This window comes from Paucibacter sp. M5-1, from assembly GCF_027498415.2.
GTDB lineage: Bacteria > Pseudomonadota > Gammaproteobacteria > Burkholderiales > Burkholderiaceae_C > Roseateles_E.
Window position 1 is genome coordinate 1354392 of the sequence record NZ_JAPZLM020000001.1, and the last position, 57671, is coordinate 1412062.

The 57671-nt window shown below is 65.8% G+C and carries 43 protein-coding genes, 2 tRNA genes and 2 pseudogenes (2 of these 47 cut by a window edge); 30 read left to right on the forward strand and 17 right to left on the reverse strand.

Features of this window, described 5'->3' with window-relative positions; all coding sequences use genetic code 11:
* The 8 genes from O5M90_RS06215 to O5M90_RS06250 form a co-directional block, all read left to right on the forward strand.
* Positions 1-695, forward strand: the end of a protein-coding gene (locus tag O5M90_RS06215; RefSeq protein WP_269840392.1) for a hypothetical protein. The gene continues 1234 nt to the left of window position 1, outside the view; the window shows 695 of its 1929 coding nt (coding positions 1235-1929); its start codon lies beyond the left edge, outside the window; its stop codon occupies positions 693-695.
* Positions 695-1564: a sugar phosphate isomerase/epimerase family protein gene (locus tag O5M90_RS06220; RefSeq protein ID WP_269840393.1), complete on the forward strand. Its 870-nt coding sequence runs from the start codon at positions 695-697 to the stop codon at positions 1562-1564. Before O5M90_RS06215 ends, O5M90_RS06220 begins: the two co-directional genes overlap by 1 nt.
* Positions 1565-1726: 162 nt before the next feature.
* Positions 1727-3085: a GH1 family beta-glucosidase gene (locus tag O5M90_RS06225; protein WP_269840394.1), complete on the forward strand. Its 1359-nt coding sequence runs from the start codon at positions 1727-1729 to the stop codon at positions 3083-3085.
* A gap of 24 nt (positions 3086-3109) precedes the next feature.
* Positions 3110-4303, forward strand: coding sequence for a fumarylacetoacetate hydrolase family protein (locus O5M90_RS06230; RefSeq protein ID WP_269840395.1), 1194 nt, complete (start codon positions 3110-3112; stop codon positions 4301-4303).
* Between the two features lie 38 nt (positions 4304-4341).
* Positions 4342-5121: an SDR family NAD(P)-dependent oxidoreductase gene (locus O5M90_RS06235; RefSeq protein ID WP_440401881.1), complete on the forward strand. Its 780-nt coding sequence runs from the start codon at positions 4342-4344 to the stop codon at positions 5119-5121.
* Positions 5121-6011, forward strand: a complete 891-nt coding sequence (locus tag O5M90_RS06240) for an SMP-30/gluconolactonase/LRE family protein (RefSeq protein ID WP_269840397.1) — start codon at positions 5121-5123, stop codon at positions 6009-6011. The genes O5M90_RS06235 and O5M90_RS06240 overlap by 1 nt, the downstream gene beginning before the upstream one ends.
* 2 nt (positions 6012-6013) lie before the next feature.
* Positions 6014-7789 (forward strand): IlvD/Edd family dehydratase, encoded by a 1776-nt coding sequence (locus tag O5M90_RS06245; RefSeq protein ID WP_269840433.1) that lies wholly within the window; start codon positions 6014-6016, stop codon positions 7787-7789.
* 20 nt (positions 7790-7809) lie between these two features.
* Complete coding sequence (locus tag O5M90_RS06250; protein ID WP_269840398.1) at positions 7810-9249, forward strand: aldehyde dehydrogenase family protein; 1440 nt, start codon at positions 7810-7812, stop codon at positions 9247-9249.
* 69 nt (positions 9250-9318) lie between these two features.
* Here O5M90_RS06250 and O5M90_RS06255 read toward each other — a convergent pair whose 3' ends face one another.
* Positions 9319-10014 (reverse strand): substrate-binding periplasmic protein, encoded by a 696-nt coding sequence (locus tag O5M90_RS06255; RefSeq protein ID WP_269840399.1) that lies wholly within the window; start codon positions 10012-10014, stop codon positions 9319-9321.
* 114 nt (positions 10015-10128) lie between these two features.
* Between O5M90_RS06255 and O5M90_RS06260 the strand changes: the two genes are divergently transcribed.
* The 7 genes from O5M90_RS06260 (at position 10129) to O5M90_RS06290 (ending at position 21417) form a co-directional block, all read left to right on the forward strand.
* Complete coding sequence (locus O5M90_RS06260; protein ID WP_440401882.1) at positions 10129-11370, forward strand: galactose-1-epimerase; 1242 nt, start codon at positions 10129-10131, stop codon at positions 11368-11370.
* 8 nt (positions 11371-11378) lie between these two features.
* The gene (locus O5M90_RS06265; protein WP_269840402.1) at positions 11379-12761 is read left to right on the forward strand and encodes an MATE family efflux transporter; all 1383 of its coding nucleotides are present in this window, start codon (positions 11379-11381) and stop codon (positions 12759-12761) included.
* Positions 12762-12909: 148 nt separating this feature from the next.
* Entirely contained in the window at positions 12910-15171 is a 2262-nt protein-coding gene (locus O5M90_RS06270) for a GH92 family glycosyl hydrolase (protein WP_269840403.1), read from the forward strand.
* Complete coding sequence (locus tag O5M90_RS06275) at positions 15171-17858, forward strand: glycosyl hydrolase-related protein (protein WP_440401883.1); 2688 nt, start codon at positions 15171-15173, stop codon at positions 17856-17858. Before O5M90_RS06270 ends, O5M90_RS06275 begins: the two co-directional genes overlap by 1 nt.
* A complete protein-coding gene (locus O5M90_RS06280) occupies positions 17855-19258 on the forward strand; it encodes an acetylxylan esterase (protein WP_269840405.1) in 1404 nt (467 codons plus the stop codon). Before O5M90_RS06275 ends, O5M90_RS06280 begins: the two co-directional genes overlap by 4 nt.
* Positions 19255-20481 (forward strand): AGE family epimerase/isomerase, encoded by a 1227-nt coding sequence (locus O5M90_RS06285; protein ID WP_269840406.1) that lies wholly within the window; start codon positions 19255-19257, stop codon positions 20479-20481. Before O5M90_RS06280 ends, O5M90_RS06285 begins: the two co-directional genes overlap by 4 nt.
* A 6-nt stretch (positions 20482-20487) precedes the next feature.
* Positions 20488-21417, forward strand: coding sequence for a carbohydrate kinase family protein (locus O5M90_RS06290; protein WP_269840407.1), 930 nt, complete (start codon positions 20488-20490; stop codon positions 21415-21417).
* Here the strand turns inward: O5M90_RS06290 and O5M90_RS06295 are convergent.
* A pseudogene (locus O5M90_RS06295) lies at positions 21414-21832 on the reverse strand (transposase); the annotation flags it as partial. The gene O5M90_RS06290 and the pseudogene O5M90_RS06295 overlap by 4 nt on opposite strands.
* 334 nt (positions 21833-22166) lie before the next feature.
* Between O5M90_RS06295 and gmk the strand changes: the two are divergent.
* The 3 genes from gmk (at position 22167) to O5M90_RS06310 (ending at position 24525) form a co-directional block, all read left to right on the forward strand.
* Positions 22167-22787, forward strand: coding sequence for a guanylate kinase (gene gmk, locus O5M90_RS06300; protein WP_137941943.1), 621 nt, complete (start codon positions 22167-22169; stop codon positions 22785-22787).
* A gap of 21 nt (positions 22788-22808) precedes the next feature.
* A complete protein-coding gene (gene rpoZ, locus O5M90_RS06305) occupies positions 22809-23012 on the forward strand; it encodes a DNA-directed RNA polymerase subunit omega (RefSeq protein ID WP_124452325.1) in 204 nt (67 codons plus the stop codon).
* Positions 23013-23124: 112 nt separating this feature from the next.
* Positions 23125-24525 (forward strand): IS1182 family transposase, encoded by a 1401-nt coding sequence (locus O5M90_RS06310; protein ID WP_262968893.1) that lies wholly within the window; start codon positions 23125-23127, stop codon positions 24523-24525.
* Between the two features lie 167 nt (positions 24526-24692).
* On the opposite strand, the gene O5M90_RS06315 is transcribed toward O5M90_RS06310, so the two are convergent.
* Positions 24693-25295 (reverse strand): TetR/AcrR family transcriptional regulator, encoded by a 603-nt coding sequence (locus O5M90_RS06315; protein ID WP_269840408.1) that lies wholly within the window; start codon positions 25293-25295, stop codon positions 24693-24695.
* Between the two features lie 139 nt (positions 25296-25434).
* Between O5M90_RS06315 and O5M90_RS06320 the strand changes: the two genes are divergently transcribed.
* Complete coding sequence (locus tag O5M90_RS06320) at positions 25435-25854, forward strand: VOC family protein (RefSeq protein WP_269840409.1); 420 nt, start codon at positions 25435-25437, stop codon at positions 25852-25854.
* 69 nt (positions 25855-25923) lie between these two features.
* On the forward strand, positions 25924-28194 hold the full coding sequence (locus O5M90_RS06325) for a RelA/SpoT family protein (RefSeq protein WP_269840410.1): 2271 nt from the start codon (positions 25924-25926) through the stop codon (positions 28192-28194).
* On the opposite strand, the gene greB is transcribed toward O5M90_RS06325, so the two are convergent.
* A complete protein-coding gene (gene greB, locus O5M90_RS06330) occupies positions 28195-28755 on the reverse strand; it encodes a transcription elongation factor GreB (RefSeq protein ID WP_269840411.1) in 561 nt (186 codons plus the stop codon).
* A 47-nt stretch (positions 28756-28802) separates the two neighbouring features.
* Between greB and O5M90_RS06335 the strand changes: the two genes are divergently transcribed.
* Both O5M90_RS06335 and O5M90_RS06340 read left to right on the forward strand, forming a co-directional pair.
* A complete protein-coding gene (locus tag O5M90_RS06335; protein ID WP_269840412.1) occupies positions 28803-29924 on the forward strand; it encodes a CaiB/BaiF CoA transferase family protein in 1122 nt (373 codons plus the stop codon).
* Positions 29925-30109: 185 nt separating this feature from the next.
* On the forward strand, positions 30110-31072 hold the full coding sequence (locus O5M90_RS06340; RefSeq protein WP_269840413.1) for an alpha/beta fold hydrolase: 963 nt from the start codon (positions 30110-30112) through the stop codon (positions 31070-31072).
* A gap of 102 nt (positions 31073-31174) precedes the next feature.
* Here O5M90_RS06340 and O5M90_RS06345 read toward each other — a convergent pair.
* From O5M90_RS06345 to hemC, 6 genes are all read right to left on the reverse strand, one after another.
* Positions 31175-31251, reverse strand: a tRNA-Arg gene (locus O5M90_RS06345).
* A 64-nt stretch (positions 31252-31315) separates the two neighbouring features.
* A tRNA-Arg gene (locus tag O5M90_RS06350) sits at positions 31316-31392 on the reverse strand.
* 69 nt (positions 31393-31461) lie between these two features.
* Positions 31462-32709 (reverse strand): heme biosynthesis HemY N-terminal domain-containing protein, encoded by a 1248-nt coding sequence (locus tag O5M90_RS06355; protein WP_137944418.1) that lies wholly within the window; start codon positions 32707-32709, stop codon positions 31462-31464.
* A gap of 21 nt (positions 32710-32730) precedes the next feature.
* A complete protein-coding gene (locus O5M90_RS06360; RefSeq protein ID WP_440401884.1) occupies positions 32731-33900 on the reverse strand; it encodes a uroporphyrinogen-III C-methyltransferase in 1170 nt (389 codons plus the stop codon).
* A gap of 2 nt (positions 33901-33902) precedes the next feature.
* Positions 33903-34694, reverse strand: a complete 792-nt coding sequence (locus O5M90_RS06365; RefSeq protein ID WP_269840414.1) for a uroporphyrinogen-III synthase — start codon at positions 34692-34694, stop codon at positions 33903-33905.
* Positions 34695-35639 carry a hydroxymethylbilane synthase gene (gene hemC, locus O5M90_RS06370; protein ID WP_269840415.1) on the reverse strand — a complete coding sequence of 315 codons (945 nt, stop codon included), beginning with the start codon at positions 35637-35639 and terminating at the stop codon, positions 34695-34697.
* 115 nt (positions 35640-35754) lie between these two features.
* On the opposite strand from hemC, the gene ppc reads away from it, so the two are divergent.
* The 8 genes and pseudogenes from ppc to O5M90_RS06410 all read left to right on the forward strand — a co-directional run bounded on the left by ppc (position 35755) and on the right by O5M90_RS06410 (position 47184).
* Positions 35755-38571 (forward strand): phosphoenolpyruvate carboxylase, encoded by a 2817-nt coding sequence (gene ppc / locus O5M90_RS06375; RefSeq protein ID WP_262970403.1) that lies wholly within the window; start codon positions 35755-35757, stop codon positions 38569-38571.
* Positions 38572-38614: 43 nt separating this feature from the next.
* Positions 38615-39412, forward strand: coding sequence for an isochorismatase family protein (locus tag O5M90_RS06380; RefSeq protein WP_269840416.1), 798 nt, complete (start codon positions 38615-38617; stop codon positions 39410-39412).
* Positions 39409-40086 (forward strand): annotated as a pseudogene (locus O5M90_RS06385) (nicotinate phosphoribosyltransferase); the annotation flags it as partial. The gene O5M90_RS06380 and the pseudogene O5M90_RS06385, both read left to right, overlap by 4 nt.
* A 434-nt stretch (positions 40087-40520) precedes the next feature.
* Entirely contained in the window at positions 40521-41738 is a 1218-nt protein-coding gene (pncB, locus tag O5M90_RS06390) for a nicotinate phosphoribosyltransferase (RefSeq protein WP_269840417.1), read from the forward strand.
* A gap of 12 nt (positions 41739-41750) precedes the next feature.
* Positions 41751-43013, forward strand: a complete 1263-nt coding sequence (locus tag O5M90_RS06395) for a tyrosine-type recombinase/integrase (RefSeq protein ID WP_137944424.1) — start codon at positions 41751-41753, stop codon at positions 43011-43013.
* Positions 43006-44736 (forward strand): site-specific integrase, encoded by a 1731-nt coding sequence (locus O5M90_RS06400; RefSeq protein WP_137944425.1) that lies wholly within the window; start codon positions 43006-43008, stop codon positions 44734-44736. The genes O5M90_RS06395 and O5M90_RS06400 overlap by 8 nt, the downstream gene beginning before the upstream one ends.
* Positions 44733-46760 carry a hypothetical protein gene (locus tag O5M90_RS06405; protein WP_137944426.1) on the forward strand — a complete coding sequence of 676 codons (2028 nt, stop codon included), beginning with the start codon at positions 44733-44735 and terminating at the stop codon, positions 46758-46760. Before O5M90_RS06400 ends, O5M90_RS06405 begins: the two co-directional genes overlap by 4 nt.
* Positions 46750-47184 carry a hypothetical protein gene (locus O5M90_RS06410; protein ID WP_137944427.1) on the forward strand — a complete coding sequence of 145 codons (435 nt, stop codon included), beginning with the start codon at positions 46750-46752 and terminating at the stop codon, positions 47182-47184. The genes O5M90_RS06405 and O5M90_RS06410 overlap by 11 nt, the downstream gene beginning before the upstream one ends.
* A gap of 20 nt (positions 47185-47204) precedes the next feature.
* Here the strand turns inward: O5M90_RS06410 and O5M90_RS06415 are convergent, their stop codons facing one another.
* From O5M90_RS06415 to O5M90_RS06445, 7 genes are all read right to left on the reverse strand, one after another.
* On the reverse strand, positions 47205-47957 hold the full coding sequence (locus O5M90_RS06415; protein WP_269840418.1) for a metallophosphoesterase family protein: 753 nt from the start codon (positions 47955-47957) through the stop codon (positions 47205-47207).
* A gap of 146 nt (positions 47958-48103) precedes the next feature.
* Positions 48104-51220 (reverse strand): efflux RND transporter permease subunit, encoded by a 3117-nt coding sequence (locus tag O5M90_RS06420; protein ID WP_269840419.1) that lies wholly within the window; start codon positions 51218-51220, stop codon positions 48104-48106.
* Positions 51217-52713 carry an efflux RND transporter periplasmic adaptor subunit gene (locus O5M90_RS06425; protein WP_440401888.1) on the reverse strand — a complete coding sequence of 499 codons (1497 nt, stop codon included), beginning with the start codon at positions 52711-52713 and terminating at the stop codon, positions 51217-51219. The genes O5M90_RS06420 and O5M90_RS06425 overlap by 4 nt, the downstream gene beginning before the upstream one ends.
* 14 nt (positions 52714-52727) lie before the next feature.
* On the reverse strand, positions 52728-53924 hold the full coding sequence (locus tag O5M90_RS06430) for a TolC family protein (protein ID WP_269840421.1): 1197 nt from the start codon (positions 53922-53924) through the stop codon (positions 52728-52730).
* 160 nt (positions 53925-54084) lie between these two features.
* Positions 54085-54534 carry a hypothetical protein gene (locus O5M90_RS06435; protein WP_440401889.1) on the reverse strand — a complete coding sequence of 150 codons (450 nt, stop codon included), beginning with the start codon at positions 54532-54534 and terminating at the stop codon, positions 54085-54087.
* A gap of 122 nt (positions 54535-54656) precedes the next feature.
* Entirely contained in the window at positions 54657-57023 is a 2367-nt protein-coding gene (locus tag O5M90_RS06440) for a copper-transporting P-type ATPase (RefSeq protein WP_269840435.1), read from the reverse strand.
* A gap of 78 nt (positions 57024-57101) precedes the next feature.
* Positions 57102-57671, reverse strand: partial view of a methyltransferase family protein gene (locus O5M90_RS06445; RefSeq protein ID WP_137944434.1) — the 3' portion only. The gene runs 93 nt beyond the window's last position; only the last 570 of its 663 coding nucleotides appear in the window; its start codon lies beyond the right edge, outside the window — the gene reads right to left on this strand; it ends in the stop codon at positions 57102-57104.

Here is a 57671-nt window from a genome sequence, read left to right on the forward strand (position 1 = left end):
CCGACTTCTACCTGCTTCCCTGTGTCACAGGTCCGGCCGGCGTGCCCAAGCAGCGCTGGGAACAATTGCTGGCCAAGGTGCGCACCGGCGCCACGCTCTATCTGTCCTCCAACGACGGCTACATGCTCAACTTCGCCGAGCTGACCGGGCTGCGGGTCGAGAACCGCAGCCGCCGCGCCGGCGCGGTGGCCGTGCGACTTAAGGGTGAGCAAGGGCCGGTGCTGCTGAACCTGAGCGCCGCCTTCAAGCTCGACTTCAGCGTCGAGCGAGCTGAAGTGCTGGCCAGCGAACCAGACGGCAATGCGGTACTGACCCGTGCGACCTATGGCGAGGGTCAGGTCTACTTCTGCGCGCTGCCACTCGAACTGAATGTGGTGCAGAAGGAAGGCGTCAGTCATCAGCCAGAAACCTTTCCGCTGTGGCGCATTTACGAGACCATCTCCGCTCTGGCCCGCAGCGCCCGCGCCCTGCAGGTCCAGGAGCCTCATCTGGGCCTGACCGAGCATGTGGTGGATGCGCAGACGCGCATCGCCGTTCTGATCAACTACTCGGAACAGGATCGCGTGACCACGGCACTGCTCAAGCCGGGCTGGACCGTGGACGAGGTATTGCAAGGGCCGAGCTTGCTTGCAAACCTGCTTCGCATTCAGGCCAATGACGTCCTGATCCTGAGGCTGGTCCATCAAGACACTTGATGAGCACGGTACCCAACCTCAACGACGGCTCGGGAAAAGACCCGACCCTGCGCATCTACATCAGCATGGGCAATGTCGAAACCTTGCCCGGCGACTCGGCCGGCCCCAGGGGCAGCCCCGAGGAACAGCTTGTCGCCATTCGCGCCGTCGGCTACCAGGGCATCCAGGGCGAACATCCGGCCCTGTGCCGCAGCCTGGGCCTGGGCTGCGCGGCCAGCGCCCGCTACAACCTGCCGACCGAAGTGGCCCCTTCGGTGCGCGAACTCAAGGCCGCCGGATATGAAGGCGTCACCGTGCACGCCGGCTGGGGCCATGAGAGCGACCAGGAGGTCGACGCCCTGGTCCGCGAGATCATCGCAGTGGCCAGCGGCGAGAACTTTCCCATCTATATCGAAACCCATCGCGCCACGATCACGCAGGACAGTTGGCGCACCGTCAAGATGGTTGAGCGTCACCCCGACGTGCGCTTCAATGCCGACTTCAGCCACTGGTACACCGGGCTGGAGATGGTCTACGGCGACCTTCAGAAGCGCTTTGAGTTCATCGCGCCGGTGCTGGAGCGGGTGCGCTTCATCCACGGCCGCATGGGCAACAGCGGCCACATCCAGCTGCCTCTGGATGAACCCAGCATGGCCGTCGCCGCGCCCCACTTCCTCGATATGTGGACCCGCGCGCTGCGCGGTTTCCTGCGCAGCGCGTCCTCGGGCGACTACATTGTGTTCGCGCCCGAGTTGCTGCACCCCGAGATCAACTATGCCCGCACCTTCGTGAACGCTGCGGGTGAGCGGGTCGAGGAAAGTGATCGATGGCTGGAGGCGCTGCGCTACAAGGCCCTCATCGAAGGCTGCTTCGCCGCAGCCAAGCAATGATTTCAAACGAGCGGGTTTTCGTTTTCTACCAAACCCAGGCAAAGCCTTTGCGCAGTCACGGGCCCCTCATCCATACTCGTTGAAGCACTGCAGGACAAGGCCAGTTGGCCATCCTGTGCAACTCCAGATCACAGCCGCCAAGGCTGGCCGCCCATCACCGACATGCCGATCAAGCCCAAACTCCGTCCCTTTCCCAGCCACTTCGCTTGGGGCTTTGCCGCCGCTGCGCCGCAGATTGAAGGCGCCGCCTATACCGACGGCAAGGGTCCGTCGGTCTGGGACACCTTCGCCCGCATCCCCGGCAAGGTCGCCAATGGCGACACCCTCGATGTGGCCTGCGACCACTACCACCGCTACCCTGAAGATCTGGCGATGATGGCCGCACTGGGCGCCAAGCACTACCGCCTGTCGATCGCATGGCCTCGCATCTTCAGCCGGGGCCATGGCGAGGTGAATCAGAAGGGCATCGACTTCTACAACCGCCTGATCGACAAGGCGCTGGAACTCGGCCTTACCCCTTGGGTCACGATGTACCACTGGGACACGCCGCAGGGCATTGAAGACGACTTCGGCGGCTGGCGCAACCGTGACACCGTCAAGGCCTTCGGCGTCTACGCCGACACCATCGTCAAGGCCTTCGGCGACCGCGTGAAGCACTGGATCACGCTCAACGAAATCATTTGCTTCACCCGCATGAGCTACGGCACGGGCCAGCGCGGTCCTGGCCTGATGCTGCCCGAGCAGGTGGTCAACCAGACCTACCACCACGCCATGATGGCCCATGGCGAAGGTGTGCGCGCGGTGCGCCAGCATGGCGGACCGGGAGCCAGGGTCGGCCTGACCGACTGCTCCGAGGCCTTCATTCCATTGAGCGAAACCCCGGCCGACATCGAGGCGGCTCGCAGGGTCTTCGTGCATGAGAACGGCCGTGTGCTGGAGCCGATGTACACCGGCCGCTATGCCCCCGAGTTCCTGGCCTCGCTCGGCGCCGACGCGCCCCATATGGAGCCTGGCGATCTCGAGTTGATCAGCCAGGCCACAGATTTCCTCGGCCTGAACGTATACCGCGGCCGCTTCGTGCGCGCCGGCGCCGACGGCAAGCCCGAGATCCTGCCCTTCCCGCCCAACTACCCCGCAGCCGACGCCGAATGGCTCACCCACACGCCGCAGTCCATCTACTGGGCGCCGCGCATGGCGGCCGAGATCTACGGCGTCGAGTCCATCGCCATCACCGAGAACGGCGCCGGCTACAACGATCTGCCGCCGGTCAATGGCGAGGTGCTGGACCTGCACCGCCGCGACTACCTGCGCAACTATCTGCGTGAGTTGCAGCGTGCCATCGATGACGGCGTGCCGGTCGACGCCTATTTCCTGTGGTCCTTCATGGACAACTTCGAATGGGCCGACGGCTACCAGCGCCGTTTCGGCGTGGTCTACACGAACTACGAAACCCAGGAGCGCACGCCCAAGGCCAGCGCCAAGTGGTACTCGCAGGTGATGGCCGCCAACGCCATCGTCTGAGCCGCCTGCACCGTGGAGCACGCCTTGCATTCGAACTCATCTCAATCGATTCTTCCGCAGGACGCGGACCGGGCGGTGCTGGTCGGCCGCGTGTGGCGCCCAGCGCCGGTGAACGGGCCCTCGGTCGTGGCACTGCGCGGCGGCGAGGTGTTCGACATCACGGCCCATGCGCCAACTATGGCCGACCTGCTCGACGCCCCCGACGCGCTGCGCATCGCGCGCGAGGCGCCGGGCGAGTCGCTAGGCCCGGTGGCCGCCTTGATCGCCCAGGCGCTGAAGCCCGGGCATGATGCTGGCCTGCCGCGGCTGCTGGCACCGAACGACGTGCAAGCGATCAAGGCCTGCGGCGTGACCTTCGCGGTGAGCCTGCTGGAGCGGGTGATCGAGGAACAGGCCGGTGGCGACGCCCAGCGCGCCGAGACCCTGCGCGGAGAAATCCTGGCCACGCTAGGCGCCGACCTGTCTAGCATCAAGCCCGGCTCGCCGGCCGCACTCAGGCTCAAGGAAGATTTGATCCGACGCGGCGCCTGGTCACAGTACATGGAGGTGGGCATTGGTCCATTTGCCGAGGTGTTCTCCAAGTCGCAGCCGATGTCGGCCCTGGGCCTGGGCGCCCCCGTCGGCCTGCACCCCGAGTCGAAGTGGAACAACCCCGAGCCCGAGATCGTGCTGGCCATCAACGGTCGCCAAGAGGTCGTCGGCGCCGCGCTGGGCAATGATGTCAACCTGCGCGACATCGAAGGCCGCAGCGCGCTGCTGCTGGGCAAGGCCAAGGACAACAACGGCTCCTGCGCCATCGGCCCCTTCATTCGCCTGTTCGACGGCGAGCATTTCACGCTCGACACGGTGCGCGAGGCCGAGGTGCGCCTGCTGATCGAAGGCGCGGACGATGACTTCCGCCTCGACGGCATCAGCCGCATGCGCGAGATCAGCCGCGACCCGCTCGATCTCGTGGGCCAGACGGCCGGTGCTCATCACCAGTACCCCGACGGTTTCATGCTCTTCCTCGGCACCATGTTCTCGCCGATCAAGGACCGCGACGGCGCCGGCGGAGGCTTCACCCATCACCTAGGCGACCGCGTCAGCATCTCCAGCCCGGCGCTCGGCGCGCTGGTCAACGAGGTGCAACTCAGCACCGAGATCGCGCCCTGGACCTTCGGCGTGCGCGCGCTCTACAGCAACCTGGCCCGCCGCAATCTGCTCAGCACTTCGGCTTGAGCGGGCCAACCGCCCTTCACGACACCCCCGCAGCCACCATGCCGACACCTTTTTCCTACGCCCTCTATCCCAGCCTGGCGAACAAGCGCGTGCTGATCACCGGAGGCGGCACCGGCATCGGCTCCACCCTGGTCGAGGCCTTCGCGGGCCAGAGCGCCGAGGTCAGTTTTCTTGACATTTCCGACGAAGCCGCACTGACCCTGCAAGAACGCCTGAGTACGGCCACGCATCCGCCGCGCTTTGTCCACTGCGACCTGACCGACCTCGACGCGCTGGCCCAGACCCTGGCGCAAATCGAACAGCGCAGTGGGCCTGTCGACATCCTGATCAACAACGCGGCCAACGACACCCGCCATGCCATCGAGGCCATCTCGGCCAAGCAGTGGGACGACAGCATCGCCGTCAACCTGCGCCACCAGTTCTTTTGCGCCCAGGCCGTGCTGCCGGGCATGAAGGCGGCCGGCTGCGGCGTGATCCTGAACATGGGGTCGATCTCCTGGCACCGCGCCCTGCCCGATCTGGCCCTGTACATGACGGCCAAGGCCGCCATCGAAGGCCTGACCCGCGGCATGGCCCGCGATCTCGGGCCGCACAACATCCGCGTCAACAGCGTAATTCCCGGCGCGGTGCGCACGCCGCGCCAGACCATGCTGTGGCACACGCCTGAAGAAGAGGCCAAGATCGTCGGCGGCCAATGCCTGAAGCAGCGCGTGGAGCCCGAGGACGTCGCGGCCCTGGTCTTGTTCCTGGCCTCCGACAATGCCGCGCGCTGCACCGGCCGTGAGTACTTTGTCGATGCCGGCTGGTACGGCGCCTGATGTCGACCTCGCCGGAATGCCTGTGGCCACTGGGCGCCGAACTCGGCGAAGGACCGGTCTGGCGTCAAGCCCAATCCCCGGCCGACGCCGCGCTGTACTTTGTTGACATCAAGGGCCGTCAGATTCACCGCTGCGCCGCCGATGGCACGGGCCAGCAGTCCTGGGCTGCGCCGTCGGCCATCGGCTTTGTCCAGCCGCTGGCCGATGGTGATTTCGTGGCCGGTCTGCAGGACGGGCTCTACCGCTTCAGCCCTGGCAGTGGCGACTTCAAAGCGCTGATCGCGGTGGATGCCCACCAGCCGGGCAACCGGCTCAACGATGCCAATGTCGACGCGCAAGGCCGGCTGTGGTTTGGCACCATGGACAACGCCGAGATCGAGCCCAGCGGCTCGCTCTACCGTGTCGGCGCCGACGGCAAGCTGCGGGCCGAGGACTGCGGCTACGTGATCACCAACGGGCCTGCCCAGAGCCCGGACGGCCGCCACCTCTATCACACCGACACGCTGGCGCAAAAGGTCTACGCCTTCGACCTCTCGCCCACCGGCACGCTGTCCAACAAGCGGCTACTGATCACGCTGGAGAACGGTTACCCCGACGGCACGACCGTGGACGCCGAAGGGCATCTGTGGATCTGCCTGTTCGCCGGCCACCGCATCGAACGCTACACGCCCAAGGGTCGCCTGGTGCAGACGGTAGCCATGCCCTGCGCCAACATCACCAAGCTGGCCTTCGGCGGCACCGATCTGCACACTGCCTTCGTGACCACCGCCTGGAAAGGTCTGAGCCCCGCCGAGCGGGTAGCCCAGCCCCTGGCCGGCGGGCTGTTCAGCTTCCGCGTGAACACGCCGGGCCTGCCGGCTCACCCCATCAGCCAAGGATTCAGTTCGTGACCCTGAACAGCAAGCCTCGCCGCTTCCGCTCGCAAGACTGGTTCGACAACCCCGAGCACATCGACATGACCGCGCTCTACCTGGAGCGCTTCATGAACTATGGCATCACGCCGGAAGAGCTGCGCTCGGGCAAGCCCATCATCGGCATCGCCCAAAGCGGCAGCGACATCAGCCCCTGCAACCGCATCCATCTGGAGCTGGCCCAGCGGGTGCGCGAAGGCATCCGAGATGTCGGCGGCATCGCGATGGAATTCCCCTTGCATCCGATCTTCGAGAACTGCCGCCGCCCCACCGCCGCCATCGACCGCAACCTCGCGTATCTGGGCCTGATCGAGATCCTGCACGGCTATCCGATCGACGCGGTGGTGCTGACCACCGGCTGCGACAAGACCACGCCGGCGCAGCTGATGGCTGCGGCGGCCGTCGACATCCCGGCCATCGTGCTCTCAGGCGGACCGATGCTGGACGGTTGGTTCGAGGGCGAGCTGGCGGGCTCCGGTGCTGCGGTCTGGAAGGGTCGGCGCCTGCTGGCCGAGGGCAAAATAGACAATGAGAAGTTCCTGCAGATCGCCGCCGCCTCGGCGCCCTCCGCCGGCCACTGCAACACCATGGGCACGGCCTCGACGATGAACGCGATCGCCGAGGCGCTGGGCATGTCGCTGACCGGCTGCTCCGCCATCCCTGCGCCCTACCGCGAGCGCGGGCAGATGGCCTACCGCACCGGCAGGCGCATCGTCGAGATGGCCCATGAGGATCTGCGGCCCTCGCAGATCCTGACGCGCGAGGCCTTCCTCGACGCCATCGTCGTCAACGCGGCCATCGGCGGCTCCACCAATGCCCAGCCCCACATCATGGCGATGGCGCGCCATGCCGGTGTGGAGCTGAAGTCCAGCGACTGGATGGACTACGGCCACAAGGTGCCACTGCTGCTGAACATGCAACCCGCCGGCAAGTTCCTCGGCGAGCGCTTCCACCGCGCCGGCGGCGTACCGGCAGTGATGTGGGAACTGCAGCAGGTCGGCCTGCTGAGCGCGGAGCGCAAGACGGTGACGGGCCAGAGCATGGCCGCCAATCTGCAGGGCTGCGAGACCACTGACCGCGAGGTCATCTACCCCTTCGCTGCGCCCTTGAAGGAGAACGCCGGCTTCTTTGTGCTGTCGGGCAATCTGTTCGACTTCGCCATCATGAAGACCAGCGTGATCTCGCCCGAGTTCCGCGCCCGCTACCTCAGCGAGCCAGGCCGCGAGAACATCTTCGAGAGCCGCGCCATTGTGTTCGACGGTTCCAACGATTACCACGCCCGCATCAACGACCCGGCCCTGGCCATCGACGAGCGCTGCATGCTGGTGATACGCGGCGCGGGCCCGGTAGGCTGGCCCGGCTCGGCCGAGGTGGTCAATATGCAGCCGCCCGACGCCCTGCTCAAGCGCGGCATCATGAGCCTGCCCACGCTCGGCGATGGCCGCCAGTCGGGCACCTCGGACAGCCCGTCCATCCTCAACGCCTCGCCCGAAAGCGCGGTCGGTGGTGGCCTCGCACTGCTGCGCACCGGCGACATCATTCGCGTGGACCTCAATGCCGGCCGCTGCGACATGCTGGTCGGCGAGCAAGACCTGGCCCTGCGCCGCAGCGAGCCCGCACCGCCGGTCCCGGCCAGCCAGACCCCCTGGCAGGAGCTCTACCGAGCCACGGTCGGCCAACTCGAGACGGGGGCCTGCATGGAGCTGGCCGTACCCTACCGCAGCATCGCCGAGAAGATGCCGCGCCACAACCACTGAGCTGACAACAGCGCATACCAATGTACAAGAACCTCATCAACGGCGAGTGGCTGGAAGGTGCACGCGTCTCTCGAAACATCAACCCATCGGACACGCGCGACCTCGTCGGCGAGTTCGCTCAAGCAGACGCAGACCAGGCCCGCGAGGCCGTGGCCGCTGCACGCGCAGCCTTCCCGGCCTGGTCGCTGAGCACGCCGCAGCAGCGCTTCGATGTGCTGGACGCGGCCGGCGCCGAGATCCTGGCGCGCCGCGCCGAACTCGGCGATCTGCTGGCCCGTGAGGAAGGCAAGACCTTGCCTGAGGCTATTGGCGAGGTCACCCGCGCCGGCAACATCTTCAAGTTCTTCGCCGGCGAGGCCCTGAGGGTCGGCGGCGATGTGATTCCCTCGGTGCGGCCCGGAGTCGGCGTCGAGGTCACGCGCGAAGCGCTAGGCGTCATCGGCCTGATCACGCCCTGGAACTTTCCCATCGCCATTCCGGCCTGGAAGCTGGCCCCTGCGCTGGCCTTCGGCAACACGGTGGTACTGAAGCCGGCCGATCTGGTGCCGGCCTCGGCCTGGCATCTGGCCGACATCCTGCAGCGCGCCGGTCTGCCCAAGGGGGTGTTCAATCTGGTAATGGGTCGCGGCGCCGAGGTCGGCGCAGTGCTGCTCGACGACAAGCGGGTGGATGCGATCAGCTTCACCGGATCGGTCGGCACCGGCCAGAAGGTGGCCGCTGCCTGCGTGGCGCGGCTGGCCAAGTTCCAGCTCGAGATGGGTGGCAAAAACCCCTTCGTCGTGCTCGACGATGCTGATCTGGACATCGCCGTCGGAGCCGCGCTGAACAGCGGCTTCTTCTCGACCGGCCAGCGCTGCACCGCCTCCTCGCGGGTCATCGTCACCGACGGCATCCACGACCGTTTCGTCGCAGCGCTGGCCGAGAAGATGAAGACCCTGAAGGTCGGCGATGCCCGGGCCAAGGGCGTCGACATCGGCCCCGTCGTGGACGACCGGCAGCTCGCGCAGGACCTCGACTACATCGCCATCGGCCGGGCCGAAGGCGCCAAGCTCGTGGCCGGCGGCGAGGCCCTGAGCCACAACGCAGACGGCGCCCCGGGCTACTACCTGACACCGGCCCTGTTCGCCGAGGCGAGGCCCGAGATGCGCATCAGCCGCGAGGAAATCTTCGGCCCGGTGGTCAGTGTGCTGCGCGTGAAGAGCTATGAGGAAGCGCTGGCCCTGGCCAATGACACGCCCTTCGGCCTGGCCAGCGGCATCGCCACCACCTCGCTCAAGCACGCCACCCACTTCAAGCGCCATGCCCAGGCCGGCATGGTGATGGTCAACCTGCCCACCGCCGGGGTCGACTATCACGTGCCCTTCGGCGGTCGCAAGGAATCGAGCTACGGCTCGCGCGAACAGGGCAAATACGCAGCCGAGTTCTACACCACGGTCAAGACCGCCTACACCCAGGCCTGAACACCGCCATCAGCACCTGCAGGGCCGCGCTCGGCCGCTACGCGGTATGCCGTGCCTCGGTCGTGCTGGTCATTCGAGCTTGATGGGCCGGCGCTTGGCCAGCGCCACGCGCAACTTGGCGACCATGTCCGGTGCCAGATCGTTGCGGACATAGAGCATGGCTGGCCGCTGGCCGACGAGAATCTCGGCACCGAGACGATGACGTTCAATGCTTGCCATTGCGCTGTAGTGATGCAGCACATCGCGGGTCAGGCACAAGCCATCCAGCCGGCCCAGAGCCAGCATGCGCAAGGCGCTTTCAAAGCTGCTGACGTCGGTCAATCGCAAATGCAGGTCGACGCGCTGCGCCAGATCCTGGCAGCCGCCACGCGCGCGACCAATCAGTGCACCCTGCAGTTGCGGCAAGTCCGTTGCGGAACTACCGGGGCGCATCACCACCAAGGATTCAACCCACACCACAGGCCCCAGCGGACGGGACACGGCTGCGAGTGCATCTGTAGAAAAACCGATGGTCAGTTCGACCTCGCCTTGAGCAAGGGCATGGGGCACCCGGGCGAAGGGCATCAGCGCAATCTCGACCTGAACGCCGGCGCTGGCACCCAACTCTCTCACCAGGTCGACATACAAGCCACGCAACTCCCCTCCCTCGCGTTGGGCATAGGGGGCGACCTCGAAGAGTGCCGCCTTGAGCACTGCTTGTGCCGAAACCGAAGAGGCCCACAGCAGCATGCAGGTCAGGGCAACACGGGGCAGCAGATGACGCATGACCGGCATCGTACCCATTCCAGAGTGCAGCGCGAACTCGCCGTCGTTCGATAGCGTGAGCTACCTCGCCCGATCATCTTCGGCGAGACGATCCGGCGTTTAACGCAATACGCCTTGGCGGTTCTCGCAATTGCCCGCGTCGGGCTCGAAATCGAGAATCCAGGCATCGTCGACCGGCGAGAGTACTGGACGCATATTGAACCGCCTGAACCGGATTCGATCCGGCTGCCAGCGCCCTCGTCCTCTCACCCCTTGGCTCGAGTCGGTTCGCACGAACCCACCACCATGCCAGAAGACTCCGTGCAAGACCTCGCGCCCGATTCTTCAAGCCTTGCTGACCGCTACGCACCGGCCCAGGTCTTTTCCCTGAGCAATGCAGCCGGCCTGCGCATCGCAGTGATGGACTACGGCGCAACCTGGCTGTCCTGCACACTGCCATTGCCTGATGGCGGCCGCCGTGAGCTGCTGCTGGGCTGTGCAGACCTGGCCGAGTACCAGCGCCAAACCTACTACCTCGGCGCAACAATTGGTCGCTTCACCAACCGCATCCGCGATGCCCGCTTTGAGCTGGACGGGCGTGAAGTGCAGTTGCTGCCCAATGTTGGCACGCATCAGTTGCACGGCGGCCCCGACAGCTTTGATCGGCGCGTCTGGCAGCCAAAGCTTCACGAGGAACGACGTCTGCTGCTGAGCCTGGTCTCGCCCGACGGCGACCAGGGCTACCCGGGCGAGCTGCAGGCGCACGTCAGCTACGAACTCGGCGACGACCTTTCCATGACGATATGTTTCGAGGCCCGCTGCAGCGCGCCCTGCCCAGTGGGATTGACCCATCACGCTTACTTCAATCTCGATGGCGATCGGGGCGGCGACACCGGCTCGGCCTTGCGGCAGCGACTGAGAGTGGCAGCCGACCAGTGGCTGCCGGTCGATGGGCAAATGCAGCCCGCCGCAGAGCTCGCACCGGTCGAGGGCACCGGCTTCGATCTGCGCGAGGGTCGGTCACTGTTCGAGACCATCGCTGCGGATCCACTGCTCCGCTGCGCCGGGGGGCTGGACCACAGCTTGGCCCTGAACGACGGCGCCTGCGCTGCCGAGCTGAGCTCATACGACGGCCGGGTGCGCATGCACCTGAGCACCGACCAGCCCGCGCTTCAGGTCTTCACCGGCCAGGGACTGGCCGGCATTCTCGCCCGCGACGGCCGGCCCTATCCGGACTATGCCGGTATCGCGCTGGAGCCCCAGTTCCATCCGGGCAGCCCCAGCCATGCGCCACGCCCCCCTCGGTGGCCCGACTGCATCCTGCGCCCCGGCACGATCTGGCGCAGCCAGAGCCGCTTCCAGTTCTTCGTCGCCTGATTCCTCCCATGTCGTCTTCGCCTCGTCTGTTCGGCCTCGCCTGGCCCTTGATGGTCGAGCTGTTGCTGGCCATTGCTTTGGGCTTGGTGGGCACCGGGCTGGCCGCCCAGGTGTCGGACGCTGCCGGCGGTGCGTTCTCACTGGCCAACCAGATCTCGGCCGCGCTGTTTGTGCTTTTCCGCGTGATCGGCGCCGGCGTGAGCGTTGTGGTCACGCAGAACCTCGGCGGCGGTCGCCGCGACGAGGCCGACCGCGTGGCCCTCGCCGTACTCGGTGCCAGCAGCTGGCTGGGCCTGTTCACCGGGCTGCTGTCCCTGCTGTTCGCCGGGCCGTTGATGCGCCTGATGCAAAGCCCACCGGAGGTGTTGCCGATCGCCACGCCGTTCTTGATGGCCATGGCGCCGGCCCTGCTGCTAGATGCGTGGAATGCCTCTATGGCGGCAGTGATGCGAGCCCACCTACGCACCCGCGACACCCTGCTGGTGCTGGTGCTGATGCATCTGTGCCATCTTCTGCTGGCCGTCCCGCTGATGCGCGGCTGGGGGCCGCTGCCGGCCCTGGGCCTGCCAGGCTTCGCACTAGCGCTGGCCCTCAGCCGGGCCCTAGGCCTAGCCTTGCATCTGGCACTGTGGGCCAAGACCCTGCAGCTGCAGCTGCGGCCGCAGCGCAGCGACTGGTGGCGGCTGCCGCGTCGCCAGCTCGCCGACGTCCTGCATATCGGCCTGCCCGGCGCGGCCGAGAACATCGCGCACCGGCTGTGCTTCATGGTCACAGTCGCCGTCGCCGCCCAGTTGGGCACCCAGGCCCTGGCCACCCATGCCTATGTGCTGCAGTTGCAGGGCGTCGTGATCATGTTCAGCCTGTCGATCAGCTTTGCGGTGGAGATCATGGTGGGGCATCTGGTCGGCGCGGGCCGCCTGCACACGGCGCACCAGCTGGTGCGCCGGGCCCTGCTGACAGGGCTGGCCGTCAGCGTGGTGCTGGCAGCGCTGGCGGCCCTGGCCACCCCCTGGCTGCTGAGCGGCTTCACCAGCGATCCGGCCATCGTCAGCAGCGGCCAGACGCTGATGTGGATCACGGTCCTCGTGGAAGCCGGCCGCACCTTCAATCTGGTCCTCATCAACGGCCTGCGCGCGGCAGGCGATGCCCGCTATCCGATGTATGTCGGCGCCGTCTCGATGCCGGCGGTGATGGCAGGCGGCGGCTGGCTGCTGGCCGGGCCGCTGGGTTGGGGCCTGGTGGGGCTGTGGCTGGCCTACGCTGCCGATGAGTGGCTGCGTGGCCTCCTAATGTGGCGACGCTGGCTCCGACTGGGATGGGTGCCACATGCGCGCGGTGTGCGCCGGCGCATGCGCCTGCCGGTGCTGCCGCTGTCAGGCCGACCGGGCTGAGGACTCAGCAAACATGATCCCGCTTGGCGGGTTTCACAATTGCCCGCAGCCTGAACCGAGGGCAGGATCTCGACGCCCCGCCGCCAAACGCGCCCGGCCTGGTCTTGATGCCACGCCTTGTTAAGAACGATTCAGGAGACCCGCCTTGATGTCTGACGACGCTCCCGCCCACCGCCTCGGGCTGGCGCTGTGCCGCCTCGGCAGCGCCCTGGTCGGGACCCTCACGTTGGCAACGGCGGCCTGGGCAACTCCGCCAGACAAATCCAGGCTCGACCTGGTCGACCCCTTTCTTGGTACTTCGGGCGACGGCAATGTTTTCCCCGGCGTCAGCCTGCCCTTCGGTTTCATCCAGGTCAGCCCCGACACCGGCCCTGGCAGCGGCGCCGCCGGCTACAAGTTTCACAAGCCGATCCGTGGCTTCTCGCAGCAGCATATCTCGGGCATGGGGGGCCCGCTGTATGGCCATATCGCGCTGCTGCCGATCACCGGTGATCTCGGCCAGCCGTCCCAACTGGTCTCCAGCGGCAAGTCCGAAGAGGCAGCCGGCCCGGGCTACTACCAGGTGCGGCTCGCGCCCTGGGACGTCAAGGTCGCCCTGACCGCCACCCGCCATGTGGCCCTGCACCGCCACACCTTCCCGGTCCACGCCGAGTCGCGCGTGGTGATCAATGTCGGCCATGTGCTGTACGGCACCGAGAAAAGCTGGTCATCGGCTCAGCCTGTTGGCGGCGAGCTGCGCGTTGATGCGGCCCGCCGCGAGGTCACGGGGCACATGACCTACCAAGGCGCCCGCAGCAGCAAGCGCAGCTGGAAGGTCTACTTCGTCGCCCAGCTCGACACCGCGCCCGAGAGCTTCGGCAGCTGGGACGACAGCGGCAAGCCGCAGGGCGGATCCGGCGCCGTCAATGGCAAGGAGATCGGCGCCTACCTGAACTTCAAGACCACGGCCGGCCAGGTGGTTCACAGCAAGCTGGCCCTGTCCTACCAGAGCCTGGAACAGGCGCGCAGCTATATCCAGCAAGAAGCCCCCGGCTGGGACTTCAACGCAGCCCATGCGCAGGCGCGCGAGGTCTGGAAGACGGCGCTGGACACCATCAGCGTCGAAGGCGGCAGCGAGGACCAGCAGCGCCAGTTCTACACCGCACTGTACCGGCTGCACCTGACCCCCAACGACTGGAGCCGCGAGCGCCCCGCGCGCTACGACGATCAGCCCTACTACGAAAACATCCTTTGCCTTTGGGACACCTTCCGCACCGTCAACCCGCTGCTGACCCTGATCCAGCCCAAGGTGCAGGCCGACATCGTCAACACCCTCCTGAACTACTACAGGTTCGACGGCTGGACCGGTGATGCCCACAGCGCCTACCACTTCGAGCATGTGCAAAACGGCTCCAGCGCTGATGTCGTCATGGCCGACGCCTATGTCAAGAAGCTGCCCGGCATCGACTGGAAGCTGGCCTATCAGGCGATCCGCAAGAATGCTTTCGTCGACCACAACCCGGAGGCCGACTACCGGCCCGAGCATGGGCGCTTCCGCCTCGATGACTATCGCCGCTACGGCTACGTGCCGACCGACATCAGCAGCTACCGGGCCGTGCAGGGCGTGTCGCGCACGCTGGAGTACGTCCACAACGATGCCTCGGTGCTGACGCTGGCGCGCGAGTTCGGCAGCGCCGCCGACGTGGCCGAGCTGGAGCGGCGCCAGCTCTGGTATCGCCATCTTTGGGACCCGAGCGTCAGCTTCATGCGCGGTAAGCGGCGCGACGGCAGCTGGCACACACCCTTTGACCCCGTCAAGGAAGAGACCGGCCCGCAGTATTACGAAGGCCATGCCTGGACCTGGAGCTGGCATGTGCCGCACGATGTGCAGGGCCTGATCAATCTGCTGGGCGGCAACAGGCCCTTCGTCGACAAGCTGAGCAGGGCGGTCGAGCATCACTACGAGGCTTACAACGAGCCCGGCATGCTGCAGACCTTCATGTTCGTCCATGCGGGCCGGCCCGACCTGACCCAGTACTACAGCCGCAAGGCCCTGAGCTATTTCTCCAGCAGGACCGATGGCCTGCCCGGCAACGACGACAGCGCTACCACCTCGGCCTGGCTGATCTGGGCCATGCTGGGCATCTACCCGAATGCCGGCCAAGACTACTACTACATCGGCAGCCCTAGCTTCACCAAGGCCACACTCAAGCTCGGCAACGGCCGCGAGCTGGTGATCAAGGCACCAGCCGCCTCGGTCGACAACAAATACGTCGGCGCCGCCCGCCTCGATGGCAAGACCTGGCCCCAGGCCTGGCTGCGCCACCAGCACATCAGCGCCGGCGCCGAGTTGCATCTGCAGATGCAGAGCCGGCCCGGCGGCTGGGGTGCCTACCGGCCGCCTCCGTCCATCAGCAGCCCCACACAATAATGAAACAAACCATGCTGCGCATCAGCGCCCTCACCGCCTGGCTGCTCGCAGCCGGCGCCCTGGCCCAGACCCAGGCTGTGGTCACACCAAAGCGGGTCTATCTGGCCAATGACGACCACACCGACTTCATGTGGAGCGCTGATGCCAATACCTACCAGAAGGTGTTCATCGATCAACTCGACTTCCACATGAAGCTGGCCGATGAGACCCGCGACCAGCCCGAGCCCTATCGCGCCCGCTTCAACACCGACGGCAACTACTGGCTCTGGACCTATGAGCGGCTGAAGTCACCGGCAGAGTTCGAGCGGCTGATCGGCCGCATCAAGGACGGCACGATCACCTCGCCGCTCAACACCCTGGTCTCAGCCTATGGCGGTCAGCCGGTCGAGGCGGTGCTGCGTGGCATGTACTACCCCGGCCGGCTGGAGCGGCGCCACGGCCTGCGCTTTCGCATCGCCACGGCCACCGAGAACGCGACCCTGCCGCTGGGCCTGGCCTCGCTGTTCGCCGGTTCCGGCGCAAGCTTCACCTTCCGCGGCGTTTGCGGCTGTGTCAGCCACATCTCCAACAAGGTGCTGTTCGACCGGCCCACCGACGTCTACTGGTACACCGGCCATGATGGCCAGCGCCAGCTGATGAAGTGGTACTCGCTGGGTCCGCACGCCGTGGGTACCTATTGGGAAGCCGGCGATCCGGAAAAGGGGCTGGCGTGGCTGGAAAGCGATCCAGGCTTTGCGCGACGCCATGTCGACCCGTTGACCAAGAAGCCTTATGAAGTGATCGGCCTATTTGGCTTCGGTGGCGACGACCTGGCGCGCAAGACCGGCGTAACGCCGCCGCCCGAGATTCCAGCCGTACCCGGCTTGCAGAAAGTGCCGTCATCGCCGCAGATCGACCACTTCCACACGATCGCGCACCGCCTCACCAACAGCCTGCGCCAGGTACGGGTCTCCAACGAGATCGATTACTTCCTCGACATGGAGAAGACCCACGGCGTCAACCTGCCGGCGCGGGCCGTCACCCATGGCAATGAATGGGATCTGTACTCGGCCTCGATGTCCGAGACCTCGGCACGCGTCAAGCGTGCGGTGGAGAAGCTGCGCAGCGCCGAGCTGCTGTCGACCTTGGTGAGCCTGAAGTATCCCGCCTTCATGAAGAATCATGAGGTCGCCCGCGACGAGGCCTTCACCGATCTGGGCCTGTTCTGGGAGCACAACTGGACGGCCGACGGCCCGGTCACGCGCGGCCAGCGCGCCGCCTGGCATGACAAGCTCGCCGCGAATATCGACTACTACGTCAACTCCATCTATGCCGAAGCCATGGTGCGCCTGGGCGGCATGATCCCGCGGCCGTCCAAGACCGCCAACCGCTTCTTCGTGCTCAACCCGCTGGGCTGGACCCGCAGCGAGTTTGTTGACTATCAGCTCAAGGGCCCGCACGACATCCATGTGCGCGACATTGGCACCGGCAAGGACGTGCCCCACCAGATCGTCAACCTGCTGGGCCGTACCCATGTTCGCATCCACGCTCCTGACGTGCCGTCGGCCGGCTACAAGGTGTTCGAGATCCTGCCTGGCCCGGGCAGCGCTGCCACCACCCCGGTCGCCGAGGTCGGGCCCGAGGATGCCCATGGCCGCCGCGTGATCGAGAACGCCGCCGTCAAACTGGTGCTGGCCCGCGACGGCGCACTGATCAGCTTCATCGACAAGAAGCGTGGCGGCGCCGAACTGGCAGCCACCATCGACGGCCTGGCCCTCAACGACTTCGCCGCCAACAGTGAAGCGGGAGAGCCGCTGAAGGTCGAGAACGTCGGCCCGGTGTCGGTCAGCCTGCGCGCCCGCAGCGACGCCGGCCTGCCGCACGGCACCGTGATTACCGTCTACCGCGACAGCGACCGGGTCGACATCCGCAACGAGATCCACAGCAACTTCGGTGATCTCCGCCACTGGTCCTTTGGCTTCAATCTGAAGGCGCCCAAAGTCCACAGCGAAGAGGTGGGCGGCATCAACCTCAACAAGCTGCAGTCCGACGGCGGCGACTACGCCACCAGCCATGCGCGCTATGACTACATCACGCTGAACCACTTCGCCGACATCTCCGCCGGCGACGGCCGGCATGGCATGACGCTGTCAAATGCGGACCTGGCCTTCGCCAAGCTCGGCCGCAGCACTGATGCCAAACTCGACAGCGAAACACCCCAGATCAACGTACTGGCCGGTGGCCAGGTCGATGGACCGTCGCTGGGCATCCAGGATCAGAATGGCGCCAGCCAGTTCCTGCAGCGCTTCGCCCTGCGCGCCCACGGAGGCTATGACTCGGTGGCCGCGATGCGCTTTGCGCTGGAACACCAGAACCCGCTGCAAGCCGGCGCGGTGATCAGTGACGGCCAGAATCTCTGCCCAGCGACCAGCTATTCGCTGCTGCAGGCGAGCGACCCCAGGGTGCTGCTGTGGGCGCTCAAGCCGGCCGAAGATGGCATTGACCATGGCATCGTGGCGCGGCTGTGGAATATGTCGAACGGCCCGGCCACCAGCCAGCTGCGCCTCGCCCCCGCTGTGGCCGGCGCGCATCGCAGCACCCACATCGAAACCGATCTGGAGCCTGTGCCGCTCGCGGCCGACGGCAGTGTGCCGACGCGCTACGCGAAGCAGCAGTTGCAGACCTATCGGATTCAACTCAAGCCGTGAACATCAGCTCCGTGCGCAGGCTCACCCGCCAGACGCTGCTTTCGCTCTGCCTGGTCCTGACGCAGACCAGCCTGAGCGCGCAGTCTCCCAATTTACCCGACCTGGTACTGCCGGTAATGCACAAGGCCGGCGCCATCCTTTCTGTCAAGCCCGACCGCGCCAATTGGATTTATCCACTGGGCGCGCCAGCGAGCTTTCGGATTGCCTTCGACCTCAGTCCCTATCCGGCCGGCGGCGTGCCGATCAGGTACCGACTGGGGCCAGACATGCGTGAAGGTGCGGAGCTTGAGGCCATCGTGCCGGCCGAGGGCTTGAACCTGCACATCGCGGCGCAGAAGGTGCCCGGCTTCGTGCGCTGCCTTGTCAGCGCCCAGTTGGACGGCAGGACGCTAACGGCGCTCGCCACGGCCGGGTTTGCACCTGAGCGCATCAAGGCCACACAGAGCGATCCGGCCGACTTCGATGAATTCTGGAGCCGCCAGAAGGACGCGCTGGCGAAGGTGCCTCTGGACCTGCAGCTGGTGCCGGCGCCGGAGCTGTCCAACGCCAAAGTCGAGGCCTTCTACCTGAGCTTTCAGAACGTCGGAAACTGGGCGGGGCACAGCCGCTTCTATGGCGTGCTGGCGATGCCCCGCACCAGTGCGGAGCATCCGGGGCCTTTCCCCGCGCTGCTGAACGTGCCGGGCGCCGGCGTGCGCCCCTACCGTGGCAACCTGGTGTTGGCTGAGAGAGGCTTCATCACGCTGCAGGTCGGCATCCACGGCATCCCGGTGAACCTGCCACCCGAGGTTTACGAGCAGCTGGCTCGCGGCGCGCTCAGCGAATACCAGCGCAACCAACTCGACGACCGCGACGCCTACTACTACCGCCGCGTCTACCTCGGCGTGCTGCGCGCCACCGAGGTACTGGCAGACCAGGCCAAATGGGATGGCAAGACCCTGATCGTGAGCGGCGGCAGCCAGGGCGGGCAGCTGTCCCTGGTGGCGGCTGTGCTGAACCCCAAGGTCAGCGCAGTGGCGGTCGACTTTCCGGCGTACAGCGATGTGTCTGGCTACTGGCATGGCAGCACCGGTGGCTGGCCAGGACTGTTCCGCACATCGGCCAGCGGCCGGATGTCCGACACCCCGGCCGAGCCCAAGTTGACCACCAGCCGCTATTACGACAGCGTCAACTTCGCACGCCGCCTGACGGTACCGGGTCACTACACCTGGGGCTTTAACGACATGGTCACCCCACCCACCTCGCTCCACGCGGCCTACAACGAGATCACCGCGCCCAAGCGCCTGGTCATCGCCCCGGACATGGCGCACAGCACCTCAAATGTGCAATTCACCCTTCGCACCAACTGGATGCTTCAGCAAGCCGGCCTGACGCATCGCCTGACCCCGCACACCCCATGAAATCTTCCCTGCCCGACTTCCGCCTGCGTGCCACCCTGCTCGCGCACATCCAGCACACGCTGGACTTCTACGGCACGCGTTGTGTCGACCCAAGCGGCGGCTTCTTCCACTTCTACAAGGACGATGGCACAGTCTACGATCGCCACACCCGTCACCTGGTCAGCAGCACACGCTTTGTCTTCAACTATGCGATGGCTTACCGCCAGTTCGGGCGCGACGAGGACCTGGCGCGCGTGCGCCACGGGCTGGCCTTCCTGCGCGAGGTGCATCGCAACCCGGTCACTGGCGGCTACGCCTGGCAACTCGACTGGCGCGACAGGCGCAAGACCGTGCAGGACGGCACCAACCACTGCTATGGCCTGGCCTTCGTGCTGCTGGCCAACGCCCATGCGCTTCAGGCCGGTGTGCCCGAGGCGCGCGAGTACCTGCGCGAGACCTTCGAGCTGATGGAGCGGCGCTTCTGGGAGCCGGCGCACGGCCTGTATGCAGACGAGGCCAGCGAGGACTGGTCGGTGCTGACGCCCTACCGCGGCCAGAACGCCAATATGCACGCCTGCGAGGCGTTGATCGCTGCGTTTGAGGCCAGCGGCGAGCGCGACTACCTGCAGCGTGCCGAGACCTTGGCACGTCACATTACACAGCGCCAGGCTGGGCTGTACGGTGGGCTGGTGTGGGAGCACTACCGCCAGGACTGGTCGGTCGACCCCGACTACAACCGCGAAGACAAGACCAATATTTTCCGCCCCTGGGGCTTCCAGCCCGGCCATCTCACCGAATGGGCGAAGCTGCTGCTGATCCTGGAGCGGCACCAGGCAAGCCTGAGCGGCCCGACGGACTGGCTGGCGCCGCTGGCGCAACAGTTCTTCGACGTGGCCCTTGAAAAGGCCTGGGACGCCGAACATGGCGGCATCTGCTACGGCTTTGGGCCCGAGGCGGACAAGTTCCAGATCTGCGATGCCGACAAATACTTCTGGGTGCAGGCCGAAAGCCTAGCCGCCGCCGCCCTGCTGGCTGAGCGTACCGGCGACGCGCAGTACTGGACCTGGTACGACAAGATCTGGGCCTACAGCTGGACCCATTTCGTCGACCACCAGCACGGCGCCTGGTACCGCATCCTGAGCCCCAGCAACGCCAAGCTGACCGACGAGAAAAGCCCCGCCGGCAAGACCGATTACCACACGATGGGCGCCTGCTATGAAGTGCTCAACGTGCTCAAGCGCTGAACTCTCATGACACTGCCTTCCTTCATTGCCGCTGGTGAAGCCCTGACCGACCTGATCATTGAAGACGCCGCTACGCAGCGATGGCAGGCCAAGGTCGGCGGCTCGACCTGGAACGTGGCGCGCGCGCTGGCGGCACTTGGCCTTCCCACTGCCTTTGCCGGCGCCATCAGCAACGACGTGTTCGGCGATGCCCTGTGGCAGGCCAGCGAGGCGGCCGGCTTGGATCTGCGCTTTCTGCAGCGCCCGCCCAAATCGCCCCTGCTTGCCATCGTCCATCAGACACGGCCACCGCGCTATTTCTTCGTCGGCGACGACAGCGCCGATCTTCACTTCGATGCCACCCAGCTGCCGTCGACCTGGCAGCAGCGGGCACGCTGGGTACATTTCGGGGGCATCAGCCTGGCGCGCGAGCCGCTGGCGGCCAAGCTGCTGGCCCTGGCCGCCGAGCTCAAGAGCGCCGGCGTGCGTATCAGCTACGACCCCAATTTCCGTGCCTTGATGGACGAGCGCTATGACGAGACGCTGCGCCACATGGTGGCATTGGCCGACGTGGTCAAGGTCTCGGACGAAGACCTGCAAGGCCTGTTCCGCAGCGATGACATTGCCGGCAGCTTTGCGACGCTACGCGCCTGGAATCCTGCCGCACTCTACCTCTACACCCGTGGCGCCGAGGGTGCCTCGCTGCACGGCGCCACGGGCAGCTGGCATGCGCAAGTGCCGGCCATCGAGGTAGTGGACAGCGTTGGTGCAGGAGACGCCAGCATCGCCGCCCTGCTCTACAGCCTGAGCCAGCGCAGCGAGCTAGGCGCTTCCGAGCATCTGCGCTTCTCGATTGCTGGCGGTGCGGCGGCTTGCCTGGCTGCTGGGGCCACGCCACCGTCCCTGGCCGTCATTCAGATGCTGCTGGCGCGCATGCCGCAGGCCACACCCACCTAGTGTGCCGTCCCAGCAATTCGTCCGCCGAGCCGAACTAGCTTGGCGAGGATTGAATCGGCGGTGGCCGTCCAGGTGAACGGCTTGCAGTTCGTGTTGCATCGGCTGACGAAGCTGTCGATCTTCTTCGTCAGCTCCTTCACGCTGATGAATGACCCGCGTCGGATCGACTTGTCGGTGATGATCCCAAAGCACCGATCGACTTGATTAAGTTAACTGGAATAGGTCGGCGCAAAGTGCATGTGCCAACGCGGCCGACTGGCGAGCCAGGCCTTCATCTTCGGATGCTTGTAGCTGGCTTAGTTGTCGATGATGCAATGCACGCCCAACTCAGCCGCACGGCCTTGTCGATGGAGCGCAGGAACGTCAGAAACTCCTGATGCCGATAGCACGGCTTGCATTTGGCCAGGATGGTGCCTTGAGGACCGACCTTTTTGGCGGGCGCGCATCGCGCCACACCCACAACGAGTTTTGCCACAAGCCCGCAAGGTTCGAGACGATGGTTGAAGCGACAAGCGAACGCCGCAAGGTAAGCGATGCCGGACTCGCTGGGCTCGGCGAGCTCGCGCGATTCGAAAAGCTAAACTAGCGCCGCTGCGCCCGTGGCGAATCAGGCGATGTCCGGCAGTGCCGGCAACTTGTGGGGTTTTCTGTGGGGCTTCTGGTGGTGGGTAGCGAGAAAACTTATTTTTGACAGGTACTTAGCCTTGGACTCGACACATAGGTCCAAAACATTGAATAAGCAGGCTGATATGGAATATCCCGGCAATCTCTTCGTCGTCGCCGCGCCCAGCGGCGCCGGCAAATCCAGCCTGGTCAAGGCCTTGCTTGAGCTGGACGCCAAGCTGGCCGTCTCGATCTCGCACACCTCGCGCGCACCGCGCGGCCAGGAGCAGCATGGCCGCGAGTACTGGTTCATCACGCCCGAGGAGTTCCGCGCCAAGGTCGAGCACGGCGACTTCTTCGAGTGGGCCGAGGTGCATGGCAATCTCTACGGCACTTCGCGCGCCGCGATCGAGGCGCGCATGGCGGCCGGCGATGATGTCGTGCTGGAGATCGACTTCCAGGGTGCGCTGCAGATCAAGCAGCTGTTCCCCTATGCGGTGCTGGTCTTCATCCTGCCGCCGTCCTGGGAAGAATTGCAGCAGCGCCTGAATCGCCGCGGCGACACCGAGGCCGCCGTGATCGAGCGGCGCATGGCCAATGCGCGCATCGAGGTCGCGCAGGCACACCGCTTCGATTTCGTCGTCGTCAATGCGGTGTTTGACACCGCTGTTTTCGACCTGAAAGCGATCGTCCACGCACAAAGGTTAAAATACGCGGCTCAGCGCCGGAATCGCTCCGCCGTCTTCCGCGCTCTTGATCTTCCCTGAACCACCCGTACTGGAAACAAAATGGCCCGCATCACTGTCGAAGACTGTCTGACCAAGATCCCGAACCGCTTCCAGTTGGTGCTTGCCGCAACCTATCGCGCCCGCATGCTGAGCCAGGGCCACACGCCCAAGATCGAGAGCAAGAACAAGCCCGGCGTGACCGCGCTGCGCGAGATCGCCGCCGGCGAAGTGGGCATCGAGATGCTCCGCAAGGTGCCGGTCTAAGCCCTCGCTGCACCCGCAAAAAGGCGCCTCAGCAGTCCGTGTCAATACTCTGACGCTAAGCTGAAGGCCTGAAGACAATGCCCTGCAACGCAAGTTGCAGGGCATTGTTCTTATGGGCTACGTGCAAGGACAGAGTCGAGACCAGGGCAGCCTGTTTCCGGTGTCGCTGGACGAGTTGATCGGACCGGAGCATGTGTGCCGGGTGATCGCGGCGTTCGTGGCGCGGCTGGACCTGAAGGCGCTGGGTTTTGCTCGAGCCCACAGCAAGGCCACAGGCCGCCCGCCGTACGACCCGGCGGACCTGCTGATGTTGTACCTGTACGGCTACCTCAATCGGTTGCGCTCATCGAGGCGTCTGGAGCGGGAGTGCCAGCGCAACATCGAACTGATGTGGCTGCTGCACCGGCTCACGCCCGACCACAAGACCATTGCCGAGTTCCGTCGCTGCAACGCGCAGCCGCTACGCCGAGCCGGGGCCGAGTTCGTGCGCTTTTGCGCCGAAGCCGGTCTGATCCGCGGAGAGTGGGTGGCCGTGGACGGGACGAAGTTCCAGGCCGTGGCCAGCGGCAAGGCCATCCTGGACGAGGTCCAGCGGGCCGAACTGCAGGCCAAGCTGGAGCAGCGCATTGCGCAGTACCTGCAGGAGTTGGAGGCGGCCGACCAGCAGCAAGGCGAGGCGGAGCTGGACGCTCAGGCGCTGCGCCAGGCGCTGGCGCGGCTGCAGCTACAGCAGGCCGAGCTGGCGAAGGTGGACAGCGACAAGCAGCGCTACGTGAGCACCGAGCCCGAGGCTGTAGTGCTCAAGGGCAAGGGCCCGGGCTACAACGTACAGACCGCCGTCGACGCCGAGCATGCCCTGATCGTGGCCCACGAGGTCAACGCGCAGGCGGGTGACAACGGCTGCCTGCAGCGCATGGGCGAATCGGCGCAGCAGACCCTGGGCGGCACGGAGCTCAAGCTGGTGGCGGATGCGGGCTATGCCAATGGCGAACAGGCGCAGGCGCTGGAGGATCAAGGCGTGCGGGTGCATGTCCCCGTCAAGCGCGCGGTCAACAACCAGGGCGAGGGGGACTTGTTCGACCAAGGCCGCTTCACCTACGACGCACAGGCTGACGCCTACGTCTGCCCGGCAGACAAACTGCTGCAGCGCAAGCAGTTGCATCGGGCGGGTAAGGTCGTGATCTATGCAGCGCAGCCCGGCGATTGCGGCGCTTGCGCGATGAAGGCGCGCTGCACGCAGGCCCCACGGCGCACGCTCAGTCGCCATCTCTACGAAGAGGCATTGCAGCGCATCCACCAGCGCGCTACACCCCAGGCGATGAGGCTGCGCCGCTGCACCGTCGAACACCCGTTTGCGGCCCTGAAGTTCCACATCTTCGAGAAGCCCCGCTTCCTGATGCGAGGCCTGACGGGGGCCGGCGCGGAGATCGCGTTGGCGACACTGGCCTACAACGTCAAACGGGCACTGGCGGTGCTGGGTGGGCAGCAAATGTTGCAAAAGCTAGCTATGTGATGCCGGTGCCAGTGTTTGTTGCGGTCCGACACAAGGCTTCGGCTGTTCAGCCCACCGTCACGCAATACGCTCCAATGGACACCTCGCGCGCGCCCAAACAAAAGCGCTCCGAGAAACTCGGAGCGCTTTGCTCTTGGCGCCCTTCGCAGCCGTTTTGACACGGACTGTCAGGGCGCCTTTTCTTGTTTCTGGGTGGCCACCGCCAGCAGTTGCTCGACCACCCCGGCCGCCTCCTGCCGCGCCGCCTCACTGCCCTGCTCGGCACTCCAGCGCGCCAGCTGATTCATCGCGCCATTGAGCGCCGCCGCCAGCGCGTCGGACTGCAGCAGGCCGGTCGCCGTATGCGCCTGACGCATCTCGCGCAGCCCCTGCTGCAGCGACGCATAGCCATGGCGCGCATCCAGCGCTTCCCACTGCGCCTCGCCCAGCACCGCCGGTGCATCGATCAGCAGCACCCGGCAGCGCCCCGGCTCGCCAACGGCGGCCATCCAGGCCAGTGAGCCCAGGCGCAGGCCCTCGCTGTCGTCGGTCACATCGGCCGTTGCCGCCTCGATAGCCTGGGCCAGTTCGCCATGCATCTGCTCACAGACCGCCTGAAACAAATCCTTCTTATCGCGGAAGTGGTGATAGAGCGCGCCGCGCGTCAGCCCGGTGGCGGCCAGCAGGGTCTCGGTCGAGGTCGCGGCATAGCCCTGGGTCTGGAACAGCGCGCGCGCCTGCGCAATCAGGCGCGCGCGCGAGTCGGCCGCCTGCTGGGCCTTTTTGCCCAAGGGGGCAGCCGGCGCGGTCGGCTCCGGGGGCGGAGCGGAGGTGGTGTTTTTCTTTGGCATCACCGTTGACATACAGACTGTCTGTATTTTAAAGTCAATTCACATACAGACAGTATGCATTTGAAAACAGGTGAAAGTCATGCAGATTCTGGATCACTACCCCCTCGTCACGACCAGCCAGCCGCAGGCCTGCGCCGAGTTCTATCAGCGCTACTTCGGCTTCGAGACGGTGTTTTCGTCGAGCTGGTTTGTGATGGTGCAGCGCCCCGCTGAAACGGGCCACGCCATCACGCTGGCCTTCATGAGCGCCGACCATCCGTCGATGCCGCCCGGGCCGGAGCTGTTCAGCGGTCGGGGCCTGCTGTTGACGCTGCAGGTGGCCGATGCGATGGCGGCCCAGGCCGAGTTGCACGCGGCCGGCATCACGATCAGCTACGAGGCACGGCGCGAACCCTGGGGCCAGATCCGTTTCCAATGCCTGGACCCGGCCGGCCTGGCGCTGGACATCTGCGAGCAGGTCGAGCCTGCCGCCGATTTCTGGGACCCGTACATGCAATGAGACGCCGGCTGAAGCCCATATCCGGCCCTGCTGACCGAGAGCCCGGCGGCCTTGCGTTAAATTCGGGGCATGGGTTTCAGATCATTTGCCGTCGCTCGCCTGCCCGCCGCCCTCACCGGCTTGTCAGGCCTACGCCCCGCCCCCGAGCCGACCGAGGCCGAGGCGGCGTCGTTCGACGCGCTGGTGCATCGCCTCGCCTACTTGCCGAAATCGGACATCAAGCGCATCCGCGAGGCCTATAAGTTCGCCGACGAGGCCCATCTGGGCCAGTTCCGGGCCAGCGGCGAGCCCTACATCACCCATCCGATCGCGGTGGCTGGCATCTGCGCCGAATGGCGGCTCGATGCCCAGGCCATCATGGCCGCGCTGATGCACGACGCGATGGAGGATTGCGGCATCACCAAGACCGAGCTGATCGAGCGCTTTGAGGCCCCGACCGCCGAGCTGGTCGATGGCCTCACCAAGCTGGACAAGCTGCAGTTCTCGACCAAGGAAGAGTCGCAGGCCGAGAGCTTTCGCAAGATGCTGCTGGCGATGGCGCGCGATGTGCGGGTGATCCTGATCAAGCTGGCCGATCGTCTGCACAATATGCGCACGATGCAGGCGATGGCGCCCGACAAGCGCCGCCGCATCGCCCGCGAGACGCTGGACATCTATGCCCCGATCGCCCATCGCCTGGGTCTGAACCAGATCTACCGCGAGCTGCAGGAGCTGTCCTTCAGCTTCATCAACCCCTGGCGCCATGCCGCGCTGTCCAAGGCCATCGGCAAGGCGCGCGGCAATCGACGCGATCTGGTCTCGCGCATCGAGCGCGATGTCGTCAAGTCCTTCGCCGAGGCCGGCATCAAGGTCGAGATCCAGGGCCGCGAGAAAACCCTGTTCTCGATCTACAAGAAGATGAAGGACAAACACCTGAGCTTTGCCCAGGTCAGCGACATCTTCGGCTTTCGCATCGTCGTCGACGAGCTGCCGACCTGTTACCTCAGCCTGGGCGTGCTGCATCAGCTCTACAAGCCCCAGCCCGGCCGCTTCAAGGACTACATCGCGATCCCGAAGCCCAATGGCTACCAGTCGCTGCACACCACGCTGGTGAGCCCGCTGGGTACGCCGGTGGAGTTTCAGGTGCGCACCGAGGCCATGCATCTGGTCGCCGAAAAGGGCGTGGCCGCGCACTGGATGTACAAGAGCCGCAGCGATGCCCAGGCCGCCCAGCAACTGGGCGCGCACTGGCTGCAGTCGCTGATCGACATCCAGGACGAGACGCGCGACGCCAACGAGTTTCTCGAACACGTCAAGATCGACCTGTTCCCCGACGCCGTCTACGTCTTCACGCCCAAGTCCAAGATCATGGCCCTGCCCAAGGGCGCGACGCCGGTGGACTTCGCCTACGCGATCCACTCCGATGTCGGCGACCACTGCGTGGCCGCCCAGATCAACGGCGAGCCGGTGCCGCTGCGCACCGAGCTGCGCAGCGGCGATGTGATCGAGATCGTCACCGCCGCCGGTGCTCGCCCCAACCCGGCCTGGCTCAGCTTTGTGCGCACCGGCCGGGCGCGCTCGAAGATCCGCCATTTCCTGAAGAATCTGGAGCAGGACGAGTCCCGCGAGCTGGGCGAGAAGATGCTGGCCCAGGCTCTGCGTGCCGAGGGCCTGGCCCTGCCCAGCCTGGACGACGAGGACAACGAGGCCGCCCAGCTCTGGCAGCAACTGGCCCGCTGGGCCGGCAACCGCCATGTCGACGAGCTGCTGGTCGAGGTCGGCCTGGGCCGCAAGATCGCCACCATCGTGGCCAAGAAGCTGGCCCGAATGCTGGCCGAACAGGGCCAGCGCCCCGATGCGGTGATGCTGTCGATGGGCCGCTTTGCCAACGATGATGCGCCGGCCCAGGGTCAGGTCACGCTGGACGGCAGCGAAGGCGCCTCGGTGCGCCTGGCCCCCTGCTGCCGCCCGATCCCGGGTGACGAGATCAAGGGCTATCTGGGCCGTGGCGAGGGCCTGATGGTGCACACGGCCGAATGCCAGGTCGGTCGCCGCCTGTTCCAGCGCGATGCCGAACACTGGATCGCGGTCAACTGGGCCGACGAGCTGACCCGCTCCTTCGAGGCCGGTGTGGCCGTGCTGCTGAACAATGGCAAGGGCGTGCTGGCCCAGGTGGCCCAGGCCGTCAGCAGCGCCGAGGCCGACATCACCCACATCTCGATGAGCGACGAGTCGCAGGCACGCGAAACCGCCGAGATGAGCTTGCTGCTGAGCGTGCGTGACCGGCTGCATCTGGCCGATGTGCTGCGCACCCTGAAGCGCTCGCCCTCGGTGCTGCGGGCCTGGCGAATCAAGCCCTGATCAGCTTGTTGGCGCGGGGTAGCTGACCTCCAGCACCTCCAGCCGCTCGACACCGCCGGGCGTCATCAGCTGGACCTCGTCACCCTCGCGGGCCTTCAAGAGAGCGCGCGCGATCGGCGAGATCCACGACACCTCGCCGGCCAGGCTGTCGCTCTCGTCGATGCCCTTGATCGTGATCGTGCGCTCCTCGCCTTTGGCATTGGCATAGGTCACGGTGGCGCCGAAGAAGATCTGGTCGCTGCCATGGTGGGCGCTGGGATCGGCCACCTCGGCAATGTCCAGGCGCTTGGTCAGAAAGCGCAGGCGCCGGTCGATCTCGCGCAGGCGCTTCTTGCCGTAGAGGTAGTCGCCGTTCTCGGAGCGGTCGCCATTCTTGGCCGCCCAGGAGACGATCTCGACGATCTTGGGCCGCTCCACGTCCAGCAACGCCATGAATTCGGCGCGCAGCCGCGCATAGCCGGCCGGCGTCATGTAGTTGCGCGTGCCCTGCGGCAGCGACGGCAGGGCCAACTCCTCGTCGTCCTCGTCCTGCGTGCTTTCCTTGGTGAATGCCTTGCTCATGGCGTGTATTGTGTCGCCAGTGCAAAAGAACATCAGGAGACAGGATGATGAGCCAGGGGCCACTGAGCGGCTTGCGTGTGATCGAGTTCGCCGGCATCGGCCCCGGCCCCTTCGCCGGCATGCTGCTGGCCGATATGGGCGCCGAGCTGATCGTGATCGAGCGGCCGGTGGCGCTGCGCACCCTGGGCGCCGGCGAGGCGATGAACCGCGGCAAGCGTTCGATCTGTCTCGACCTGAAAAATCCGCTGGGGCTGCAGGCGGTGCAGGCCCTGGTCAACAGCGCCGATGCGCTGATCGAGGGCTATCGGCCCGGCGTGATGGAGCGCCTGGGCCTGGGCCCGGCGACTTTCGAGCACAGCAACCCGCGCCTGGTCTACGGCCGTGTCACCGGCTGGGGCCAGACCGGTCCGCTGGCCCAGTCCGCCGGGCATGACATCAACTATGTGGCGCTGACCGGTGCGCTGTCGGTCGCGACGCGAGCCGGCGTGCCACCCAGCCTGCCCGCCACGCTGCTCGGCGATATGGCCGGCGGGGCGATGTTCCTGGCCTTCGGCCTGCTCTGTGCGCTGCTGGAGGCCAGGGCCTCGGGGCGCGGCCAGGTGGTCGATGCCGCGATGGTCGATGGCGTCGGCACCTTGACCGCGCTGATTCATTCGCTGCGCGGCAGCGGCCTGTGGAGCGAGCGGCCGGCCGAGAATTTCTTCCTGCACAGCTCGCCCTTCTACGACAGCTTCGAATGCGCCGATGGGCAATACCTGACCCTGGGCGCCATCGAGCCGCCGTTCTATCGCGAGCTGCTGCAACGCCTGGAGTTGGCCGATGTCGACCCCGCGCAGCAGTACGACATACGCCAATGGCCGACACTGCGCGAGCGTGTTGCCGAGCGCATCAGGAGCAAGACAAGGGACCAATGGGCGACGCTGCTGGAAGGCAGCGATGCCTGCGCGGCACCGGTGCTGAGCCTGGCCGAGGCCGCCGAGCATCCGCACAACCGGGCTCGCGGCAACTTTGCCGAGATCAACGGGCAGCTGCAACCGGCCGCATCGCCGCGCTTCTCGCGCACGCCGGGCCGCGCGCCGCAGGCCGGCCCCACACCCGGCGCGCATACGCGCGAGCTGCTGCTGGAACTGGGGCTGACGCCCGAACAGATCGAGTTGCTGACACGCTAGCTGGCGAGCTCGGACGTGTCGGTACGCGAATCGATATCGATCGATGTCGATCTATGCCCTTCTTGATCGTCGTACCGATGCAAGCACCTCGACTTCATCGCGGACAGGATTTCCGATTTCGGAGATCTCCGGTCACACCACTGAAGCAGGCCTCATTCGTCACCATGGTTGAAGGAAACCTCCTCATGCGCCTTTCTTTGAAGACCCCTGCCGGCCTTGTCTGGCTGCTCGTCTGCATCGTCTGCATTGCCGCAGCGGCATTCGCGCCTATCCACGCCCAAGCGACGCCGGCCACGCACGCCAGCAAGCGCCAGATCGCCAACAGCGGTCACCTCGCGGTCAACGGTCTCAACTACTACTACGAAATACACGGCAAGGGCGAGCCCCTGCTGCTCTTGCACGGCGGCCTGGGTTCGATCGAGATGTTCGGGCCGGTGCTGCCGATGCTGGCCAAGTCGCGGCGCGTCATCGCGGTGGACTTGCACGGCCACGGCCGTACCGCCCTGGGCGAACGAAAGATCGACCTGCCCGATATGGGCAACGACATGGCAGGCCTGATCAGCGCGCTGGGGCACAAGCAGGTGGATGTGCTCGGCTATTCACTTGGCGCCGGCGTGGCCTTGCGGCTCGGAGCCCAGCACCCGGCGATGGTGCGCCGCCTCGTCCTGGTGTCGGGCGGCTATGCGCAGGACGGCTTCTATCCCGAGATGCTGCCTATGCAGGCACAGGTGGGTGCCGCGATGGCCGAGGCGATGAAGGGAACGCCGATGTACCAGTCCTATGCCAAGCTTGCGCCGCGGCCCGAGGACTTTCCGAAACTGCTCGACCAGATGGGCGAGTGGATGCGCAAGCCTTACGACTGGTCCGATGATGTGAAGAAGCTGGCCATGCCGGTGATGCTGGTCTACGGCGACAGCGATATGTTCCGCCCCGAGCACATCGTTCGCTTCTACCAGCTGCTCGGTGGCGGGCTCAAGGACGCCGGCTGGGGGCGCGAGCATATGTCACGCAACCGGCTGGCGATTCTGCCGGACCTGACGCATTACGAGATCTTCTTCGCGCCGGAGATGGCCCGCACCGTGCTGCCCTTCCTCGACGGCAAGAGCGGATCGAAGTCGTGGTCGCAGCAGGTCCAGACAGCCCGCTGAGCCTGCACAAGCGATAGCCGCCTCCCGGCGGCTGTATTCCCAGCAAAGAAAAACGGCCTAGAGGTTTGAGCCTCTAGGCCGTCGATTTGCTTCTTGTTTTTTTGGTGCGGCTGGCAGGATTCGAACCCACGACCCCTTGGTTCGTAGCCAAGTACTCTATCCAACTGAGCTACAGCCGCACGACGTTCTTTCTTCTTCTGACTCGACCCTGCCCGTCGTGGGATGGCAGGATCCGATGTTTTTTGGTGCGGCTGGCAGGATTCGAACCCACGACCCCTTGGTTCGTAGCCAAGTACTCTATCCAACTGAGCTACAGCCGCCCCAAGCCCGCTACTATAGCACGGTATTTATAGCGCGGGCAAATGTTTGCCACTTGGCTGTCATCTTTCTCATTGAGCGGTGGCGGCCGCTTCGAAGCAGCGGGCGCGGCGCTCCATATCGCCGTCGTGGGTCGCCAGCGCCGCCAGGGTCAGCCAGCTGCGACGGCGTGCGGCCACCGGCAGGCTGCGGTCTTCGGCGGCCTGCTCCAGCATCAAACGGGCCTTGCCCCAGAGCTGGCGCTCGGCCAGCGCATGGCCCAGCGCATAGGCCAGATGCCTGTCGCGCGGGAAGCGCTGCACTGCCGACTCCAGCCGCTGCAACCACTCCGGACCCAGGCCCGGCACCGCCAGCACCAGGGCCTCGGACAGCACGACGCGCTCGTCATTGCCCAGCTCGTCAAGCTGCTCCCAGAACGGCCGCAGCCAACCTCGTCCATCCTCCGGTGCGCCAAGCCCGGCCGCGCATTGGGCGGCACGTGCGGCAACAAAGACATCGCGGCGATCGGTGCCGTCGAGCTGCAGCCAGACCTGACGCAGCTGATCGACGTCTCGTGCGGCCTCCAGCGCCTCGAAGGCCAGCGAGCGCAGCAGCCCCTGGGCGGCGACCTTCGAAAAGCCCTGATGCTTGGCCAGCAGCCGGGCGGTGCGCAGCGCCTCCAGTGGCTGCTTGGCCAGACGCGAGGCCTGCAGCTTCAGCCGCAGGGCCTGGGTGCGGCGTGCCACACCGGGGCCCAGCTCGGCCAGCAGATCCAGCGCCCGGCTCGCATCGCGATCATCAAGCGCCCATTCGGCCGCCAGCAGCCGCGCGCCCTCTTCCGAGGCCTTGGCCTGCGGCACGCGCTGGGCCAGATCCAGCGCCTGCTGCAGCTGCTCGTCGCGGCGACGCCGGTCCTGCAGCCGGTGCGCGCTGTGCGCGGCCAGCAGATGGCTCAGGGCCATGAAAGCGCCGTCCTGAGGCAGCTCGGCCGTTTGCGCCTGTATCGTCAGCGCGCGTTGCGCCGCCTTCTGGGCACGGCCATAGCGGCCACCGAAGAACTCGGACAGCGCCTCGCGCAGCGCCAGCTGCGCGGTACGCTCGCGCTGCGCCAGCCGCCACTCGCGGGCGCGCTGGGGCAGGCTGGTCAAGGCATTCAGCGTATGGATCAAAGTGACCAGCGCGAAGCAGCTGCCCACCAGCACCAGCAGGAACAGGTTCAGCGAGACATCGAGCCGCCAGCCATTCCAGTAGAAGCTCACCAGGCCATCATTGCTGCCCAAGGTCAGCGCGGCCACCACCGCCACCGCGAACAGCAGCACCAACCAGATCATCGTGCGCATAGGAAAGCGTCGCCTTTCGCGTCAACGGCCACCGGCGGCCAGCAGGGCCGCCAGCGTGTCGTCGGGACGCGGCACATTGACCTGGCGCGCCTGGCCGGCCACCTGGCGCAGCAGCTCGGAGGCGGACGCCACCTTGCGCGAGCGAGCGTCGAAATAGCGGTCCAGCAGCGACTGGGTGTCGCGCAGATCGGCCTGGGCGGTGTCGAACTGCCGGCTCAGCAGCGCCAGACGCGCGTTCAACAGGCGCAGCTTCAGGTTCTCGCGCAGGAAAAAGGCTTGTTCAGGGGCCAGCAACATGGCCTCGGGGTGATCGATACGGGTCACCCGGAGCAAGGACTTGGCCTCCAGCCAGACATGGCTGGCCAGATCGCGCCAGCGCTCTTCGGCGACGCCCATCCATTGCGCGAGCAGGCCATCGCCGGCCGGTGCCGAGGCAGCTGCCGAAGCTGTCCTGGCGGGCTTGGCTGCCGCCCGTTCGACCCGAGCCTGGCGAACCGCCATCGCTTCGCTGGTCTTGTCCGCGGCCGACAGCATCGGCAGCTCATCAAGCAGGCGCACCACCTCGTCCAGCTTGATCGCCAAGGTCGAGACATCGACCACGCTGACCGCCTTGACGCGATCCAGATCACGCGCCACCGCGCGGCGCACGCCTTCCAGGCGCGGCTGCTTGTGACGGGCCAGGCGCTCATCGGCCTGGCGCAGGGCCGCCACCAGCGGCTCGGCGCTGCCGGTGATGCCGGCCTGCTGCAAGGCGACGCGCAAGGCCGACTCGATATCGACGATGACGTTCTCGTCGCGCGAGCGCGACATCGACTGGATCAGCTCCTCCAGCTGGCCGCGCTGCAGCGCCACCTCGGCCAGCCGCGCCTCCAGCAATGCCACCTTGGCAGCGGTATCGCGGGTCAGGTCTTGCGACTGGCGTGCCAGCGTGCGGGCCTCGCTGGCCTCGCCCTGGCTCAGGCCCTGGCGCCGGACCAGCTCCTGCTCCAGCTCCTTGAGCCGCGTCTGGCCCTGCCAGGCCAGGCCCAGCGCGGCCACCGACAGCACGGTCAGGCCGGCCGCCAGCGCCGGCACCCAGGGGGGCGCCTTGGCGCCGGCCACGGCTGCGGGCGCGGCCACGGGGATGGGGGGCGGCGCCACAGGGGCGGCCGCCTCGGGCATCGAGGAGGGGGAGGAAGTGTTGTCGCTCACGGTCAAAACGATTGTAGGGGGCGCTCTTGCAGGGCCAGCACAGCCTGGGCCACCGCCGCCGCATCGGGTCGCGCCAAAACCACATGGGCCAGGCCCAGACGACGCGCGCGCTCGGCGATGCGCTGGTGGGTGGCGATGGCACTGGCCCGCGACCAGTCGGTGCCGGCGCCGGCCAGGGTTTGCAGATGGTCAAGCGCCTCGGCGCTGCTGAACAACCAGACATGCTGCCCGGGCGCGGCCAGCGCCGCCTCCAGCGTTGCCTGCTCGGGCGTATCAAGCCTGGGACAGCGGCGCCGGTAGACGCTGTACTCGCTCACCTGGGCACCGCGTTCGCGCAGGCGCTGGGCCAGCCAGTCGCGTCCGCCATCGCCACGCAGTATCAGGGCCAAACGCCCCTGCCAGTCCTGCGCGGCCAGCAGCGGCCACAGATGTTCGGAGTCCAGGCTGGCGGCATCGGCCGGCGGCTGGACGATATTTGCCTCGGGCACGCCGGCCTCACGCAGGGCCTGGGCACTGCCGGGCCCCACGGTGGCCGCCAGCGCGCCCTCGGGCCAGGCCTGGCCGGCCGGCCGGGCCGCGAAGAAATGCGTCACCGCATTTGGGCTGACGAACATCGCCAGCCGCGCCTGCGGCAGCTCGCGCCAGGCCTGGGCGGCGGGTTCGCGGTCGGCGGCGGCGGCAATCTCGATCAGCGGCAGCGTCCGCACCGTCACACCAAGGGCGGCCAGGCGCGCTTGCCAGGCGCCGGCCTGCTCGCGCGGCCGGGTCAGCAGCAGCGTCAGCGGCTGGGCCACTCAGGGCGCCGGCAGGTAGTCGCGCGCACCGCGCTCGCGCAGCAGCTGGGCGGCCTGCTCGCCGAGTTGGCGGGCTTCGGCCTCGGTTTGTGGCGAGCCCGTCAGCTCGACCTTCAGCAGCGGCAGCTGATGCTGCTCGGCATGGCCCAGCGCGGCGGCCAGCGTCAGCCTATCGCCCTGCCATTGCGCATGGGCCGCCAGCGGCATGCTGCAGCTGCCGCCCAGCGCCCGCGACACCGCCCGCTCGGCCTGTGTGGCCAGCCAGGTCGGCAGGTGCGAGAGCGCATGCAGCCGGTCCTTGAGCGCCGCGGCGTCGGCGCGCACCTCCAGGCCCAGCGCGCCCTGGCCGGCGCAGGGGATCATCTGCTCGACGCTGAAGACGCTGCGGATGCGCGCGGCCAGGCCCAGGCGCTTCAGCCCGGCCGCCGCCAGCACGATGGCGTCGAAGCCGCCTTCGTCGAGCTTGCGCAGCCGGGTGTCCAGATTGCCGCGCAGCGGCTCGATGCGCAGATCGGGGCGCTGCGCCTTCAGCTGCACGACCCGGCGCAGGCTGGAGGTGCCGACCACGCCGCCCTGCGGCAGCTCGGCCAGGCTGTCGTAGCGGTTCGAGACCCAGGCGTCGCGCGGATCCTCGCGTTCCATGATGGCCACCAGATCGAAGCCCGCCGGCAGGTCCATCGGCACATCCTTCAGCGAATGCACGGCCAGATGGGCTCGGCCCTCTTCGAGCGCGGTCTCCAGTTCCTTGACGAAGAGGCCCTTGCCGCCGATCTTGGACAGCGCGCGGTCCAGGATCTGGTCGCCCTTGGTCGTCATGCCCAGCAGTTCGACGGCCAGGCCCAGATCCTGCTCCAGCCGCGCCTTGACATGCTCGGCCTGCCACAGGGCGAGGCGGCTTTCCCGGGTCGCGATGATCACCGGCTTGACTGTGTTTGATGCGCTCATGGCCGGCATGCTAGCGCAGCAGGAAATCGATGAAGAAACTGTTAAAGTCAGATTGAAGTAACTCGGTTACATCATCCCACCCGCTTTTTCGCATCAACCCACGACGAGCCCTGCCATGCCCGCAAGACCCGCCTCCCGCCCCGCGAAGACCCTTAAGCCCTCCCCCGCCGCCGACAAGAACAAACCGCTGATGGAGGACATCCGGCTGCTGGGTCGCATCCTCGGCGAGGTGATACGGGAACAGGAGGGCCGCGAGGCCTATGAGCTGGTCGAGCGGGTGCGCAAGCTCTCGGTGGCCTTCCGCCTGAAGCGCGACACCCAGGCCGGCAAGAGCTTCGACAAGCTGCTGAAAAGCCTGTCGGGCGATCAGACCGTCAGCGTGATCCGCGCCTTCAGCTATTTCTCGCACCTGGCCAATATCGCCGAAGACCGCCACCATGTGCGCCGCCGCGAGATCCACGACCGCGCCGGCAGCCTGGCCGAAGGCTCGCTGGCCTTTGCGCTGGAGCGCCTGCACCAGGCCGGCGTGCGGCCCAGCGAGATCGCCAAGACCTTGCAGCACGGCTTCATCTCGCCGGTGCTGACCGCTCACCCCACCGAGGTGCAGCGCAAGAGCATTCTGGATGCCGAGCGCGCGGTGGCCGAGCTGGTCGGCGCCCGCGACGGCCTGCACACCGAGCGCGAAAAGCGCGACAACGAAGTCTTGATACGCGCCCGCGTGACCCAGCTCTGGCAGACCCGCATGCTGCGCTACTCCAAGCTGACGGTGGCCGACGAGATCGAGAACGCGCTGTCCTACTACCACTCGACCTTTCTGCGCCAGATCCCCAAGCTTTATGCCGAGCTGGAAGAGGCCCTGCCCGGCCACCAGTTCAACAGCTTTCTGCGCATGGGTCACTGGATAGGCGGCGACCGCGACGGCAACCCCAATGTCACCGCCACCACCTTGCGCCACGCCTTGAAGCGCCAAAGCGAGGTGGCGCTGCGCCACTACCTGACCGAGATCCACGAGCTCGGCGCCGAGCTGTCGATCTCGGCGATGCTGGCCACCATAAGCCCGCAGATGCAGGCCCTGGCCGAGCGCAGCCCGGACCGCAACGAGCATCGTCTGGACGAGCCCTACCGCCGCGCGCTGACCGGCATGTATGCGCGCACCGCCGCCACCTTGCACGAGCTGACCGGCACCGAGGCGCTGCGCCATGCGGTCGCGCCGCAGGACCCCTACCGCTCGCCCGATGAGCTGCTGGCCGATCTGCGCGTGATCGAGCACTCGCTGCGCAGCCACCATGCCGAGGCCCTGATCGCGCCGCGCCTGCAGCCGCTGATACGCGCGGTCCAGGTCTTCGGCTTCCATCTGGCCACGCTGGATCTGCGCCAGAGCTCGGACCAGCATGAGGCGGTGATCGCCGAGCTGCTGGCCACCGCCCGCATCGCGCCCGACTACAGTGCACTCGACGAGGCCCAGCGCCGTACGCTGCTGCTGCAGTTGCTCGGCGACGCCCGGCCGCTGCGCGTGATCGGCGCGGCCTACAGCGACAAGACCGTTGGCGAGCTGGCCATCTTTGAGGCCGCTCGTGAGGCCTTGCAGCGCTATGGCCGCGAGTCGCTGCGCCACTACATCATCTCGCACACCGAGTCGGTCAGCGACCTGCTGGAGGTGCTGCTGCTCTTGAAGGAAGTCGGCCTGGTGCGCGGCACGCTGGATGGCGAAGCGGTCAGCGACCTGATCGTCTCGCCGCTGTTCGAGACCATCGGCGATCTGCGCGAGGCGCCCGGCATCATGGCCGAGTTCTACGCGCTGCCAGGCATCGCAGCGCTGATCCAGCGCAGCGGCGCCGAGCAGGACATCATGCTGGGCTACTCCGACTCCAACAAGGACGGCGGCATGTTCACCAGCTCCTGGGAGCTGTACCGCGCCGAGATCGCGCTGGTCGAGCTGTTCGACGAGCTGCGCAAGAAGAACCCGCTGACCCTGCGCCTGTTCCACGGCCGCGGCGGCACCGTCGGCCGCGGCGGCGGCCCCAGCTACCAGGCCATCCTGGCCCAGCCCCCGGGCACGGTCAACGGCCAGATCCGGCTGACCGAGCAGGGCGAGGTGATCGCCTCCAAATACGCTAACCCCGAGATCGGGCGGCGCAATCTGGAGACCCTGGTCGCCGCCACGCTGGAAGCCACGCTGCTGCACCCGACCAAGAGCGCGCCCAAGAGCTTTCTGGACGCCGCCCAGGCCCTGTCCGACGCCAGCTTCAAGGCCTATCGCGGCCTGGTCTACGACACGCCGGGCTTTGCCGAGTACTTCTTCGCGGCCACGCCGATCCGCGAGATCGCCGAGCTGAACATCGGCTCGCGCCCGGCCTCGCGCAAGGCCACCCGCGCGATCGAAGACCTGCGCGCCATCCCCTGGGGCTTCAGCTGGGGCCAGTCGCGCGTCGCGCTGCCGGGCTGGTGCGGCTTCGGCTCCGGTGTACTGGCCTTCCTCGGCGATGGGGAAGCGCGCACACAAAACCTGACCCTGCTGCGCCGCATGGTCAAGCAGTGGCCCTTCTTCCGCACCCTCTTGTCCAATCTGGACATGGTGCTGGCCAAGACCGATCTGGACATCGCCGCGCGCTATCTGGAGCTGGTCGAGGACCGGCGCCTGGGCAAGAAGATCTTCGCGGCCATCCAGGCCGAGTTCGCCCGCACCCAGGAGGCCCTGACCCTGATCACCGGCGAGAAGCAGCGCCTGGCCGCCAATCCGGCGCTGGCCCGCTCGATCGAGCACCGCTTCCCCTATATCGACCCGCTGAACCATCTGCAGGTCGAGCTGATGCGGCGCTACCGCGCGGTCGCGCCCGACAAGCGCGCCGAGGACCCGACGATGGAACGGGTGCAGCGCGGCATCCATCTGTCGATCAACGGCATTGCGGCGGGGCTGCGCAACACCGGTTGAGGCCTCGTATAGTGGGTCGATCGAGAGACTTGGGGAGTTCGCGTTGACGCGTCATCTGTTGATCATCGACCCGCAGAACGATTTCTGCGACATCCATGGCGCCAGCCTGCCGGTGGCCGGCGCCGATGCCGATCTGCACCGCATCGCCGCGCTGATACGCGCCGAGTCGGCCGGCCTGGACGCCATCACCGTCACGCTGGACACGCATCGCCGGCTCGACATCGCCCATCCCGGCTTCTGGTTCAAGGCCGATGGCGCGGCGGTGCCGCCCTTCACCCAGATCACCGCGGCCCAGCTGCGCGCCGGCGAATTCAGGCCGCGCGATGCCTCGGCCCTGCCCCGCGCCCAGGCTTATCTGGACGCGCTGGAGGCGCGCGGCCGCTACACCTTGATGGTCTGGCCCGTGCATTGCGAGCTGGGCAGCTGGGGCCACAACATCCATGCCGAAGTCCAGGCCGCCGTCGTGGCCTGGCAGCTGCAGCGCCAGCGCCATGTCCAGTTCGTGCTCAAAGGCATGAACCCCTGGACCGAGCACTACAGCGCGCTGCAGGCCGAGGTGCCCGACCCGACCGATCCCGGCACCCAGCTCAACCAGAGCCTGGTCGAGCGACTGGATGCCTGCGATGAGCTGTGGATCGCCGGCGAGGCCAGCAGCCACTGCGTCAAGGCCACGGTGGAGGATCTGGTGGCTCATCTGCCCAGCGCCAATGTGGGCAAGCTGGTGCTGATCGAGGACGGCATGAGCCCGGTGGGCGGCTTCGAGGCCCAGGCGGCCGATTTCCTCGCGCGGATGCGCGCGCAAGGCCTGCGCATCGCCCGCAGCAGCGAGCTGAGCACATGAGCGGCGAGCGCAGGCCCGTCATCTCCAGCCTGCTGGAGACCGATCTCTACAAGTTCACGATGTGGCAGGCCATGCTGCATAGGCACCCGCAGACCCAGGCCGAGTACAGCTTTGTCTGCCGCAACGCGCCGGCCTACCCGCTGGCCGAGCTGCTGGACGATGTCAATCGCGAGCTCGATCATCTGTGCGCGCTGAGCTTCGCGGCCGACGAGCTGGCCTATCTGGGCGGGCTGCGCTTCATCAAGTCCGACTTCGTCGACTTCCTGCGCATCTTCCGCTTCCAGCGCGACTTCATCCGGGCCCGCGCCGACGGCCCGCATCTGGAAATCATCGCGCGCGGCCCGCAGGTCCATGTGATGGGCTTCGAGATCTATGTGCTGGCCATCGTCAACGAGCTCTACTTCCGCCGCTTTGACCGCACCGAGGCGCTGCGGACCGGCCGCGAGCGGCTGCAGGCCAAGCTGGCCCAGCTGCGCGACTTTGCCGCCGAGCCGGCGCGCGGCCACCCTTTCGAGTTCTTCGACTTCGGCCTGCGCCGGCGCTTCTCGGGCGACTGGCATCGCGAGGTGATCGCGACGCTGGCCGCCGAGCTGCCGCAGTATTTCAAGGGCACCTCGAACGTGCTGCTGGCCCGTGATCTGGGCCTGGTGCCGATAGGCACGATGGCACACGACACCCGCGAATTAATAGGCATGGACACATAACCGCGAATAGTTGATACCATGGACATGAACTGACCATGTATGGAGACATGCGGTGCTGAAGCAGAGGGCTGTTCCAGATTTTGATCGGGTGCTTTGCACACTGGTGGGGCAAGCTCCCGGTGGGCAGCACGGCTGTCCACCGAGAGCGCGTCAGTCTCGGGGAGCCGGTGGTCAACTGGCTGAAACCGCCGCTCGCGGCGGCCGTCCACAGGCCGAGGAACGAGTGCCTGTGCCCCTTGGGGCGCGCGAAGCGCGGGCGGGCCAGTTGTCCACGGGCGGGCGCGCGAAAGCACGACCGCTGATGAAGACCATCAGCGTCATGGATGGCACGGTCAGGGCACGCGTGGTCCAGTTTGGGGAAGCGCGGATCGAACTCCCGGATGCCCTCGCCGAGGAGGCAACCCATGCCGAATGACCGCCCCATCATTTCGAGTCTCCTTGAGACCGACCTGTACAAGTTCACGATGTGGCAGGCGCTCTTCAACAGCGCCTACAACGACAACGATGCCGAGTACCGCTTTGTGTGTCGTCGACCGCCCGCCATGCCGCTCGCGGCGCTCAAGGCGGCCGTCCAGCACCAAGTCGATCACTTGTGCTCTCTGACCTTCCGCGCGGAAGAACTCGACTATCTGCGCTCGCTGCGCTACATGAAGAGCAGCTTCGTCGACTTCCTTTCCATTTTCCGCTTGCAACGTCGCTTCATCAGCATTGAATCGAATGGCGAAGCGCTGGAGATCGTGGCGCGTGGGCCTCAGGTTCACGTGATGTTCTTTGAGATCTTCGTGCTGGCAACTGTTGGCGAACTGCATGCCCGGAGCTGGCCGCAAGACGCAGCGTTGGCGGAGGGCCGTCGTCGCCTTGCCAACAAGATTCAACGGCTGCAGGCGTTTCAAGCTGAAGCGGAGGCCGAGCAAGAGGGATTTCCGTTCGCATTCTTCGACTTCGGGCTGCGTCGGCGCTTCAGCGGTGCCTGGCACGATGAGGTGGTCACCACGCTGAAAACCCAGTTGCCCCAGTTTTTCAAGGGCACCAGCAACGTTCACCTGGCCATGAAGCATGGGCTCACAGCGATGGGGACCGTCGCGCACGAGTACATGCAAACCTTTCAGGCCGTGCATGACGTGCCGCTGCGGAACTCGCAAAGAGCGGCGCTTGAAGCATGGGTGCAAACCTATCGTGGTGATCTCGGCATTGCGCTGACCGACGTGGTGGGCATGGATGCCTTCCTGCGCGACTTTGATCTCTATTTCGCGAAGCTGTTTGACGGTTTAAGGCACGACTCGGGCGATCCGGTCGAATGGGGTGAGAAGGCACTCGCGCACTATGCGAGGCTTCGCATTGACGGACGGACAAAACGGCTCGTGTTTTCGGACGGCCTGGACATTGAGAAGTCGATTGCGCTGTGGCGCCAGTTTGCTCGACGCGCGCAGACCGGTTTCGGCATCGGCACCAACCTCACCCACGATTTCGGACCGCAGTTCCCGGCGCTTGAGATCGTGATGAAGCTGGTGCGCTGCAACGGACGGCCCGTCGCGAAGCTTTCAGATTCGCCAGGCAAGACAATTTGCGACGACGAGACGTTTCTCGCTTACCTCCGCAGTGTGTTCGACGTACATAGCTGAGTTGAGGGCCTCTTGGCGAATATCGAATTCATCGAATACACGCCGATGCGTGAGGTCGTGGAAGACGGCGAGATTCGCTGGGTCCCAGACAAACTCGGTCGGAAGATCCACAAGCTCCCCCAGATATTCTGGGACAACGGCGAACCTTGGTCGGAAGCCAATCATTGGGCGCTTACCAAGGCATTGAGCACGGTCGGCGGAGACATCGGCACCGTCCGAACCGTGATGAAGCACCTTGCCGCGTACGCCTCCTGGCTGTACCCAGACCACGATTGGCGGCATTTCCCCATGCGCAAGCAGGATCGTCCCATCGTGCAGTTCCGAGGGGAACTCATTGCGCAGCGGACAAAAGGAACTTTGGCGCCGTCCACCGCGAGTGCCCGCATGGCAGCGGTCATCCAGTTTTACCGGCACGCCCAGGTCTATGGATTCGTGGACAGGAACTCGCCGATGTGGACAGACCGCGGAGTGGTGGTTCGGTACTTCGACACGGCCGGCTTCGAGCGAAGCTTGTCGCGCCTATCGTCAGACCTTTCCATTCCCAACAAGAGCAGTGACGGGTTCCGTCTTGAGGATGGCCTGACGCCTCTCCGGAACGAGGACGCCGCGCGCCTGTTGGAGTTCACCAAGGACCACGGCCCCAAGGAACTGCACCTCATGCTTGCTCTCGGTGTTCTCTCGGGACCACGCATCGGCACCATCACGACCCTCAAAGTGAGAGACATTGAGAACGCTTACCCCGACATCCAGGCGCCCGACACCTACCTGCTGCGCGTCGGCCCGGGGACAGGCGTGAAAACCAAGGGCGACGTGTCCGGGAACTTGATGGTGCCGAAGTTCCTCATCGATGCACTCAAGGCCTATGCCTCATCGGTGCATAGGCTGACCCGGCAAGCACGGGCGAGCGAATCGAATCGCGAGAGGCTGTTTCTGACCACCAGGGGTAGCCCCTATGAACAGGGCACGCTTAGACGCCTGATGACCGACCTTCGACGCGACGCCGTGGATGCCGGACTGCAGTTCATGCAGCGATTCAAGTTCCATCAGACCCGCGCGACCTTCGGCACATGGCTGATGGGCATGGCGCTGCGGGTCACGAACACGAAGGCGGCCGTGGCATTCGTCAGGGACGCGATGCTGCACAAGAACGAGAGGACCACCTTTCTCTATGTCCGCTTCCACGAAGACGGGCATGTGAAGGTGGAGATGGCAAACCAGTACACCAATGTCTTCTCAGGTGCCGTGAACCGCGACTGGAAGCAGTACGGTGCGTAGCGAAGTGCCGCACCCGCCCCTGACGTTTCCCACCATTGCCGTTGGCAAGGATGAGACGCCACCCGACCTCGCCCGCTTGCTCTATGAGGGCGGAGCTTCCGTGCCCGTCGATCAAGCGGACCAGAAGATTCGCCAAGGTACGTTGGGCGAAATTCTTTCAGAGCGCGTCGAACTGGTCCGCCGAGCGCACAGCTTCATCGAAGGCATGCTGACTGGTGGCGGCAGCCAAGTCACGGCTCGCCAGCAAATCAAGAGTCTCGTCCACTTCTTTGCCCAGTCGGAGAAGCAGAACTTGGCCCTGAGCCTCCCTGAGGTGCAAGCAAGCTATCTCAACTGGTCTGAACACTTATTGCATCGCGTCAAGGTAGTCAAGAATCTGAAGCAGATCTCTGCCTACAACTACGCGCGACTCACAGGCCAGATCCTGGACGGGGCACTTGACCGGCGCACACCCCTCATTGAACTCACGAGGCTCAAGCGACCCACCGATCGAAAGACACCCCAGGGTGCCAAGGCGGACAAGCAGGTCCTCCATGAGACCTTTTCCTTCGGCCGCCTGCTTCAGGACATCTGCGATGGCCTCTCGCTGAAGTCAATCTGGGGACCGCGGCCCGTCAGCATCTCGCTGCACGCTGGTGGGGAAATCGAGGTCTGCAAAACCGGCGGCAATTCAACCCGCCCCGAGGAAGAACGCCAGCCCTCCAACGTCCGGGTCTCTGCCGCAGCTGCCCTCGCCTATCAAAATGACCGATCGCTTGACCATGCTGAACGTAGGAACCTGGTCAACCTGCGCATCCAGGCCGAGTTGCTCATGTTCATCGGCCAGACGGGGATGAACTTGGCGCAGGCTCAGGAACTCCCGTTGCACAGGTTCAACTATTCAAGCGACATCGACGGCTACAAGGTCAGAGAGTACAAGCCGCGGCGCCAGGGCGAGGTCCTGTTCGAAATCTACAGCGAATACCGCAGTCACTTCGAGCGATACCTGGAATGGCGAAAGACGCTCTTCCCAGAGTCAGAGCAGCGCTTGTTCCCGTTGATCAGACGCGACGGCGTTCGCAAGAGCCGTCGACCTGCCTTTGCCTCGGTCCAGGCTGCGTGCAAGAAAGCGGGGGTTACCTGGGTTCCTCCGAGCACACTGCGTGGGACGCGGGTGAACTGGCTCCTTCGGCGAAGCGGGGACCCGGACATGACGGCCGACATGGCTCAGCATTTCAAGCAGACGCTGATTCGGGTCTATGAGAAGCCCTCGCTGCAAGTCGCGGTGAGCGAGATCACCCGTTTCCATCTGCGCCACGATCCTGTACTCGCTGGTCAGGACTCGATGCTCTCCGTTGCGCCCGGCGAATGTGACGGCATTCCGGTGGCATCTCCTGCGAAGCCAGCATCTGCCCCGAAGCCCGATTGCAGGCAGCCGTCTGGATGCCTCTGGTGCGAACATCACAGGGACATCGATTCACTCGACTATGTTTGGTCGCTGGCCTGCTTTCGGCATCTGAAAGTTCTTGAGTTGAGCGGGCACCGCCCGCCGACCCGCGAGCGCGATGCGACACACCCTGCCGACGATGCAATAGCAAGGATGAGCGAGAAGCTGGCCTGGTTTCGCGATTCGAACGCCACGCGCCGCGAATGGGTCGAAGAAGCGCTCACGCGTGTTGAAGAGGGCGACTACCACGAGCAGTGGTCTTACCTGATCGAGGCCGTGGAGGGCTCAGTCGCATGAGCGCGAATCTGCAAGAGTTCACCATCGGGATCGAGAGCGGCCTCGTCACGCCGACCTCGCGCAACTACCGGCCGCCTTCTTGGCCACCACCGCGTGATTGGCCCACGGTCATCGACAAGGACGGCGTGGTCGTGTCTCGGTGGGGAGACCCACGATGGGACCTCGCGCCTTGGGCCGGAAAGCCTGGTGGGCTCAACTTCGGCGATGGCGTCGCAGGTCGCGCCGAGCGTCTCGATGCTGAGAATGCCGACCTGATGCGGATGGTGGCGACTTGGCTCATCTGGGGACCGAGAGCCGCCGGTTCGGTCTGGACCGTGCTTGAGAGCTTCTCGAATGTCCGCCAGATTGTTGCCCTGTGCAGCCGGAACGGAATCAGCGCGGCCAGGCTGATGCGTTTTCCAAACGTCTTGGAGCAAGTGCCGGAGGAGATCGCGTCGAGCAAGTATGAGAAGACGATCAGCCTCCTTCACCGCCTCTATGACGCCCGGGATACGCTGGGATTCACGCTGGTGGACGAAGCCGGCCTGAGGCGGCTGGCTGCGGCGGCACACGACCACGACGTGGTTCAGACCCCATATATCCCCCCTCGGATCTGGCTTTACCAAGTGCAGCGCCTGGACGAATGCGTCAAGGACTTTCTCGCGCACAGAGACAAGGTCGAGCGCTGCTTCCGGTTCTGTCTGGAAGCCTACGAATCCAACTTCGGTTCGCTGGAGGATGCATTGCGCCCGGGCAAGGATGCGAGCAAAGCCCCCTTCAATGCAGCCTCGGAACGCCGCACCGACTGCACCTACCACGGCAAGTTCTCTGACGTCGCGGCGCACTTCGGGATCGCCGGGCTGCTGGGAAAGTGGATCGCGTGGGATGAGGATGGGCTTCAGGTCAGGGTTCTGTCGGCATACCTGTCGGTCGTGACCTATGCCGCACTGGCCTACATCGCCAATTTCACCTTACAACGCAAGGAAGAGGTCGCGTCGCTCAGAGCCAGTTGCCTTCTCTGGGAGGTGGACGAGAAGTTGGGGCGGGTGCCCATCATCTGTGGCGAAACGACCAAGACGGACCCGGATTCGGATGCCAGGTGGGTCGCCAGTCCCAGCGTGGAAAGTGCAGTTCAAGCGGTATCGGCCATTGCCAGGCTGAGGATGCTCTGTGATCGAGCAAACCCCTTGATTCGACCGTCGTCAGCCGATCACGACGACCCATACTTATGGAGTTCAGCGACTGAGCCCTGGGGCCTGGCACTAGGGTTGGCACAGTCCTACGAAATTCGGCAACCGCTACTGGATCTTGCCAAGGGCATGGCGCGCTACCCGCTGCTGTTCGACACGGAGCAAATGAGGATCTCGGGCCAAGACTTGGCAATCGCCCGCAGGCTCACGCCCAATCTGCCGGAAGACGAGTTCTCCATCGGGAAGATCTGGCCGCTGGCCTGGCATCAGTATCGGCGCACTGGCGCGGTGAACATGTTCGCCTCAGGTGATATCTCGGACAGCACGATGCAACAGTTGATGAAGCATTCCTCTCGTTTGATGCCTCTCTACTATGGCCGCAATCACACGCAGCTGCACCTCAACGATGAGGTTCGGTCGTCGGTGATGATGGCCATGTACGAAGCCCAGGCAGAGATGGTCAAGCTCGCAGCCGGTGACGACAGATTCGTATCGCCTCACTCACAGGAGCGAAAGGACGCACTCCTTGTGCGCGTCATGAGCGTGAAGGACATGAAGAGCCTGGTCTCGCTGGCGAAGACGGGGAAAGTCAGCTTTCGCGAACACAGGCTGGGCGCTTGCATGAAAGCAGGCGCGTGCGAGTACGGTGGCATCGAGTCGATTGCCCGCTGCGCAGGGGGCGACGGCGAGAAGCCCTGCAGAGAGGTGCTGTACGACCGCGAGAAGAAACCTCAGGTGCTTGCAGACATGCGCCGATTCACCGAAGAGATCAACCGATTGCCGCCGGATTCGCCGCGATACAAGGCCCTCGTTGCCGAGCGGAGCAGCATGGAGAACTACCTGAATGCCATCTGATCCCTCAGAACCGCAAAGCGCGGAATCGCGCTTCCGCCAAGCGTTCGAACGCTTGAAGAGCGGCAGACCGAAGGTGCTTCCGACGGGGACGCCGGTCTCGCAGAACAATGTTGCCCAAGAGGCAGGCCGGGATTCAACAGCACTCAAGAAGCGAAGGTTCCCCAAACTTGTTGCAGAGATTCAGGACTACCTCCGCGAGCAGGAAGAAGGTGAGGCCTCAGCCACCGCAGACAAGGTAGATCAGAAACGTGCAAAGAGGACGGCGGAGGAGCGGATGGAAGACGCAATTCGGCAACGCGATCAAGCTCAGTCGATACTTGCCAGCGCCAACGTGCGCATTGTCGAGTTGACCGAACAAGTCCGATCGCTGCAGAGGCAGCTCGACGAGATTCAGCCCCCGCCGACGCGCCTCGGCCGGCGTTGAGCCTAGGGACTCCGGACAACTTAGCAGGGGCGACCGGCGCGTTGGCCGTCGAGCTCACCCTCACGCACAATGTCTACTCGCACACCGTCGGGCTCAAGGAAGACGGCCGAAATGCCACGAAGTCCGACGCCGACCGAGGCGAATCCTTGCGCCTCCCACCTCGGACTCGAGTCCAACCGATCATGATGATGGCCATGCACGCTGGCTCGCACGTTCATCGAACGCGCCAGCGTGTCGAGTAGGTCGAAACCATTGGGATGGTAGCCGGGAGCCTCGTGCGAAATCAGCACGTCAGCCTGGAGATCGGCCAGGCGATCGACTTCGTCCGGATAGATGGTGCCCCAGTGCTTGCGATGGTGACCGCCCGCCCAGCGATCCTGCCGCGGCGTTGACGCGGCATGCTCTTCGCGAGAACGAAAGGCCGGTGCTCCGCCCCGGGCGGAACCTGGTGAAGGATGCCAGACGGCTTCGCGGAAGACGCCGCCAAGGCCGGCTAGGCGCGTCCCATCGCGCAAGGTCACGACGCGACCGTGCACGTTGCGGTCAGCGAGTTTGCTGCCCCAGACGCGTCCCCAGAGGTCGTCCGAGTCGGCGTCGTGGTTGCCCGGAATCCACCAGACGCGATCCAATATGGGTTGCAGTTCCTCGTGCAACGGCCGCCCGGGCTCCATGTCTCCCAGCAGCACCACGGCCAAGGCCCTGGTTTGTTCAGCGGTTTCGATAATGTGACGGAACGACCCATGAGGGTCGCCGCAGTACAGGATTGGTTCCATCGTAGCCATCAGAAATTGAATTTCAAGTCGCGCGCATCGAGCCGAGTTTGACGGCTAATTTCGCATCGCTGGAGGCCGTGAACCGCATTTGTCTGCGATTCGCGGCAGCTGTCAAGATGGAGTGGTCAGACGCGTCGCTGATCATCTCAGCGCCTGCGCATCGTCAGGAACGCCGCCGGCACGACGAACAGCGACAGCAGCGGCGCCGTCACCATGCCGCCGAGCATCGGCGCGGCGATGCGACTCATCACCTCCGAGCCGGTACCGCTGCCCCAGACGATGGGCACCAAGCCGGCCAGGATCACCGCCACGGTCATCGCCTTGGGCCGCACGCGCAGCACCGCGCCCTCGCGGATGGCGTCCAGCAGTTGCCCCGCTGTCGGCATAGCGCCGTCCGGACAGCGCTCGGCCAAGGCATGCTTCAGGTAGATCAGCATCACGACGCCGAACTCCGCGGCCACGCCGGCCAAGGCGATGAAGCCCACGCCGGTGGCGATCGAGAGGTTGTAGCCCAGCAGGTACAGGAACCAGATGCCGCCGGTCAGCGCAAACGGCAGCGTGGCCATGATCAGCAAGGCCTCGTCGAGCCTGGAGAAGGTCAGGTACAGCAGCACGAAGATGATCAACAAGGTGGCCGGCACCACCACCTTCAGCCGTGCATTGGCCCGCTCCAGGTACTCGAACTGGCCCGAGTAGGCGAGGCTCACCCCGGGTTCCAGCTTGACCTGGCTGGCCACGGTGGCGCGCAGATCGTTCGCCACCGAAGCCAGGTCCCGCCCTCGCACGTCCACATAGACCCAGCCCGAGGGGCGCGCATTCTCGCTCTTGAGCATCGGCGGCCCGTCGGTAATCGCTATGCTCGCCACCGTGCCCAGCGTGATCTGCTGGCCCATCGGTGTGGCGATCGGCAGTTGCACCAGCTTCTCGGGCGAATCCCGCCACTCGCGCGGATAGCGCAGGCTGATCGGGAAGCGGGCCAGGCCATCCACCGTCTCCGACACGTTCTCGCCGCCGATGGCGCCGGAAACGATGGCCTGGATGTCGGACACATTGAGGCCATACCGACCTGCGGCCAGGCGATCGATCTTGACGTCGATGTAGCGACCGCCCGTCAATCGCTCGGCCAGTGCCGAGCTGACGCCCGGAACGCCCTTGGCGACCTGCTCGACCTGCGCGGCGATGCGGTCGATCACCCGCAGGTCGCTGCCGCTCACCTTCACGCCGATGGGGCTCTTGATGCCGGTGGCCAGCATGTCGATGCGGTTGCGGATCGGTGGAATCCAGATGTTGGACAGCCCCGGGATCTTGACCGCGCTATCCAGCTCCTCGATCAGGCGCTCCGGTGTCATGCCGGGCCGCCATTGCTCGCGTGGCTTGAGCTTGACCGTGGTCTCGAACATCTCCAGCGGCGCCGGGTCGGTCGCCGTCTCGGCGCGGCCGGCCTTGCCAAAGACGCGCTCCACCTCGGGCACGGTCTTGATCATCCGGTTGCTGATCTGCAGCAACTCGGTCGCCCGCTGCGCCGACAGGCCCGGCAAGGCCGAAGGCATATAGAGCAGATCGCCCTCGTCAAGCTGCGGCAGGAACTCGCCGCCCAGCCGGGCCAGCGGCCACAGCGTCGTGGCCAGGGTTGCCAGCGCAATCAGCATCGTGGCCTTGGGCCAGCGCAGCACCCATTCAAGGCAAGGCCGGTAGACCGCGATCAGCGCCCGTGTGATCGGGTTCTTCCGCTCGTCGGGAATGCGGCCGCGGATCCAGTAGCCCATCAGCACCGGAATCAAGGTAACCGACAGGCCGGCGGCCGCCGCCATGGCATAGGTCTTCGTAAAGGCCAGCGGACCGAACAGCCGCCCTTCCTGAGCCTCCAGCGTGAAGACCGGCACAAAGGACAAGGTGATGATCAGCAGCGAGAAGAACAACGCCGGTCCGACTTCCTCGGCCGCTTGCGTGATGACATCCCAGCGCTCCTTGCCCTGCAGCACCTGACCAGGATGGCCATGCTGCCAAGCCTCCAGCTTCTTGTGCGCGTTCTCGATCATCACCACGGCCGCATCCACCATCGCGCCGACCGCGATTGCGATGCCGCCTAGCGACATGATGTTGGCGTTGATGCCCTGATAGCGCATCACCAGAAAGGCCGTCATCACACCCAGCGGCAGCGCGATGATGGCCACCAAGGCGGAGCGCAGATGCCAAAGGAAGATGGCGCAGACGACAGCCACGACCAGGAACTCCTCGATCAGCTTGCTCGTCAGGTTGTGGATCGCCCGCTCGATCAGGGCGCTACGGTCATAGGTCGTGACGATCTCGACGCCCTGGGGCAGGCTGCCCTGCAGTTCGGCCAGCTTGGCCTTCACGGCGGCGATCGTTTCCTGGGCGTTCTTGCCCGAACGCAGCACCACCACGCCGCCGGCCACCTCTCCCTCGCCGTCCAGCTCGGCAATGCCCCGGCGCATCTCCGGCCCCACCTGCACGGTCGCGATATCGCCCAAGCGAACCGGAACATTGCCCCGCGCGATCAGGGGGATGGCCCTGAAGTCGTCCAGCGTCTTGAGGTAGCCGCCCGCGCGCACCATGTACTCCGCGCCCGACAGCTCCAGCACCGAGCCGCCGCTCTCCTGGTTGGCCCCCAGCAGGGCCTCACGCACCTGACCCTGGTTCAGCCCATAAGCCGCCAGCTTGAGGGGATCGAGCACGACCTGGTACTGCTTGACCATGCCGCCGACCGACGCCACTTCGGCGACGTTGGGCAGGCTCTTGAGCTCGAACTTGAGGAACCAGTCCTGCAACGCGCGCAGTTGGGCCAGGTCGTTCTTGCCGGTCCTGTCCACCAGCGCGTACTGGAAGATCCAGCCGACGCCCGTGGCATCGGGCCCGAGCGCCGGTCTCGCGCTGGCCGGCAGACGCCCCTGCACCTGGTTCAGATACTCCAGCACGCGCGAGCGCGCCCAGTACAGGTCCGTGCCATCGTCGAACAGCACATAGACGAAGGAATCGCCAAAGAAGGAGAAGCCACGCACGGTCTTGGCCCCCGGCACCGACAACATCGTGGTGGCCAGCGGATAGGTCACCTGGTTCTCGACGATCTGGGGCGCTTGGCCCGGGTAGCTGGTGCGGATGATCACCTGCACATCGGAGAGGTCGGGCAAGGCATCCACCGGCGTGCTGCGCACGGCCCAGATGCCCCAGGCTGTCAGCATCAGGGTCGCCAGCAGCACCAGAAAGCGGTTAGCGACCGACCAGCGAATCAGGCGGGCAATCATGGCGACACCCCCTCGACGGCGGTGATCACATAGTCGTCCCCCTGCTGGATGAAGGAGAAGCGCACCGGCTGCCTGGGCTTGAGCCCCGCCGCCAGCCCCGGGTTCGCCAGCTTGAACCCCATGGTCATAGGCGGCCACTGCAGTGCCGGCACGGCCTCATGCGCCAGCGTCATCTCGGTGGCCGACAGCGCCTCGATGACGCCACGGACCGTGAACGCGGCCGCAGCCGCGCTGGCAGGAGCGGAAGTTGCCGGTGTGGCAGCGACGCTCTCCGGCGGCAATACTCCCTGGAGACTGGCCTCCGAGTCGATCAGGAACTGGGCCGAAGCCACCACCTGCTGGCCCGCGTTCACACCCCGCTGCACCACCAGCATGTCGCCGATCTCAGCGCCGAGCTGGACGGCCACCGGACGGAATCTCCCCGGCCCATCCACGATATAAACGAGCGCGCGCCTGCCGGTCCGGATCACAGCCTCACTGGGCACCAGCAGCGCGGTCTGCTCGCGACCGACCAGGCGAACCTGTCCCGACATGCCCGCTTTGAGACGCAGGCCCGGGTTCGCGAGTTCCAATCGCACCCGCACGGTCCGGGTCTCCGGGCTGGCCTCGGGCAGTACGGCGATGACACGGGCCTTGAAGACCTCCGTGGGAAATGCGGCCAGCCGCACCTCGGCCATCTGGCCCTGCTGCACCGGGCCGCTTTGCGCCTCGGGAACCGCCGCAGCTATCCATACCGAGCCCAGGCCATTGATGCGCGCCAGACTCATGCCGGCCGACACCGTCATGCCCTGACGCACCATCAGCTCGGCCACCACCCCCCCCTGCGGCACGGACACCGTGTAGCGGCCCTGCGGCTCGCCGGAACCCTCGACACGCGCGACGAGAGCTTCGGGCATGCCCAGCAACAACAGCCGCTGGCGCGCCGCGTGGGTCAGCGCGGTGTCCTGCAAGGCCTTGACGGCCAGGAACTCGCGTTGGGCCGATACCCATTCCGGCAGCAGCAAATCGACCAAGGGGCTACCCGCTGCGATCACATCGCCCGGCGCACGCGCATAGACACGCTCAACGAAACCTGCACTGCGGGCCTGCACCAGGCTCACATCACGCTCGTTGAGCAGCACCGTGCCGACCACATCGATGCTGGCGGCAATGGTCTTCTGCTCGACGCTGGCAGTGCGCAAGCCCAGCGACTGGATCGCCTGGGGCGACACGCTCACTCCGGCCCCGGCCGCGCCGCCTTCATCGGCGTACTTGGGCACCAAGGCCATGTCCATGAAGGGGGACTTGCCCGGTTTCTCGAACTTCTGCGTCGGCACCATCGGGTCGTACCAATACAGCACCTTGCGCTCGGCCGAGGCGGCCGCTTCAGGGGCAGTCGCGGCCCCCTGGCTCGACATCGGCGCCTCCTTCCACCGCGCCAATCCCCAGCCCATGGCAATGCCGGCGGCGATCAGTGTGAGCCCGGCGAGAATTTTCTTTGCGTTCGTGGTCATCGTCGTTTCCCCGGTCAATCGGCGATCAGGCTGTTCAGTCGAACCTGCAGACCGTCCCGCTGGGCTTGCAGTTCGATCAGGCGCAGACGGGCTTCCAGCACCTGCGCACGGGCTCCAAGCACGGAACCCAGATCGGCTCTTCCGGACTGATAGCTGCTCAGGGCCAGGGCCGAGCGATCGGCGGCCAAGGCGATGCCGTCCGACTGCAGACGCTCGATCTGACGCTCCAGGGTCTGCAGTTCGAGCGCGCTTTCCTCTAGCTCCTGCAGGTGACGCCGGGCGGCGTCTTCCTGCTCGGCCTCGACGCTCTGCGACTCCAGCTGCTTGGCGCGGATCAGCGGCTCCTGGCGCTGCCCTTTCTGCCAGGGCAGATCAAAGCTGAGCTGGAAGGACACCATATCGCCCCATTGGCGGCCACGGCGGCTGTAGGCCAGCTCCCAGGACCAGTCACCGCGCGACTCGGCCTGGGCCTCGCGCAGCTCGGCGGCGGCCATACCGCGCATCGCCGGATAGACCGCCAGTTCCGCATGGCGGTGCAGGTCGGCACGCAGCTGTTCGATCGGAATTGCCAGGGGCGGCGGCGCATCGTCCAGCGACTCGTCGGCACGTGTCCCAAGCCAGCGTCGCAGGGCCGTCCGGGCCTTGCGGGCATCCCGCTGCAATTCGTCGCGCCGGTCCAGCAGCGCCAGGTTTTCCTGGCGGGCGACCAGGAGTTCGCCGGCCTGCGCACTGCCCCCGGCAACACGTGCCAGGAGGCTGTCCTGCAGGCGCTGGTTCTCCGCCAGCAGCGCATCGAGCAAGGCCTGACGCCGTTCGGCGGACTGCGCTGCGACCCAGGCCTGCCCCAGGGCCTGCCTGAGCTGCAGCCGTTGCTGCGCGAGCAGCGCGCGCTCCCGCTCGGAGCGGGCCTGGGCGACCTGCACACGCGCTTCTCGCTTGGCTTGGTTGGGCACTTCCTGCATCAGGGCCAGGCGCTGCATCGTCATGAAGTCCCGCGTGAGACTCCAGCGATCCATGCCGCTGATGGGCAGGTTCTCGACGCCGACCGACAGCCTGGGATCCGGCAGTGCCGCTGCGGCGCCATGGGCCGCGCCAGCCGCATCGAGTTGCAACTGCTGAGCTGCCAGGCTGGGGCTCTGCTGCTCAGCCAGAAGCAGCGCCTCGCGATAGCCAAGTGCCTGCGCTGGGCCGACGCCCAGTCCTGCGGCCAACAAAAGGGTGCAGGCGCAGAGAGAGCGTCGCGCGGCAACGCGCGGCGTCTGAAGATGCGCCCAAGGCACACCCGCATGGATGATTTTCATGATGGTCCTCGACAACGAAATCCGCACGGCAAGCAGGTGCAGCGAGACTCGCGCACCGGCTGGCGGTGGGTCAATTGCGAAGGACCTGAAGCGTCAGATAAAGTGGGGGGAAACCAGCCGCTGAGGCTGATTCTGCAGAGGAAGCCTGCCGTTCGGCAGTCCTTGAGCCTTCGAGAACTGTTGGCAGCACATAGACCAGCCAGAGGGACTGCGCCGCTGTGGCATGGAAATCCGGGGCATGTACCGAGGGCGCAGGCTGGCTGTCCGTGCCGCAATGGGCCCGGCACAGCTGCGGCGCCTCTTCATCCATGCTGCCCGGCATGGCGTGACAGTCGGGCATGGCCGTCATGTCGATGGCTTCGTCCATGACCATGCCGGCCATCTGCATGGCGTGCGCCGGTGCATCGAGCTTCGGACACGCATAGGCCGCCACCGCCAGCTGCATGAACAGCAAGGCCGCGACGAGCCCGCTGCTGATCCAGCGGCCCCACTGCTTGGCGATGCGTCTGGCGGAATCCATATCGATAGCCTATCTGGCTGCAAGCGATCTTGCTTGGCGTAGATCAATGCTACCCGTTGCGAAGTCGCCGTCGGGTGGATTTGTGCACGGCACCGACAGCGCTTTCATGACCAGCGCCACGCTCACCGCTTGCGCAGCCGCAGCGCGTTGGCGATGACCGATGCCGAGCTGAGGCTCATGGCCAGCGCAGCGATCATCGGCGAGAGCAGCCAGCCAGTGAAGGGATAGAGCAAGCCCGCTGCGATCGGAATGCCCAGCGCGTTGTACAGAAAGGCAAACAGCAGGTTCTGCTTCATGTTAGCGACGGTGTCCTCGGACAGGCCGCGCGCGATGGAGATGCCGCGCAGGTCGCCCTTCACCAGGGTCAGCTGGGCACTGTTCATCGCAACATCGGTCCCGGTCCCCATCGCGATGCCGACATCGGCTTTGGCCAGGGCCGGCGCATCGTTGATGCCGTCGCCAGCCATGGCGACCACGCGGCCCTCGGCCTGCAGCTTGGACACCAGGGCCAGCTTGTCGGCCGGCTTGACCTCGCCATGCACCTCGTCGATGCCCAGGCGCTTGCCGACGGCCCGGGCCGTGGTCATGCCATCGCCGGTGGCCATCACGATGCGCAGCCCGGCCGCGTGCAGCGAGGCCAGGGCCTCGGGCGTGCTGGCCTTGACGGGGTCCGATACCGCCAGCAGTCCGAGCAGCTGGCCGTCCGCAGCCAGGTACATCACGCTGGCGCCCTGGGCGCGCAAGGCCTCGGCCTGCTGATTGAGCGCGTCCACCGACACGCCGGCCTGCGCCATCAACACGGTGTTGCCCAGCGCGAGCTGGCGATCCCCGACGCGCCCGCGCACCCCAATGCCCGAACCGGACTCGAAATCCTGGGGCTTCAGCAGCTCCAATCCCCGCTCGCGAGCCGCCCGCACGATGGCATCGGCCAGCGGGTGCTCGCTGCCCTGGTCCAGGCTGGCGGCCAGCCGCAACACCTCGTCCTCCGTCTGGCCGGCCGCAGGGACAATGCGCTCGAAGACCGGCCGGCCCTCGGTCAGCGTGCCAGTCTTGTCGACGATCAGCGTGTCGACCTTGCGCAGGTTCTCGATGGCTGCCGCATCCCGGAAGAGCACACCGCCGGTCGCGCCGCGGCCGGTCGCCACCATGATGGACATGGGTGTCGCTAAACCAAGCGCACAAGGGCAGGCAATGATCAGCACCGCTACCGCATTGACCAGGCCATAGACCCAGCGCGGCTCGGGGCCGAACAGGCCCCAGGCCAGCAGGGTCAGGATCGCAATGCCGACGACGGCAAGTACGAAGTAGCCGGCCACCTGGTCCGCCATGCGCTGCATCGGCGCGCGCGAGCGCTGAGCCTGGGCCACCATCTGCACGATCTGGGCGAGCATGGTCGCCGAGCCGACGCGCTCCGAGCGCATGACCAGGGCCCCGCTGGTGTTCATCGTGGCGCCGATCAGCTTGTCCCCCGGGTTCTTGACGACCGGAATCGGCTCGCCGGTCAGCATGGCCTCGTCGACGGCGCTGCGGCCCTCGACCACCACGCCGTCGACCGGCACCTTCTCGCCCGGACGCACGCGCAATAGGTCGCCCACATGCACATGGGACAGCGGCACGTCGTTTTCCTGGCCTTGCTCGTCGATGCGACGGGCCGTCTTGGGCGCCAAGCCCAGCAGCGACTTGATGGCCGCCGAGGTCTGCGATCTGGCCTTGAGTTCAAGCACCTGGCCCAGCAGGGTCAAGGAGATGATGACCACCGCCGCCTCGAAGTAGACGGCAACCCGGCCCATGGCCTGGAAGGATGCCGGGAAAAGCTGCGGCGCGACCGTGGCCACCACGCTGTACACAAAGGCCGCACCGGTACCCAGTCCGATCAGCGTCCACATATTCGGACTGCGGTTCACGATGGACTGGCCGCCCCGCTCGAAGAAAGGCCAGCCAGCCCACAGCACCACGGGCAGGCTGAGCACCAGTTCGATCCAGCTTTGCGTCCCCATCTCGAACCACTGCAGCCGGTGCCCGAGCATGGCGAGCAGCGTGACCAACACGGTCAGCGGCAGGGTCCACCAGAAGCGGCGCTGGAAATCCACCAGCTCCGGATTCTCGTCGGCCTCCAGATCCGGCATCACCGGCTCCAGCGTCATGCCGCACTTCGGACAGTTGCCCGGGTGATCCCGGCGGATCTCGGGGTGCATCGGGCAGGTGTACAGGGTCGACGAGGCGCCGGCAGCGTCCTCCAACCCTGTTTGGGCAGCCGGATCCTGGGACGCGCGCTGCTGCCCATGCTGATGGGCAGAGTGATGACTCAAATCCGTGCTGGTGTGCCCGGCGGGCGAATGGTGGACATGCCCCACTTGCTTCGCCTGTCCCTCAGGCACCAGATTCATGCCGCATTCCGGGCACCTGCCGGGCTTCGTCTGGCGGATATGAGGGTGCATCGGGCAGACGTAGACCGTCGCATCAACGGGCATATCGGCATCGTGTTTCATGCGGCATTGTTCGGTTGCATCCATAGGCTCGCCATCGGCAAGGCTGGCATCAGTCTGATCCTTGCCATGAGGGTAATGTCAAGCTTCTCGACTCGGCGGTGTCGGACTCGCGGACCAACGCGGGATGAAACGCGGGGTCTGTTCAGCGTATTGCTGGTACTGGGGCCCGAACTTCAGCCCCATCTCGCGCTCCTCCGAGATCGCCAGGCGCCCGTACATCACCAGCAGCACGGGGAACATCAGCAAGGTCAGTAGCGTCGGCCATTGCAGCAGGAAGCCCAACAGGATCAGCACGAAGGCCAGATACTGCGGATGCCGAACCCTTGCGTAGGGGCCGACGATCGCCAGGCTGCCGCGGCGCTGCGCGTGGTACAGCACATGCCAGGCGCTCGACAGCAGCCAGAAGCCTCCGCCCAGCAGCACATAGCTCGCGATATGAAGCACGCCGAGATGCGGGTCACCTTGCTCCCCCAGCAGGGTCGACCAGAGGTGGCCCGTGTTGTGCGATAGCAGGTCGAGGCCGGGATAGCGGGTCTGCAGCCAACCGGACAGCAGGTAGAGGGTCAGCGGGAAGCCATACATCTCCACGAACAGCGCCACGACAAAGGCCGCGAAGGCCCCAAAGCTGCGCCAGTCACGAGCCGTCTG

Bases quoted from the DNA above. Each gene is read 5' to 3' on its own strand.
- O5M90_RS06220 (WP_269840393.1), top strand. From the start codon at position 695: ATGAGCACGGTACCCAACCTCAACGACGGCTCGGGAAAAGACCCGACC.
- O5M90_RS06225 (WP_269840394.1), top strand. From the start codon at position 1,727: ATGCCGATCAAGCCCAAACTCCGTCCCTTTCCCAGCCACTTCGCTTGG.
- O5M90_RS06235 (WP_440401881.1), top strand. From the start codon at position 4,342: ATGCCGACACCTTTTTCCTACGCCCTCTATCCCAGCCTGGCGAACAAG.
- O5M90_RS06240 (WP_269840397.1), top strand. From the start codon at position 5,121: ATGTCGACCTCGCCGGAATGCCTGTGGCCACTGGGCGCCGAACTCGGC.
- O5M90_RS06250 (WP_269840398.1), top strand. From the start codon at position 7,810: ATGTACAAGAACCTCATCAACGGCGAGTGGCTGGAAGGTGCACGCGTC.
- O5M90_RS06255 (WP_269840399.1), bottom strand. From the start codon at position 10,014: ATGCGTCATCTGCTGCCCCGTGTTGCCCTGACCTGCATGCTGCTGTGG.
- O5M90_RS06265 (WP_269840402.1), top strand. From the start codon at position 11,379: ATGTCGTCTTCGCCTCGTCTGTTCGGCCTCGCCTGGCCCTTGATGGTC.
- O5M90_RS06270 (WP_269840403.1), top strand. From the start codon at position 12,910: ATGTCTGACGACGCTCCCGCCCACCGCCTCGGGCTGGCGCTGTGCCGC.
- O5M90_RS06275 (WP_440401883.1), top strand. From the start codon at position 15,171: ATGAAACAAACCATGCTGCGCATCAGCGCCCTCACCGCCTGGCTGCTC.
- O5M90_RS06285 (WP_269840406.1), top strand. From the start codon at position 19,255: ATGAAATCTTCCCTGCCCGACTTCCGCCTGCGTGCCACCCTGCTCGCG.
- O5M90_RS06290 (WP_269840407.1), top strand. From the start codon at position 20,488: ATGACACTGCCTTCCTTCATTGCCGCTGGTGAAGCCCTGACCGACCTG.
- gmk (WP_137941943.1), top strand. From the start codon at position 22,167: ATGGAATATCCCGGCAATCTCTTCGTCGTCGCCGCGCCCAGCGGCGCC.
- rpoZ (WP_124452325.1), top strand. From the start codon at position 22,809: ATGGCCCGCATCACTGTCGAAGACTGTCTGACCAAGATCCCGAACCGC.
- O5M90_RS06310 (WP_262968893.1), top strand. From the start codon at position 23,125: ATGGGCTACGTGCAAGGACAGAGTCGAGACCAGGGCAGCCTGTTTCCG.
- O5M90_RS06320 (WP_269840409.1), top strand. From the start codon at position 25,435: ATGCAGATTCTGGATCACTACCCCCTCGTCACGACCAGCCAGCCGCAG.
- O5M90_RS06325 (WP_269840410.1), top strand. From the start codon at position 25,924: ATGGGTTTCAGATCATTTGCCGTCGCTCGCCTGCCCGCCGCCCTCACC.
- greB (WP_269840411.1), bottom strand. From the start codon at position 28,755: ATGAGCAAGGCATTCACCAAGGAAAGCACGCAGGACGAGGACGACGAG.
- O5M90_RS06335 (WP_269840412.1), top strand. From the start codon at position 28,803: ATGAGCCAGGGGCCACTGAGCGGCTTGCGTGTGATCGAGTTCGCCGGC.
- O5M90_RS06340 (WP_269840413.1), top strand. From the start codon at position 30,110: ATGCGCCTTTCTTTGAAGACCCCTGCCGGCCTTGTCTGGCTGCTCGTC.
- O5M90_RS06355 (WP_137944418.1), bottom strand. From the start codon at position 32,709: ATGCGCACGATGATCTGGTTGGTGCTGCTGTTCGCGGTGGCGGTGGTG.
- hemC (WP_269840415.1), bottom strand. From the start codon at position 35,639: ATGAGCGCATCAAACACAGTCAAGCCGGTGATCATCGCGACCCGGGAA.
- ppc (WP_262970403.1), top strand. From the start codon at position 35,755: ATGCCCGCAAGACCCGCCTCCCGCCCCGCGAAGACCCTTAAGCCCTCC.
- pncB (WP_269840417.1), top strand. From the start codon at position 40,521: ATGCCGAATGACCGCCCCATCATTTCGAGTCTCCTTGAGACCGACCTG.
- O5M90_RS06405 (WP_137944426.1), top strand. From the start codon at position 44,733: ATGAGCGCGAATCTGCAAGAGTTCACCATCGGGATCGAGAGCGGCCTC.
- O5M90_RS06410 (WP_137944427.1), top strand. From the start codon at position 46,750: ATGCCATCTGATCCCTCAGAACCGCAAAGCGCGGAATCGCGCTTCCGC.
- O5M90_RS06415 (WP_269840418.1), bottom strand. From the start codon at position 47,957: ATGGAACCAATCCTGTACTGCGGCGACCCTCATGGGTCGTTCCGTCAC.
- O5M90_RS06420 (WP_269840419.1), bottom strand. From the start codon at position 51,220: ATGATTGCCCGCCTGATTCGCTGGTCGGTCGCTAACCGCTTTCTGGTG.
- O5M90_RS06425 (WP_440401888.1), bottom strand. From the start codon at position 52,713: ATGACCACGAACGCAAAGAAAATTCTCGCCGGGCTCACACTGATCGCC.
- O5M90_RS06435 (WP_440401889.1), bottom strand. From the start codon at position 54,534: ATGGATTCCGCCAGACGCATCGCCAAGCAGTGGGGCCGCTGGATCAGC.
- O5M90_RS06440 (WP_269840435.1), bottom strand. From the start codon at position 57,023: ATGAAACACGATGCCGATATGCCCGTTGATGCGACGGTCTACGTCTGC.